General features: G+C 70.2%; 41 protein-coding genes and 1 pseudogene (1 of these 42 only partly in view). 13 read left to right on the plus strand and 29 right to left on the minus strand.

Annotation, left to right across the window (positions count from 1 at the left end; genetic code table 11):
- Nucleotides 1–282: 282 nt before the first annotated feature.
- The 18 genes and pseudogenes from SLW55_RS03590 to xerD all read right to left on the minus strand — a co-directional run bounded on the left by SLW55_RS03590 (nt 283) and on the right by xerD (nt 32,903).
- Nucleotides 283–1,116, minus strand: a complete 834-nt coding sequence (locus SLW55_RS03590) for a glycosyltransferase (protein ID WP_267087287.1) — start codon at nt 1,114–1,116, stop codon at nt 283–285.
- Nucleotides 1,117–1,120: 4 nt separating this feature from the next.
- Nucleotides 1,121–3,409 (minus strand): type II secretion system secretin GspD, encoded by a 2,289-nt coding sequence (gene gspD / locus SLW55_RS03595; RefSeq protein ID WP_295959397.1) that lies wholly within the window; start codon nt 3,407–3,409, stop codon nt 1,121–1,123.
- A gap of 11 nt (nt 3,410–3,420) precedes the next feature.
- Nucleotides 3,421–4,194 (minus strand): type II secretion system protein XpsN, encoded by a 774-nt coding sequence (gene xpsN, locus SLW55_RS03600; protein ID WP_295959394.1) that lies wholly within the window; start codon nt 4,192–4,194, stop codon nt 3,421–3,423.
- 172 nt (nt 4,195–4,366) lie between these two features.
- A pseudogene (gene gspM, locus SLW55_RS03605) lies at nt 4,367–5,011 on the minus strand (type II secretion system protein GspM); the annotation flags it as partial.
- Nucleotides 4,992–6,116: a PilN domain-containing protein gene (locus tag SLW55_RS03610; protein WP_152237094.1), complete on the minus strand. Its 1,125-nt coding sequence runs from the start codon at nt 6,114–6,116 to the stop codon at nt 4,992–4,994. The gene SLW55_RS03610 and the pseudogene gspM, both read right to left, overlap by 20 nt.
- Complete coding sequence (locus SLW55_RS03615) at nt 6,113–6,970, minus strand: type II secretion system protein GspK (protein ID WP_017908494.1); 858 nt, start codon at nt 6,968–6,970, stop codon at nt 6,113–6,115. Before SLW55_RS03615 ends, SLW55_RS03610 begins: the two co-directional genes overlap by 4 nt.
- Entirely contained in the window at nt 6,967–7,620 is a 654-nt protein-coding gene (locus SLW55_RS03620; protein ID WP_152181977.1) for a type II secretion system protein J, read from the minus strand. The genes SLW55_RS03615 and SLW55_RS03620 overlap by 4 nt, the downstream gene beginning before the upstream one ends.
- On the minus strand, nt 7,617–8,033 hold the full coding sequence (locus tag SLW55_RS03625; protein WP_017908496.1) for a prepilin-type N-terminal cleavage/methylation domain-containing protein: 417 nt from the start codon (nt 8,031–8,033) through the stop codon (nt 7,617–7,619). Before SLW55_RS03625 ends, SLW55_RS03620 begins: the two co-directional genes overlap by 4 nt.
- A complete protein-coding gene (locus SLW55_RS03630) occupies nt 8,030–8,479 on the minus strand; it encodes a GspH/FimT family pseudopilin (protein ID WP_043082891.1) in 450 nt (149 codons plus the stop codon). The genes SLW55_RS03625 and SLW55_RS03630 overlap by 4 nt, the downstream gene beginning before the upstream one ends.
- 78 nt (nt 8,480–8,557) lie before the next feature.
- A complete protein-coding gene (gene gspG, locus SLW55_RS03635) occupies nt 8,558–8,995 on the minus strand; it encodes a type II secretion system major pseudopilin GspG (protein ID WP_026143220.1) in 438 nt (145 codons plus the stop codon).
- Between the two features lie 675 nt (nt 8,996–9,670).
- On the minus strand, nt 9,671–10,885 hold the full coding sequence (locus SLW55_RS03640; RefSeq protein WP_152237093.1) for a type II secretion system F family protein: 1,215 nt from the start codon (nt 10,883–10,885) through the stop codon (nt 9,671–9,673).
- A gap of 139 nt (nt 10,886–11,024) precedes the next feature.
- A complete protein-coding gene (gspE, locus tag SLW55_RS03645) occupies nt 11,025–12,755 on the minus strand; it encodes a type II secretion system ATPase GspE (RefSeq protein WP_017908692.1) in 1,731 nt (576 codons plus the stop codon).
- Between the two features lie 281 nt (nt 12,756–13,036).
- Nucleotides 13,037–14,932 (minus strand): S8 family peptidase, encoded by a 1,896-nt coding sequence (locus tag SLW55_RS03650; RefSeq protein ID WP_267100350.1) that lies wholly within the window; start codon nt 14,930–14,932, stop codon nt 13,037–13,039.
- 157 nt (nt 14,933–15,089) lie between these two features.
- On the minus strand, nt 15,090–23,312 hold the full coding sequence (locus SLW55_RS03655; protein WP_320744591.1) for an ESPR-type extended signal peptide-containing protein: 8,223 nt from the start codon (nt 23,310–23,312) through the stop codon (nt 15,090–15,092).
- A gap of 1,094 nt (nt 23,313–24,406) precedes the next feature.
- Nucleotides 24,407–28,462, minus strand: coding sequence for a phosphoribosylformylglycinamidine synthase (gene purL, locus SLW55_RS03660; protein WP_320744592.1), 4,056 nt, complete (start codon nt 28,460–28,462; stop codon nt 24,407–24,409).
- Nucleotides 28,463–28,762: 300 nt separating this feature from the next.
- The gene (locus tag SLW55_RS03665) at nt 28,763–29,569 is read right to left on the minus strand and encodes a DsbC family protein (RefSeq protein ID WP_017915605.1); all 807 of its coding nucleotides are present in this window, start codon (nt 29,567–29,569) and stop codon (nt 28,763–28,765) included.
- 106 nt (nt 29,570–29,675) lie between these two features.
- Nucleotides 29,676–31,871, minus strand: a complete 2,196-nt coding sequence (locus tag SLW55_RS03670) for a hypothetical protein (protein ID WP_320744594.1) — start codon at nt 31,869–31,871, stop codon at nt 29,676–29,678.
- A 57-nt stretch (nt 31,872–31,928) separates the two neighbouring features.
- Nucleotides 31,929–32,903 (minus strand): site-specific tyrosine recombinase XerD, encoded by a 975-nt coding sequence (gene xerD, locus SLW55_RS03675; protein WP_267100354.1) that lies wholly within the window; start codon nt 32,901–32,903, stop codon nt 31,929–31,931.
- 210 nt (nt 32,904–33,113) lie between these two features.
- Here xerD and SLW55_RS03680 point away from each other — a divergent pair, with 210 nt between their 5' ends.
- Nucleotides 33,114–33,590, plus strand: coding sequence for an RDD family protein (locus SLW55_RS03680; protein WP_295965402.1), 477 nt, complete (start codon nt 33,114–33,116; stop codon nt 33,588–33,590).
- Nucleotides 33,591–33,779: 189 nt separating this feature from the next.
- On the opposite strand, the gene SLW55_RS03685 is transcribed toward SLW55_RS03680, so the two are convergent.
- The 3 genes from SLW55_RS03685 to lptF are packed head-to-tail and all read right to left on the minus strand — an operon-like array spanning nt 33,780 to nt 36,303.
- Nucleotides 33,780–34,112 (minus strand): hypothetical protein, encoded by a 333-nt coding sequence (locus SLW55_RS03685; RefSeq protein WP_017913039.1) that lies wholly within the window; start codon nt 34,110–34,112, stop codon nt 33,780–33,782.
- A gap of 2 nt (nt 34,113–34,114) precedes the next feature.
- The gene (gene lptG / locus SLW55_RS03690) at nt 34,115–35,221 is read right to left on the minus strand and encodes an LPS export ABC transporter permease LptG (RefSeq protein WP_017916644.1); all 1,107 of its coding nucleotides are present in this window, start codon (nt 35,219–35,221) and stop codon (nt 34,115–34,117) included.
- The gene (gene lptF, locus SLW55_RS03695; RefSeq protein ID WP_010343579.1) at nt 35,218–36,303 is read right to left on the minus strand and encodes an LPS export ABC transporter permease LptF; all 1,086 of its coding nucleotides are present in this window, start codon (nt 36,301–36,303) and stop codon (nt 35,218–35,220) included. Before lptF ends, lptG begins: the two co-directional genes overlap by 4 nt.
- Nucleotides 36,304–36,410: 107 nt before the next feature.
- Here lptF and SLW55_RS03700 point away from each other — a divergent pair, with 107 nt between their 5' ends.
- The 3 genes from SLW55_RS03700 to SLW55_RS03710 all read left to right on the plus strand — a co-directional run bounded on the left by SLW55_RS03700 (nt 36,411) and on the right by SLW55_RS03710 (nt 41,550).
- Nucleotides 36,411–37,892, plus strand: a complete 1,482-nt coding sequence (locus SLW55_RS03700) for a leucyl aminopeptidase (protein WP_017916643.1) — start codon at nt 36,411–36,413, stop codon at nt 37,890–37,892.
- 111 nt (nt 37,893–38,003) lie between these two features.
- Nucleotides 38,004–38,429, plus strand: a complete 426-nt coding sequence (locus SLW55_RS03705; protein ID WP_026144777.1) for a DNA polymerase III subunit chi — start codon at nt 38,004–38,006, stop codon at nt 38,427–38,429.
- A gap of 115 nt (nt 38,430–38,544) precedes the next feature.
- The gene (locus tag SLW55_RS03710) at nt 38,545–41,550 is read left to right on the plus strand and encodes a valine--tRNA ligase (protein WP_320744598.1); all 3,006 of its coding nucleotides are present in this window, start codon (nt 38,545–38,547) and stop codon (nt 41,548–41,550) included.
- 447 nt (nt 41,551–41,997) lie between these two features.
- Here SLW55_RS03710 and SLW55_RS03715 read toward each other — a convergent pair whose 3' ends face one another.
- The 4 genes from SLW55_RS03715 to pssA form a co-directional block, all read right to left on the minus strand.
- A complete protein-coding gene (locus SLW55_RS03715; RefSeq protein WP_017916640.1) occupies nt 41,998–43,152 on the minus strand; it encodes a pectate lyase in 1,155 nt (384 codons plus the stop codon).
- A 615-nt stretch (nt 43,153–43,767) separates the two neighbouring features.
- A complete protein-coding gene (gene rimI / locus SLW55_RS03720; protein ID WP_017907927.1) occupies nt 43,768–44,256 on the minus strand; it encodes a ribosomal protein S18-alanine N-acetyltransferase in 489 nt (162 codons plus the stop codon).
- Nucleotides 44,253–44,729 carry a hypothetical protein gene (locus SLW55_RS03725; protein WP_320744652.1) on the minus strand — a complete coding sequence of 159 codons (477 nt, stop codon included), beginning with the start codon at nt 44,727–44,729 and terminating at the stop codon, nt 44,253–44,255. The genes rimI and SLW55_RS03725 overlap by 4 nt, the downstream gene beginning before the upstream one ends.
- A gap of 14 nt (nt 44,730–44,743) precedes the next feature.
- Nucleotides 44,744–45,520 (minus strand): CDP-diacylglycerol--serine O-phosphatidyltransferase, encoded by a 777-nt coding sequence (gene pssA / locus SLW55_RS03730; RefSeq protein WP_017913906.1) that lies wholly within the window; start codon nt 45,518–45,520, stop codon nt 44,744–44,746.
- A gap of 77 nt (nt 45,521–45,597) precedes the next feature.
- Between pssA and SLW55_RS03735 the strand changes: the two genes are divergently transcribed.
- From SLW55_RS03735 to SLW55_RS03745, 3 genes are all read left to right on the plus strand, one after another.
- Nucleotides 45,598–45,990 carry a DUF4124 domain-containing protein gene (locus tag SLW55_RS03735; protein ID WP_267094838.1) on the plus strand — a complete coding sequence of 131 codons (393 nt, stop codon included), beginning with the start codon at nt 45,598–45,600 and terminating at the stop codon, nt 45,988–45,990.
- A 100-nt stretch (nt 45,991–46,090) separates the two neighbouring features.
- On the plus strand, nt 46,091–47,785 hold the full coding sequence (locus tag SLW55_RS03740) for a proline--tRNA ligase (RefSeq protein WP_320744600.1): 1,695 nt from the start codon (nt 46,091–46,093) through the stop codon (nt 47,783–47,785).
- Between the two features lie 250 nt (nt 47,786–48,035).
- Nucleotides 48,036–48,497, plus strand: a complete 462-nt coding sequence (locus SLW55_RS03745) for an H-NS histone family protein (RefSeq protein ID WP_017907458.1) — start codon at nt 48,036–48,038, stop codon at nt 48,495–48,497.
- A 59-nt stretch (nt 48,498–48,556) separates the two neighbouring features.
- Here SLW55_RS03745 and SLW55_RS03750 read toward each other — a convergent pair whose 3' ends face one another.
- Complete coding sequence (locus tag SLW55_RS03750) at nt 48,557–49,816, minus strand: threonine/serine exporter family protein (protein WP_043093281.1); 1,260 nt, start codon at nt 49,814–49,816, stop codon at nt 48,557–48,559.
- 100 nt (nt 49,817–49,916) lie between these two features.
- Here SLW55_RS03750 and SLW55_RS03755 point away from each other — a divergent pair, with 100 nt between their 5' ends.
- The 5 genes from SLW55_RS03755 (at nt 49,917) to SLW55_RS03775 (ending at nt 54,281) form a co-directional block, all read left to right on the plus strand.
- Nucleotides 49,917–51,029, plus strand: a complete 1,113-nt coding sequence (locus SLW55_RS03755) for an ABC transporter permease (protein ID WP_320744602.1) — start codon at nt 49,917–49,919, stop codon at nt 51,027–51,029.
- 77 nt (nt 51,030–51,106) lie between these two features.
- Complete coding sequence (locus tag SLW55_RS03760; protein ID WP_320744604.1) at nt 51,107–51,928, plus strand: ABC transporter ATP-binding protein; 822 nt, start codon at nt 51,107–51,109, stop codon at nt 51,926–51,928.
- Between the two features lie 4 nt (nt 51,929–51,932).
- A complete protein-coding gene (locus tag SLW55_RS03765) occupies nt 51,933–52,859 on the plus strand; it encodes an MlaD family protein (protein ID WP_043093283.1) in 927 nt (308 codons plus the stop codon).
- On the plus strand, nt 52,856–53,524 hold the full coding sequence (locus SLW55_RS03770; RefSeq protein ID WP_267093459.1) for an ABC-type transport auxiliary lipoprotein family protein: 669 nt from the start codon (nt 52,856–52,858) through the stop codon (nt 53,522–53,524). Before SLW55_RS03765 ends, SLW55_RS03770 begins: the two co-directional genes overlap by 4 nt.
- A 193-nt stretch (nt 53,525–53,717) precedes the next feature.
- A complete protein-coding gene (locus SLW55_RS03775; RefSeq protein ID WP_152236046.1) occupies nt 53,718–54,281 on the plus strand; it encodes a hypothetical protein in 564 nt (187 codons plus the stop codon).
- A gap of 94 nt (nt 54,282–54,375) precedes the next feature.
- Here the strand turns inward: SLW55_RS03775 and SLW55_RS03780 are convergent, their stop codons facing one another.
- Nucleotides 54,376–54,957 carry an alpha-ketoglutarate-dependent dioxygenase AlkB gene (locus tag SLW55_RS03780; protein ID WP_152236047.1) on the minus strand — a complete coding sequence of 194 codons (582 nt, stop codon included), beginning with the start codon at nt 54,955–54,957 and terminating at the stop codon, nt 54,376–54,378.
- A 113-nt stretch (nt 54,958–55,070) separates the two neighbouring features.
- Between SLW55_RS03780 and SLW55_RS03785 the strand changes: the two genes are divergently transcribed.
- Nucleotides 55,071–56,714 carry an electron transfer flavoprotein-ubiquinone oxidoreductase gene (locus SLW55_RS03785; protein ID WP_152236048.1) on the plus strand — a complete coding sequence of 548 codons (1,644 nt, stop codon included), beginning with the start codon at nt 55,071–55,073 and terminating at the stop codon, nt 56,712–56,714.
- A gap of 97 nt (nt 56,715–56,811) precedes the next feature.
- Here SLW55_RS03785 and SLW55_RS03790 read toward each other — a convergent pair whose 3' ends face one another.
- Together SLW55_RS03790 and SLW55_RS03795 are read right to left on the minus strand one after the other, a co-directional pair.
- Complete coding sequence (locus SLW55_RS03790) at nt 56,812–57,444, minus strand: CoA transferase subunit B (RefSeq protein ID WP_152236049.1); 633 nt, start codon at nt 57,442–57,444, stop codon at nt 56,812–56,814.
- A gap of 1 nt (nt 57,445) precedes the next feature.
- Nucleotides 57,446–57,671, minus strand: the final stretch of a protein-coding gene (locus SLW55_RS03795; protein ID WP_017907508.1) for a CoA transferase subunit A. It continues 512 nt past the right edge of the window; 226 of the gene's 738 nt are visible here — the last part of the coding sequence; its start codon lies beyond the right edge, outside the window; its stop codon occupies nt 57,446–57,448.

Consider the following 57,671-nt stretch of genomic DNA (forward strand, 5'->3'; position numbering starts at 1 on the left):
CCCTTCCGAAGCGGCGGCCATCGCGGGGAAAAACCCCGAAGGGGCGGCGCACAGGGATGTGCGCCGTCCGCGGCAGGGGCAGGATGCCCCTTCCGCGGATCCCCGGGATGGACGCGGACCCGGAGCGCGTCAGCGCGGAGGGCGCGAGGCAGGGTGTGCTTTCTTTTGGTTACTTTTCTTTGCACAAGCAAAGAAAAGTGACTCGCCGCAAGGCGAAAGCTTTGCCCTTGCACTTGTTGTCACCATGGCTGAATTATGGGAGCGACCTCGACACCAGACGCACTAGGCATCGAACAACGCCCGTTGCGGATCCGGCGGCGGCAGCGTGTCGTACAGGCGCTGCAACTCTTCGCGGCAGGCGCGCAGCGGATCGTGCATCAGGAAGCCGGCCAGGCGCGCGTGCCAGGCCGGCCAGCGCGTGGCCAGCGCATCCATGTCGCCGTCGGCGGCGCGGCCTTCGCCGCTGCACGCGACATGCGCGGTCTCGCACAGCACGTTGCGCCAGCCGAGCCCGGCCATGCGCAGCGACAGATCGGTCAGCGCCGCATACCAGGAGCCGTAGCTGCTGGCGTCCAAGCCGCCGGCGCGCTGCCGCGCCACCCCGCGCAGCACCACCGCGTGGCAGACCGCCGACGGCAGTTCCGGATGCAGCGGCGGCAGGGCCGCGCAGGCCCGTGCCAGGCGCTCGGGATCCTCGGGCGGCGGATTGATCTCGCCCAGCCGCGGCCACGCGCAGGCTTCGCCGGCATTGCTCCACGGCGTGGCGCTGGCGATGGCCGCGTCGCGCGCCAGGCAGGCGCTCAACTGCAGCAGCCAGCCCGGCCCAGGCTGCGCGTCGGCCGCCAGCACCGCCACGTCGGCGTCGCCGCAGGCACGCAGCATCTCGTCCACATGCGCGACCTCGCCGAGCATGCGCGGCCGCCGCGTGTAGTCGGCCTGCAGGCGCGTGCGCGCCAGCCAGGCCTCGACCACCCGGATGCCGCGCGGGCCGGCCTGCGCATCGTCGGCCAGCCACACGCGGGTGCCGGCCGGGGTGTTCGCTTCCAACGCGCCCAGGCAGGCGTCCAGCGCGACGTCGTCGACGCCGACCGCCAGCAGCACGATGGGCAGGCTCACCCGCTTACTTCTTGCCGCGTGCCGGCAGCGGCTTCATGGCCTCGAACTTCGCTCCGTACTCATCGGTGAGATTGCGCGCTTCCTGCGGGTTGCGCACGATCGAGGGGGTCAGCAACACGATCACTTCCTGCCGATTACTGTCCTGGGTCTTCTGCCCGAACAGCGCACCAACCACCGGCAGCTTGCTCAGGTACGGCACGCCGTTGCTGCCGTCGGTGGTGCTGTCGCTGATCAGGCCGGCCAGCATGATGGTGTCACCGCTCTGTACCGCCGCCTCGGTCTTGACGCGACGCGTGTTGATCGGGACGTTGCAGGCGACGCTGGTGCCAGCGCTGGTGCCGCAATTGGTCGGCGCCGCGCCGGGCGAGCTGACTTCCTGCACGATGTCCAGGAACACCATTCCGTCCTTGGTCACACGCGGACGCACCTTGAGGATCACGCCGGTATCCAGGTAGTTCACCGAGGAATATGTAGCGCCGGTGCCCAGGCCCGTGTCGACGCTGACTGAATTGATCGGGATGCGCGTGCCCACGTTGAGTGTTGCTTCGGCATTGTTGCGAACGAACACCGAAGGCGTCTGCAGCAGTTTGACATTGGTGACCTGATCCAGTGCAGAAATCACCGCGGCTGCGTTCCTGCCCAGGAAGGTCCAGCCCAAACCGCTGCTGCCGGTGATGCTGCCGGCGATGTCGCCCCAGATCTTGCGGCCGGCCGCGCTGGGCAGATTCGCGCCACCGCCAATGCCGATGTTGTCGGCATTGGCCGGCGCATTCACCGCCTGCTCGAAGTACCAGTTGACGCCATACTTCAGTTTACCGGTCAGATTGACCTCCGCCACCTGCGCCTCGATGTGCACCTGCATCGGCATCACGTCGAGCTTCTCGACCACGTCGCGGATCGAGCGCCAGGCCTGCGGGGTCGAGCGCACCAGCAGGGTGTTGGTTTCCTCCACCGCCGACACGCCGACCTTGTCGCCCTGCACTTCCAGGGTCACGCTGCCGTTGCCGGACGTGCGCGGCGACAGCTGCAGGCTGCCATTGCCCAGGCCGCCACCGCTGCTGCCGGAGGAACTGCTGCTGCCCAGGCTGTCGCTGCTGCTGCCCAGGCTGCCGCCCAAACTGCCGCCGCCCAGGCTGCTGCCGTCGCTGCCGTTGAAGCCGCCCAGGCCGCCGCCGTTCAACTGGCTCATCTGCGAGCCCGGCATCAGTGAGGCGTTGGAGTCGCCACGGTTGCCGCCGCCGGCGCCGAACACTTCGGCCAGGCGGTCGGCCAGATCCTTGGCCTTGATGTACTTGAGTTCATAGGAGAACAGCCGCGCGCCGCCGCCGGCGCTGTCGATGCGGTCCAGCCACTCCTGAATCTGGTCCAGGTAGCGCGCCTGCGGGGTGATCACCAGCACCGCGTTGGCGTTCTCCAGCGGCATGAAGCGGAACATGCCGGCGCTGGGGGTCTTGCTGTTCTCGCCGAACACCTTCTCCAGGTCGGCCGCGACCTGTTCGGCCTTGCCCGACTGGATCGGGAATACGCCCACCGACATGCCCGACAGCCAGTCGACGTCGAAGATCTGCACGGTACGCAGGTAGTTCTCCAGCTCGGCGCGGGTGCCGCCCAGGGTGATGACGTTGCGCGAGCCGTCGATGCCGACGATGGCGTTCGGCCGCGCGTACGGCTCCAGCACCTTCTTCATCTCGCTGGCGGAGATGTACTTCAGCGGCACCACGCGCACCTCGAAGCCGCGCGCGTTGGCCGGCGAGGCGGTGCTCGGCGCCACCGTGCCGGCCAGGGCCTGGTCGGCGGGGACGATGTTGTAGCGGCCGCCGCTGTAGACCATGCGCGCGTTGTTCCAGCCCAGCACCATCTCCAGCAGGTTCAGCGCCTGCGCCGGCGACACCGGCTTGGGCGTGGCCAGGGTCACCGTGCCCTGCACGCCCGGCGCGATCACGTAGTTCTGCCCGAGCATGTCGCCGAGGATGGCCTTGACCACCGCCTGCAGCGATTCGCCCTCGAAGTTGAAGGTGGCGCTGCCGCTGCTGGCGTTGCCCAGCGACGGCGCCGGCGCCGCGGCGGCCGCGGAATTGATCATGGTGCCGCTGCCGCGGCGGATCACCGGGGTGGCGCGCTCGGGCAAGGCGTTGGGATCGGCCGGGCCGCCCTGGCCGTCGCTCTGGGTGCTGCCGGCCGCGCCGACCTGGGGGTTGATCGCGGCGCCGCGACGGATGTCCGGCGAGGGCGTGGTGGCGCAGCCGGCCACCAGGCCGATGGCGAGGAACAGGGAAAACAGACGCGGCGTCATGCGATCACTCTTCAAGGGTTCTGACCTGAGGGGTTGTTCTGGCGCTGTTGCTGCAATTGCCGACGGCGCGCTTCGATCCGCTCGCGGATGGCCTGCAACTGCTCCGACGACGGAGACGGCGACGACGGCTGAGGGGCGCTCGGGGTCGGTGCCTGGTTCGGCACCGGGTTGGGGGTGGACTGGTTCGGCGGGCGCGGCGCGTTGGCGTTGGACTGGCCATTGGGCGCGGACGCCGGCGGCGGCATCTGCCCCTGCGCGGCACGCCCGGCCTGGCCGAGCACGGTCGGCGGCTGCCCACCCTTGCCGTCGAACACCTTCAATTCCAGGGTCTGGGTGCCGCCGCTGCCGCTGACCGTGGCCTGACGCGGCGCCAGCGACAGCAGCCGCCAGCCCTGCACGGCGTCGCCGCCTTCCTTCAGGCGCAGCGATTCGCCCTGCTCGGTGGTCAGCGTCGCCATCTTGAAGCGGTCGGTGAGCAGCACGCCGGTCAGGCGCACGTTGGGCGCGGCGGCCTGGCCGTTGTCGGCGCTGAGGAAGAACGGATGCGGACGGCGATCCTCGGCGAACACCGGGCGCGCGGCGATCTCGCCGTACTGCGAGAAATCGCCCAGGCGCTGTGTGGTGGCCGCGGGCAAGCCCGGCAGCCGCTGCAGCATCGACGGATCGTCGGGTAGCGGCGCCACGCGTTCGCCGAGCCCGCCCAGGCCCAACGCCCAGATCAGCAGCCCCCACAGCGCCAGCGTGCCCAGCCACACGGTACGCAGGCCCATCGCTTCAATTCGCATGGCGGCCCTCCACCTGTTGCGGCAGGTCCGCCGGCGCGGCATTCGCGGCGCCGGGCGCACCCGGAGGGTTGGTCGCGCTGGGGGTGGCCGGCGGCGGCGACGGCACGGCGGCCGGCTCGGTCGGACCAGCGCCGGCGGAACCGCCGGCGTTCATCACCGGCGTGGCCGCGGCGGGGGCCGCTGCTGCCGACGGGTCCGGTGTGGCGGACGCCGCTGGCGGCGCCGGCATCGCGTTCGGGCGCAGGTAGCCGGCCAGTTCGAAGGCCACGTCCAGGCCGTTGCCGCTCTCGCCCGGCGAGAGCTGGTAGCGCTGCGCCATCACGTTGAGGTTGTCGATGAACAGCGCCGGCGTGCCGCTTTCCAGCGCATGCAGTACCGCCGCCAGCTCCGGCGTGCCGCAGCGCAGACGCACCTGCACCGCGACGCGGGTGAAGCGATCGCTGCGGTTGTCGGCGGCCAGCGGCGAGCGGTTGCTGATCGCGCAACTGCGGTTGCCGGGACTGGCCGTGGCCACCGCGCTTTCCAGGCGCTGCACCAGGCCGGCCGAGGCCAGTTCGGCCGACGTCTCGCGCAGGAAGCCCGGGCGCGTGGTCAGTTCGCGCTGCGCCTGCTGCAGCCGTTGCGCCACCTGCGGCGCCTGCTGCAACTGCATGCGCACGCGCAGTTCGCGCTGCTGCAGTTCCTGGATCTGCGCATCGACCTCGCGCATCGGCACGGTCCACCACGGATGCACCAGCACCAGGTAGCCCAGCGCCAGCGCCGCCAGCAGCAGGCCCAGCGCCAGCCAGCGGTCGCGCTTATCGACCTGCACCGGCATCGGCGGCCTCCTTGCGCTTGGTCCCGGCCAGCTCGGCGGTGAGGGTGAAGCGGTCGCGGTGGCTGCCCGGGTCGGCCTGCAACACGCCGGTCAGCGAGGGCGTGCGCCACAGCGGCGAACCTTCCAGCCGCCCGACCAGCGACGAGGCTTCGCTGCTGAGGCCGATCAACTGCAACTGGTTGCCCTCGATCGAGAACTTCTCCAGATAGGTGCCCTCCGGCAGGCGCTTGCTCAATTCGTTCCAGACCTCCACCGAGGCCGGGCGCTCGGCACGCAACTGGTCGAAGAACGCGGCGCCTTCGACCAGATCGACCAGCTGCTGGCGCTGCGCGGCGACTGCGCGCGCGCGCTGCGCACCGCTGTCCACCTGGGTGCGCAGGTGCTCCAGCGCATCGCGGCGGTTGTCCAACAGTTGCCAGCCGGCCGCGCACAGCGCCAGCAGCGCGGTGGCGGCAAGGATCGCGTTCCAGCGCCGCATCGGGTCGGCGCGGCGGTGGCGCTGTTCCTGCGGCAGCAGATTCACTCCCAGCGGCGCGCCATCGCTGCCGGCGACGTCGATGCCGGCCAGGGTCGGGCGGAGCGCGCCGGCGCTGGCCTGCAGGTCGTCCAGCACGCGGCGCGGGGCCACCACCAGTTCGGCGTCGAGCTGGGCGTCGTCGCGGCGACCGTCGGCGCGCACGTCGTAGATCACCTGGTCGGCCTGGAACGGGGTCTGCCGGTCGATCTCGAACTTCACCACCTCGCGCAGGTGCTCGGCGGCCGCCGCCGGCAGGCGCAGATGGCGTTGCAACGCCGCCTCGGCCGGCAACAGCCACACCCGCGGCAGCGCCGCCAGGCGCGGCCCCAGCAGCGCCTCCAGTTCGTCGGGCAGCAGCGGCCACGGCAGCGCCAGCGGCGCGCCCAGTTCGGACTCGACCTGCCGCGCCAGCATCAGTTGCTCGCCCTCGCGCCACAGCAGCAGCCGCGCCTGCGACCAGCCCAGCTGCAGTTGCCAGCGCGGCGGCAGCCACGCCATCAGCGAGCGCTGCCACCAGGCCAGCAGCCCGCCCGCACCGGGGGCGATGCGTACGCCAAGTTTGTCCATCGTGTCGCGCCACGCCGTCATCGCACCGTCGTTCCTTCTTCCCAACGCAACACAGTGTAGGCGGAGCCCGGCAGCGCCGACGAGCCTGGGCGCACCACCGCGCGCAACACGCCCTCGCGGCCATTGCCCAGCCGCGCCCGGCTTTCGATGCTGTAGGTGCCGCCACCGCCCATGCCGACCATGCCGAGCTGGGTCTGGTCGGTGCGTTCGCGCTGCGCCAGCACCTGCTGCGCGTCCAGGCCGAGCGCGGTCAGCACCGGCCCCGGCGCGAAGTCCGGCGTCGGCCGCGACACCCCACCGTACAGAGTCAGGTTGGGCAGCAGCTTGGCGTACAGCTCCGGGTCCATGCCCAGCACCAGCTGCAGCTCGGCCAGGCTTTCGAACGGCGCATCCTTGGCGCCGTAGGGCAAACCGGCGGCGGCATAGTCCGGATCCTCGGCGCCGTTGGGCTGGGTCAGGTTGTCGGGATCGCGCCAGTCCACGATCGCCGCGGCGATGCGCTCGGCGCGCTGCGGATCCTCGCCGACCGCGCGCACCAGCGCCGCCAGCAGTTGCGCATCGGCCATGTTCAGATCGACCTTGCCGCTCTCGTCGGTGACCCGCAGGTCGACGGTGGCGCCCTCGTACTGCCAGCGGTAGCGCCGGCCGTCGGCACGCCAGCCCGGCTGCGTAGGGGTGCCGGCGAGCCGGGTCAGCGCGTATTCCAGGCCGGCGCGGGCGCGCTCCTGCGCCTCGGCGCCGTCGCCGAGCACCTTGCCCTGCAGGTTCTCGGTGCGCGCGGTCAGCGCGAACGCGCCGATCAGCGCGGTCAGCAGCGCGATCAGCCACAGCACCAGCACCAGCGCGGCGCCGCGGTGGCGATGCGTCGCGCTCATTGCCGCATCTCCGCGCCACCGGCCTGGCGCAGCGCCACCACCAGCGGCGGCCACGCCGTGCCGTCGCCGCTGCGCAACTCGATCGAGACCAGCAGCGGCAGCGTGTCGGTGCGCTCCCAGCGCTCCTGCCAGGGGCCGATGGTGCCGCGCTCCGGGTCCAGGCCGCGGTAGCGGAAGCGCACCTCGCGCAGGTCGCGCGCCAGCGGCTCGGGCGGGCGTGGCGGGGTCTCAGGCAGTTGCTTGCCGGCCTGCACCTGCACCAGCGCGATCGCCAGTTGCCGATGGTCGCCCTCGCCGCTGACCCGCAGGTCGTGCAGGTAGGGGCCGCCGCGGCCGAGGTACTCGGGCAGATCGGCCACGAACTGCATGCGCTGCGGTTCGCCGACGAAACGCACCGGCTGCAGCGTGTGCGTGTCGATATCCAGCGGCAGCGACTGCGCGCCGCTCAGGCGCCGGCGCAGGAAGCCTTCGACCGCGCGCATGCGTTCACTGCGTCCGGCGATCGCCTCGCCGCGGCCGCTGATCGCCATCGCCGAGCGCAGCGTGGCGAAGGCCAGGGTCAGGCCACCGACCAGCAGCACCGTAGCCAGCAGCACTTCGATCAGGGTGAAGCCGCGCGCGGTGGCGCGCGGCGGCGCGCGCGTGATCATTGCGGCACCCCGTTGCCTTGCGGGGCGACCAGGCGCAGGGTCTTCCACTGCAGCGCCTGCGCCGGCGCATCGCCCCAGCGCACCTGCAGGGTCAATTGCAGCAAGGTCGGCGCGCCCGGCGTCACCGCGGCATCGGGCGGCCGCCGCGGGTCGGCGTAGGGCGCCACGTCCAGGGTCCAGCGGTAGCGACCCTGATCCAGCGTGCCCTGGCTGCGTCCCGGCTGCAGCGGCTGCTCCACGCCCTGCGCCGCCAGCAGCGACTGCGCGTACAGGGTGGCGCGGCTCAACTGGTCGGCACGCTGCACCTGGCGTGCGGCGCCGGACAGCGAGCCCAGCAGCAGGGTCAGCGCCAGCGCCAGCAGCGCGAACGCCACGATCACCTCGATCAGGGTGTAGCCGCGCTGGCGGTTCATGGGCCCGCCTGGTCCGGTGCGCGCCCGACCGTGACTTCGCCGGTCAGCCAGGTCACGTCGACGCGCCAGCGCGCCTGGCGCGCCTGCAGGTCGATGCGCCCGCCGGTGGAGGCGCCGTCCTCGAAGAACTGGATCGCGCCCTCGCCGTCGCGGCGCTGCGCCTGACGCGCACCAGTGAAGCGGATCGTCAGCGACGGCGGGATCTCGCCGTGGCGGCCGTTGGGCGCCTGCCAGCGATGCGCCTGCGGATCGATCAGGAACCGCTGCGGCTGGCCGCTGGCGATCGCCTGGGCGCGGGTGTAGCGCAGCTGCGAGGCGATCTCCTTGGCCGCCGAGCGCAGGCGCATGCCGTCGATGCCGCCGGTCAGCACCGAGGCCGCCAGCAGCGCGGCGATCGCGATCAGGCCCACCACCAGCAGCATCTCCAGCAGCGACACGCCGCGCATGCGCGCACGCGCAGCCGGCGCGCACGCCGGCACGCCGAAGCGCAGCGCGCCGGCAGGGGCCCGGATCACGGCGCCGGATCACTCGTACTTGATGTCGGCGTCGTAACTGCTGCCGCCGGGCTGGCCGTCCTTGCCCAGGCTGATCAGATCGAACGGCCGGCCTTCGCCGGGCACCTTGTATTCGATCGGGTGGCCCCAGGGGTCGTTCAGTTCGGCCGGCTTGGCGTACGGACCGAGCCAGCCGCTGACGCCGCCCGGCGCGGTGACCAGGTCGTCGAGCTTGGACGGCAGCTTGCCGGTGTCGAGCTGGTAGTTGTCGACCTTGCCGGCCAGGGTCTGGATCTGCGACTTGGCCAGGTTGGCCTTGCCGCGGTCGGCGCCGCCGAGCACGCGGCTGCCGACCAGGGTCAGCACCGCGCCGATCAGCACGATGACGATGATGATTTCCAGCAGGCTCATGCCCGCCTGGCGTGCGGCGGACGGGGAACGGGTCAGGGAGCGGCGAAGAGTGCGCATTGCATCGGATCCTTGCGGTGGAAGACCTATGTAGCCGAACACAGTGACGATGGCAGCCGGCGGCGGCCGGCGGTACAGCGGCGCGTCACGCACGCCGTCACGCCGGGCGGTGGAGGATCCGCGCCGCGCGCACGCACGGCCGCGGCCGGCGCGCGCGGCGCCGCTGGCAATGGGACAGGGGCGGCGGCGGAAGGTTCCCGGCCGGGACCGCGCGGCGTCACATTCCGCGGCAGTCGCCCGAGGCCCGGACGGGGCCGGGCGTTCGGCGCCACATGCGCCATGGCGCCCCGCGCGGACGCAGCAGGCAAGGCCGCTGCCGTCCATGGCGTCGCATTACCGGCTCCGGAGAGACCGGCCCGGCCATCCATGGCCGGGCGTTCGGCCATGCGCGAACCGGTGGTTCGCAAGCGCATGGCCTCCTTCGATTCATTGATCCGCTGCGCCAGACGCACGCGCTGCCATCCGTGGCGCAGCACTACGAGCGCCGGAACCACCGGCCCGACCATCCCTGGCCGGGCGTTCGGCGCCACATGCGCCATGGCGCACCGCGCGGACACGCCAGGCAAGGCCGCTGCCGTCCATGGCGTCGCATTGCCGGCTCCGGAGAGACCGGCCCGGCCATCCATGGCCGGGCGTTCGGCCATGCGCGAACCTGCGGTTCGCAAGCGCATGGCCTCACCCAATCGCATTGGTGAGGTCGTAGAGGGGGACGAGGACGGAGATGATCACCAGGCCGACCACCGAAGCCAGGACCAGGGTGATCGCCGGCACCATCGCCGCCAGCAGGCGGTCGATGGCCTGGGCGGTCTCCTGCTCGAAGGTATCGGCGGTCTTCAGCAGCATGATGTCGAGCGCGCCCGATTCCTCGCCGACCTGGATCATCTGCAGCGCCAGGCGCGGGAAGCGCTTGCCCTTGGACAGCGACGCCGACAGCCCATGGCCGTTCTTGACGTCGTCGGCGGCAGCGCCGACGTCGGCGGTCAGCGCCAGGTTCGACAGCACGTTGCGGGAGATGCCCAGCGCCGCCAGCAGCGGCACGCCGTTGCGCAGCAACGTACCGAGGGTGCGGGTCAGGCGTGCGGTCTCCAGCCGCGAAATCAGCACGCCGACGAAACGCTGGCGCAGCAGCCAGGCGTCGAAGCTGGCACGGAACGCGGGGTCGCGGCGCTTGCGATCCACCGCCAGCACGGTTACCCCGGGCACCACCAGCAGCACGATCCACCAGTCGCGCACGAACAGGCCCACGCTCAGCACCGCCTGGGTGAACCACGGCAGGGCCACGTCCAGGCTCTCGTACATCTGCGCGAACTGCGGCACCACGTAGCCGAGCAGGAACAGCAGCGCGCAGCCGACCACGCTGACCAGGATCGCCGGATAGATCAGCGCGTTGATCACCCGCCCGCGCAGTTCGCGGCTGCGCTCCAGGTACTCGGCCAGGCGCTGCAGGGTGTCGTGCAGGCTGCCGCCGGCCTCGCCGGCGCGCACCATGTTGATGTACAGGCGCGAGAACAGCCCGTGCTGGCGCTCCAGCGCGGTGGACAGCGGCGCGCCGCCGCGCACCGCGTCGCGGATGTCGCCGACGGTGCGCTTGGAACGTTCGTCCTCGGGCAGCTCGAGCAGGATCGACAGCGCGCGATCCAGCGGCTGGCCGGCGCCGAGCAGGGTCGCCAGCTGCTGGGTGAACTGCACCAGCGCCGCGCCGTCGAACGGCTTGGGCCGGAACAACCCGCGCAGCGAGGTGCCGCCGCCTTCGGCGGCGAGCCGGGCCTGCATCGGCATATGCCCCTGCTCCTGCAGGCGCAGCGCCACCTCCGCCTCGCTGGCGGCTTCCATCTGCCCTTCCAGGACCTCGCCATGCGAGTCCAGGGCCTTGTAGCGATAGAGCGGCATCAGGACTGAAGCTGGGACTGGAGAATGGGGAATCGGGAATGGGAACGCGCGTCGTGCGCGGTCCATGCGTTCCCGAGCGCGGACCGCCGGCGCATGGCGCGGCGACACGTCGTCACCACCGGAGCGCACGCCGCGCGCATCAGGTTTCCTCCGTCACGCGCAGCACTTCCTCGATCGTGGTCTGGCCGCTGAGCGCCTTGGCCAGGCCGTCCTCGTACATGGTGCGCATGCCGGCCTCGCGCGCCAGTTGCTCGATCTCGCCCATGCCGGCGTGGCGCATCACCGCACGCCGCAGCACGTCGTTCATCACCAGGAATTCCATGATGGTGGTACGACCGACATAGCCGGTCGGCGCGATCGCCGAGGGCCGCGGGCGGTACAGGAAGATCTCGCCTTCCGGCTGCAGCCGGCGCAGTTCGAACTTCTCGATCTCCTCCGGCGAGGCCGCATAGCGCTCGGCATGGGTCGGCTCCAGCCGCCGCACCAGGCGCTGGGCGAGGATGCCGTTGATGGTGGAGGTCAGCAGGTAGTCCTCCACACCCATGTCGAGCAGGCGGGTGATGCCGCCGGCGGCGTTGTTGGTGTGCAGGGTCGACAGCACCAGGTGGCCGGTCAGCGCGGACTGGATGGCGATGCGCGCCGTCTCCAGGTCGCGCATTTCGCCGATCATGATGATGTCCGGGTCCTGGCGCACGATGCTGCGCAGCGCATGCGAGAAATCCAGGCCGATCTGCGGCTTGGCCTGGATCTGGTTGATGCCCTCGATCTGGTACTCGACCGGATCCTCGACGGTGATGATCTTGACGTCGGCGGTGTTGAGCTGGCTCAGCGCGGTGTACAGCGTGGTGGTCTTGCCCGAGCCGGTGGGGCCGGTGACCAGCAGGATGCCGTGCGGCTGCTCCAGCACCTTGCGGAACTGCGGCAGGAACGCGTCGGTGAAGCCGAGCCGGTGGAAGTCGAACACCACGGTCTCGCGGTCGAGCAGGCGCATCACCACGCTCTCGCCGTGCGCGGTGGGCACGGTGCTCACGCGCAGGTCCAGTTCCTTGCCCTGCACCCGCAGCATGATGCGGCCGTCCTGCGGCAGGCGGCGCTCGGCGATGTTGAGCTTGGCCATGATCTTGACGCGGCTGATCACTGCCGCGGTCAGGTTGGCCGGGGGGCTCTCGCCATCGATCAGCACGCCGTCGACGCGGTAGCGCACCTTCAGCCGGCTCTCGAACGGTTCGATGTGGATGTCCGAGGCGCGCAGTTCCACCGCGCGCTGGATCACCAGGTTGACCAGACGGATCACCGGCGCCTCGGAGGCCAGGTCGCGCAGGTGCTCGATGTCGTCGGCGGCGACGCTGTCGCCGTCGGCGGTTTCCACGATCGCGCCCATCGCGCTGCGGCCCTGGCCGAACCAGCGCTCGATCAGGTCGTCGATCTCCGAGCGCAAGCCGACCCGCGGCAGCACCTGCAGGCCGGTGGCCAGGCGCACCGCGTCGGCGGCATAGGCGTCGTGCGGATCGGCCATCCACAGTTCCAGCACGCCATCGCGCTCGCCGAGCGGACACACATGGAACTGCTTGAGGAAGCGCAGCGACAGTGGCTGCGCCTCGGGCAGGCTCTCCGGCGCGGTGGCCGGCAGCTGCTTGGCGTCGAGCAGGGGCAGGCCCAGGACTTCGGCGCTGAGCTCGGCATGGTCGCGCTCGGAGACCAGGCCCAGGCGCGCCAGCAGCGCCAGCAGGCTGCCGCCGGACTCGCGCTGCAATTGCCGCGCGCGCGCCAGGTCGCCGTCCTTGAGCCGGCCCTTGGCCAGCAACGCCGCGATGATGCGGGTTTCGGGCGTCTCCACGGCGACGGCAGTGTCCTTCACGAGCGCATTCACGCGATCCCTCCCAGATGACCGTGCGACTTTAGCAGTTCGGCATGACCCGACGCCGAATCCGGCGCACTCCCCCGCCGCTGTCTACCGGGCGGCCAACGGACCGGCACCGACAGGCCCGCCACGGTCATCGGCCTGACATCCTGGCAGGACATGCTGGGCAGTTGCGTTGCGCGCTGCCGCGGTCGCGGAGTGGGCCGACACTGCGCTGCCCGCAGATGCAGGAAACCCGGCCGGAGCCGGGTTTCCTGGAACCGCATGGCGCTTCCCTGCGCCGCGTACGCTTACTGGCGCGCGACCAGGCTGACGCCGTTGTAGGTGCTCTCGCCGACCAGCTTGATGTAGTAGGTGCCGGCCTGCGGCGCGGTGAAGCGCACCGTCTCGTTGTTGCCCGGACGGGTCGACTTGGCGTCGGCGTTGCCGGTGCCCGGCTCCTTGCCGAAGCTCACATACAGCGACACATTGCCGCTGCCGCCGTAGGTGAGGAAGCTCAGCACCGCACCGGCCTTGGCCTCGAAGCTGTACAGCGCCTCGTTGCCCGCGGCACCGGCCAGGCCCGCCACCGCCACCTTGTTGGTCAGCGCGGTCGCCGGCGGCGCGCACTGCTCGGTGGCCGGATCGCACGGCTCTTCCAGCGCCTTGGCCAGGGCGGCCTTGGCGTCGACGATGCCGGTGCCGATCGGGGTGCTGGACGGGATCGACACCGGGAACGGACGCGCGGTCTGCTTGAGCAGCGTCTCCAGCGCCGCCGGGGTCAGCGGCGCCTTGCCCGCGGCGATCAGCGCGCTCTGCACCAGCGCGGCCACCGCGGCCACGTGCGGCGAGGCCATCGAGGTGCCGCCCAGGCCCATGTAGGTGTAGTTGCCGGAGGTCGGCGTGGTCGCGCCGCTGTAGCCGTTCTGCCAGATGTAGCCGCCCGGGTTGCCGTCGACGCTGCCGCCGCCGCCCGGACCGGACAGGTCCACCTTGGCGCCGAAGTTGGAGTAGTAGGTGATGCCGCCGGTGATGCGGGTGGCGCCGACCGCGATCACGTTGTCGCAGCTGGCCGGGCTGAAGTTGGCGGCATTGGCGGTGTTGTTGCCGGCGGCCACCACCACCGTGGTGCCGCGCGACACCGCGCCGTTGATCGCGTCCTGGGTGGCGCTGTCGCAGGCACCGCCGCCGCCCAGGCTCATGTTGATGACCTCGGCCGGGTTCTGGTTGGCCGGCACGCCGGACACGGTGCCGCCCGAGGCCCAGACGATGGCGTCGGCGATGTCGGAGGTGTAGCCGCCGCACTTGCCGAGCACGCGCACCGGCAGCACGGTGGCGTTGGGCGCCACGCCGGCCATGCCGATGCCGTTGTTGGTCGCTTCGGCGACGGTGCCGGCGACATGGCTGCCGTGCCAGGAGCTGTCCTCGGCCACCGAACCGGCGTAGCACTCGTTGTCGTTCTCGACCCAGTCGCCGTAGTCCAGCGCGCCCGGCACGCGGGCGTCGGTCGGACGCCGCGAGACCTCCTTGTCGGAGATGAAGTCGTAGCCCTGCAGCAGGTTCACCGCCACGTCCGGGTGATTCGGCAGGATGCCGGTATCGAGCACCGCGACGACGACACCGTCGCCCTTGGACACGTCCCACGCGGCCGGCAGGTTGATGCCGCCGGTGGCGTTGCTGTAGTGCCACTGATACTGCGCGTACAGCGGATCGTTGGGCACCAACTGCGGCTGCACCTGCGTCTTGGCCCGCAGCACGTCGACCGGCCGCAGCTTGGCGTCGACCTGCGCGTACTTCACCGTCGGGTCGGCGGCGATCTCCGCCACCACCTTGTCCAGGTCGGTCTTGCTCAGCTTGCCGGTCAGGCGGATCAGGTCCGCGCCGATGCCCAGGGTCCGCACATACTCGGCGCGCACGCTGGCCGCGGCCGCGCGCGAAATGCCGTTGCTGCCGCCGAGGCTGGCACGGCCCACCGCCGACTGCACCGTCGACAGCTTGGCGCTGCGGTCGCTGGCCGCGGCGGTGCCGGCGTTGTAGCGCACCAGGATGCGGTTGGAGGTCACCGCATCGGCCGGCGCGGACCTGCCCGGTTCCTTGACCGGCAGCGGCGCCGAGGCGCTGGCCGCGATCGCGCTCGAGGCTCCCAGCGACATCGCCAGCATGGCGGCGGCGATGGCATTGATACGAAGGTTTTGCTTGTCGATCACGTTGACGTCCTCTTCAAAGTTTCGTGGATCAGGCGACAGTTGCGGCCGTAAAACTCCCTTTTTCCGAATCCGTTGGCCGGCCCAGCCAAGGTCCTGTGGTCTGCCCCCTCAGGCCATTGCGTAGCGGACGGCGGCACGCGCCGCCGTCCGCGATGGATCACCAGCCGAAACCGGCACCGATGCCGATGGAGCTGTCGTCGCTGCTGAAGGCACCGCCGATGGTCACCGTGGCGCGGTCGCTGAATGCGCGCTGGTAGCCCACCGACAGCGCCGACTCGCCGTTCTGGAAGCCGATGCCGGCACCGACCCGGTTCTGGGTGCGGATGCCGGCGGCGCTGGTGGCCATGTTGAGCATGGCCGCGCTCATCGCGCCCTGGCGGTCGATGCGGCGGTCCTGGTCGCGCAACCGCGCATCGACGTCGCCGCGCAGTACCTCGAAGCTGTCGGCCATGGTGCCGAAGCGCGCATCGGTGTACGACTTGGCCGTAGCCACGCCGTTGTCGAGCTGGCTCTTGTTGACCGCATCGGTGGCCTGGGTGCCTGCGGCGACGTTGGCGAGCTGGCGCTCGTTGCCGGCGCTGCCGATCGAGACCGTCTGCGCACGATCGGCCACCGACCCCTGCCCCAGGGCGACCGCCCCCTGCGCGGTGGCGCTGGCGCCCTGGCCGAGGGCGGTACCCGAGGCCGCGCTGACGCTGGCGCCCTCGCCCATCGCCACCGCGTTGGTCGCCACCGCCGCGATGTGGCTGTTGGCGCCCACCGCGGTGCTGCCGTCGGCATTGACCTTGGCGTTGCTGCCGATCGCGGTGTCGTTGGGGCCATGCGCGTAGGCGCTGCCACCGATGGCGGTGCCGGTGACGTCGTTGGCGCGCGCGGCGGTCCCCACCGCCGTGGCGCTGGAGGCGACCGCCGTGCTTTCGCCGACCTGCGCGGTGCCGATGCTGCCGGACACCGGCGTCGCCGCCGCCGTAGTTGCAGCGGTCGCGGCCGACGCCGCAGGCGCCGCTTCGGTGGCCTGCGCGGCCACCGCACTGGTGCCGACCATGCGCGCGCTGCGTGCCGCAGTGCCGCTGCCGCCGGTGCGCGCATCCAGTTCGCTGACCTTGCCGTCCAGCGCCGCCAGTGCCGCGCCGACGTTGTTGTAGCTGGCGCCCTGGATCACGTACGTGGGCGCCACGAACAGGCCCTGCGCGCCGAGTCCGGCGCCGCCGCCCAGGAACGTGGCCATGTTGCTCAGCGACTGGTACAGCTGGCCGCCGTTGATCGCGTCGGTGCTGCCGGCGGCGACGCTGCCGGCGGTCAGGTTGACGATGCGTCGGGTCGCCGGGCCGCCACGGCCGTTGCCGCTGCCCAGCGACACGGTGTCGGCCTCGTACACCCGCGAACCGGCACCGAGCGCCACCGCGTTGTCCGCCGAGACGCCGGCATTGGCGCCGAGTGCGACGCCGTTGCTGCCGCTGTTGCGGACGAAGCTGTTGTAGCCCATCGCCACGCCGTTCTCGCCGATCGCGTTGGTCTGCAGGCCGATCGCGGTGCTGCGCGCACCGGTCGCCGAGCTGCCGGCACCGTTGGCCGTAGCACCGGCACCGGCCGCGACGCTGCCCACGCCCAGCGCGGAACTGCGCAGGCCGCTGGCGGTGGCGCCGGCACCGGCTGCGGTGCTGTCCACGCCGCTGGCGCTGGCCACCGCGGTGCCGGAACTCTGGAAGCGCGCGCTGGTATCGCCGGCCGCGGTGGCCACCGCGTCCAGCTGCGCCTTGTTCACCGCATCGGTGGCGTTGACCGCCGCGCCGACGTTGGTGATGCGGCGCGTGGCCGGCGCGGTGACGCCGTTGCCGCCGCCCACCGACACCACGTTGGCTTCGCTGGTGCGCGCGCCCGAGCCCAGGGCGACGCTGCCGGCGCCGCTGGCCGAGGCGTTGATGCCCAGCGCGGTGGCGTTGGTGCCGCCGTAGGCGAAGGCGTTCTGGCCGATCGCGGTGCCGCCTTGCGCCGTAGCCCAGGCGAACTGGCCGACCGAGGTGGTCTGCGCCGCCGTGGCCCAGGCCGAGGCGCCGAGCGCGGTCGCATCCTCGCCGGTGGCGCGGGCGCTGTAGCCCAGCGCCGCGGCATAGGCGCCGGAGGCGGTGCTGCCCCAGCCCAGCGCCGAGGCGTAGTTGCCCGCCGCCGCCGCGCCGTAACCGAACGCGCTGGTGCGAGTGCCACTGGCGGCGCTGAAGGCACCGACCGCGGTGCTGTAGTCGCTACTGGCGTTGGCCTTGTAGCCGTCGGCCGTGGCCTGCAGGCCGCTGGCGATGGCACCGGCGCCACTGGCGCTGCTGAACGTGCCGCTGGCCTGCGCACCCGCGCCCAGCGCGGTGGCGCCGGCGGCGCTGGCGGTGGTGGTGCCGTCGAGCAGCACGTTGCCGGACGCGTCGGTGTAGTACAGCGAGCCGCCGATCGCGGTGCTGGATTCGCCGGTGGCGGTGGCGTTGTAGCCGGACGCGGTGGCGTAGCGGGCACCCGCGAGCGCGCCGCTGCCGAAGGCCGAGGCACCGGTGCCGTAGGCGTTGCTGGCTTCGCCGGCGGCGGTGGCGTAATTGCCCTCCACGTAGCTGCCGACATCGTCGGCCGGGTCGCTGCCGCCGTTGGCCTTGAACTGCTTGCCGGTGGCGTCGGCGGACTGCTTCACCTCGTTCAGTTGCGCGACATTGACTGCGTCGGTGGCTTCGGTACCGGCGGCGACGCTGGTGATCTGCCGCTCCTTGCCGGCGCTGCCCACCGAGACGGTGTTGTCGCGCGCCGCTTCGGAGTTCGCGCCCAGGGCCACGCTGTTGACGCCGGACGCGTAGGCGCCGTAGCCGAACGCACTGGCGCTGTCGGCGCTGGCGTAGCTGAGACTGCCGAGCGCGCTGCTGAAGTCGGCGGTGGCGCCGGCACCAGCGCCGAACGCGGCGCTGTTGGCACCCGAGGCCTCGGCCGGGATCAGGCCGAAGAACGAAGTACCGCCGACTGCAACGCTCTCCTCGCCGGAAGCCACGCTGTACTCGCCCACCGCCACGCTGCCGCTGCCGGACGCGGTGGAGGAGACGCCGACCGCGGTGCCGTAGCTGCCGGAGGCCAGCGCGCCATAGCCCAGTGCCGAGGACAGGTAGCCGGTGGCCTCGCTGTAGCCGCCCAGTGCGGTGGCGCCGATGCCCGAGGCAGCGCTGCGGAAGCCGGTGGCCGTGGCCTGGTTGTCCGAGGCCACCGCTTCGTTGCCGGTGGCGGTGGCATAGGTGCCGCTGGCCTGCGCGCCGGCACCGCTGGCGGTGGCGCCGATCTCGCTGGCCTGGGCGTTGCTGCCGATGGCGATGCTGTTCTCGCCCGACGCCTGGCTGGCGTTGCCCAGCGCGACCGCATCGACCCCGCTGGAGACGGCGTTGAAGCCGATCGCGGTCGCCCCGGCGGCCACGGCATTGGCGCCGCCACCGAGCGCAGTGGCGCCGTCGGCGGTGGCGTTGGCGGCCTCGCCGGCCGCCAGCGCGTTGTCGCCGTCGACCAGGGCGCCGGCATCGCTGTCGGCACTGCCGCTGGCCTGGAAGTACTTGCTGGTCGCTGCCGCGGCCTGCTTCACCGCATCCAGCTGCGCGACATTGACCGCATCGGTGGCCTCGGTGCCGGCAGCGACGTTGGTGATCTGCCGCTCCTGCCCGGCGCTGCCCACCGACACGCTGTAGGCACGGTCGGCGACCGCCCCGGCACCCAGCGCCACCGCATTGGCGGCGGTGGCCTCGCTGCCGGCACCGATGCTGATCGCGCTTTCCGCGTCGGCCACGGTGTTGGTGCCGATGGCGATGGTGTTGACCTGGTTGCCCAGCGCCTGGAAGCCCAGCGCCACGCTGTAATTGCCGTAGCCGAACGCGCCGCGACCGACCGCGGTGGCGCTCAGCCCCGGCGCCCAGCTGTTGAAGCCGATCGAAGTGGCGCCGCTGCCGCTGGCCCACGCCCCGGTACCGAACGCCGAGGCATTGGTGCCGGTGGCCCAGGCCGAGGTCCCGAACGCCGACGCGCCATCGGCCGTCGCCCAGGCGTAGGCGCCGACCGCACTGGCGTCCTCGCCGCTGGCCCAGGCGTTGTCGCCCTGCGCCAGGCTGTAGTTGCCGGTCGCACGCGCCTTGTAGCCGCCGGCGGTGCTGTGGTCGCCGGTGGCCTGCGCACCGTAGCCGGTGGCGGTGGCGACGCTGCCCGTCGCCTGCGCGCCCGCGCCGAGCGCGGTGGCGTTCTCGCCGGCATTGGCGCCGACCAGCACCGGCTTGCCGTCGGCATCGACGATCGGCTGGTTGTACTGGTCGTAGGCCTGGCCGCGGCCGCCGATGGCGGTGCCGCCGGTGCCGCCGGCCGTGCTGCCGTTGCCCAGCGCCACCGCGTCATCGCCCATCGCCGCCGCGCCGCTGCCGAACGCCGCCGCACCGCTGCCATAGGCATTGGCCGCATCGCCGGCGGCCAGCGCGCCGGCGCCGTCGGCATAGGCGCCGACCGTGCCGCCGCCGCTGTGGGCGAAGAACTTGGAGGTGCTTTCGGCGGTGGCGCGCACCGCATCCAACTGCGCGAGGTTGACCGCATCGGTGGACTGCGTGCCCGCGGCGACGTTGACCACCTGCCGCTCGCTGCCGGCATCGCCGACCGAGACCGTGTTGGCCCGGCGCGCCACCGCGTTGGCGCCCAGTGCCACGCTGTCGGCCGCAAACGCGGTGCTGTAGTAGCCGAGCGCGGTGCTGTTGGCGCCGCTGGCCCAGGACTGCGCGCCCAGCGCGCTGGCATGGTCGCCCGGTGCATAGGCGAAGTAGCCCAGCGAGGTGCTCTGCAGGCCCGAGGCCTCGGTCATGCTGCCGCTGGCGGTGGATTCGTCGCCCGAGGCGATCGCGCCGGCGCCGAATGCGGCGGCATTGGCGCCGCTGGCCTGGGTCTGTACGAACAGGCCCAGCCCCGGAATCAGGTCGGCCGGACCGCCGACCGCGACGCTGCTGGTGCCGGTGGCCGCGCTCTGCGTGCCGACCGCCGTGGCGTAGTCGCCGGTGGCGTTGGCCACCGCGCCGAAGGCCGACGCCTGCGCACCGCCGGCGTAGGCACCCACGCCCACCGCCGAGGCGGCGAAACCGCTGGCATCGGCGCTGGCGCCCAGCGCGGTACCGCCGACCCCGGCGCTGGTGGCGCCGGTATCCACCGCCACGCCGCTCTTGGTGATCAGCGGCTCGCCGTTGGCGTCCACCGCCACCCCGCCGACCGCCACCGCCGCCGGCCCGGTGGCCTGCGCGTTGGTGCCGAAGGCGGCGCTGTTCTGCCCGGCCGCGACCGCGCCGCTGCCGACTGCGGTCGCCCCGCTGTTGAGCGCATCGGCGCCGGCGCCGAGCGCGGTGCTGCCGTTGCCGATGGCATTGGCGGCCTCGCCGGCGGCGAGCGCGTCGTCGCCTTCGACGTAGGCGCCGGCATCGCTGTTGCCGGCACTGGCCTGCAGGTACTTGCCAGCCTCCTGCAGCTGCGCCACGTTGACCGCGTCGGTGGCTTCGGTGCCGGCGGCGACGCTGGTGATCTGCCGGGTCAGGCCGTTGCCGACATCGCCGACCGACACGCTGTTGTCGCGCGCGGCGTAGGAATGCGCGCCGAGCGCGACCGCATTGGTCGGCGCCTGGTTGCGCGCATCGTCCAGCCAGGTGCTGACCCGCGCGCCGTAGCCGATCGCGGTGGCATCGCTGCCGTTGGCCTGGCTATCGGTGCCGAGCGCGGTGCCGTTGTTGTTGTAGATCGACGTCACCGCACGTGCGCCCAGCGCGACGCTGTCGGGGTTCCAGGCGGTGGCCTTGTAGCCCAGCGCGATGCCGCTGTCGCCGGCGGCCAGCGCATAGCTGCCCAACGACACCGTGCGCGGCGCGAACGAACCGGCGCTGTGGCCGATGGCGACCGAATCGACGTTGCCCGGCAGGTTCGGGAACACGTTCGCGTTGTAGCCCAGCGCGATCGCGTAGTCGGACTGGCTCTGCGCGCCGGCGCCCAGGGCGATGCCGCCGACGCCGGTGGCGGCGGCGATGCCCACGCTGTTTCCGGCGCTGGCCGCGGCGGTGCTGACGCCGCCCACGGCGACGCTGTCGGTGCCGCTGGCCAGCGCGTTCATGCCCATCGCCACCGCACTGGTGGCGGTGGCGCGCGCGCCGATGCCCATCGCGGTGGCGTAGTCGCCTGCGGCGCGAGCGCTGTAGCCCACCGCCGTGCCCAGGTCGCCGGCCACTTCGGACAGCCCGCCGACCGCGGTGGCGCCATCCTTGAAGGTCTGCGCGTGATAGCCCAGCGCGGTGCTCTGCACACCACCGGCCGAAGTGCCGGTGCCGACCGCGGTGGTCAGCGGATCCAGCGCCTGCGCGCCGCCGCCGACCGCGGTGGCGGCCACGCCCAGGGCCTGGGTGGTCTGCTCGCGGCTGCCGACGATGAAGCCGTTCTCGTCGTACTCGTACACCGTCGCGGTGCTGCCGATGGCCGTGGCCGAGGTGCCGACCGCCGTGGCATCGGTACCGACCGCACTGGCGTGGGCGCCGCTGGCGACCGCGCCGCTGCCCAGCGCCGAGGCGCCGAGGCCGGCGGCGGTGCTGGTGGACCCCACGGCGGTGGTGTAGTCGCCATCGGCCAGCGCATCGGCGCCGGCGGCGGTGGCCTGCTGGCCCTGCGCCAGCGCGGTGCCGTCGCCGCTGCCGGCGAACAGCCGCGCGGTGCCGTCGGCCACCTGCTTGACCGCGTCGAGCTGGTCCAGGTTCACCGCATCGGTGCCTTCGGTGCCGGCGGCGACGTTGGCGATCTGCCGCTCCTTGCCGGCGCTGCCCACCGAGACGGTGTCGGCGCGATCGGCGACCGATCCCTGGCCGAGCGCGACGCTGCCGCTGGCCGCGGCCTTGGCGCCATAGCCCAGCGCGGTGGAATCGTCGGCCTGCGCCCACGACGCGGCGCCGAACGCGGCGCTGGAGGCGCCGTCGGCCGAACTCAGCCAGCCGACCGAGGTGGAGAAGTCCCCATTGGCCCAGGCGCCGGCGCCGAACGCGCTGCCGCCTTCGCCCTGCGCCTCGGTGGTGAACAGGCCGAGCACGCTGCCGCCAACCGCGGTGCTGGACGCCCCGCTGGCCAGGCTCGAATAACCCAGCGCCACAGCATTGCCGCCGCTGGCGTTGGCGCCGTAGCCGACCGCGGAAGCGAAGTCGCCGCCGGCCTGGCTGAAGCCGCCGTTGGCGGTCGCGGCCAGCCCGGTGGCGGCAGCGGAGAAACCGGTGGCGGTGCTCTGCAGGCCGTCGGCGCGTGCCGCCGTGCCCAGTGCGGTGGAGAACGCGCCATTGGCCTGCGCGCCGGCGCCGAACGCGCTGGCGCCCTGCTCGGCCGCCGTGGTGGTGCCTTCCAGCAGCACCTCGCCGTTCTCGTCGACGATCGACAACGCGCCACCGACTGCCGTTGCCGAGGCGCCGACGGCGGTGGCGTTGCTGCCGACCGCAGTGGCGTTGCCGCCGAGCGTGGTGGCGCCGCTGCCCAGTGCGCTGGCGCCGTTGCCGATGGCGTTGGCGCCTTCGCCGGCGGCGATCGCATTGGCGCCCTCGACGTAGGCGCCGGCATCGCTGGCGTCGCTGCCGCTGGACTGGAAATACTTGGCGGTGGTGTCGGCGGTCTGCCTGACCGCGTCGAGCTGGGCCACGTTGACCGCATCGGTGGCCTCGGTGCCGGCGGCCACGTGGGTGATCTGGCGCTCGCCGCCGGCCTTGCCGACCGAGACGCTGTCGTCGCGGTCGGCCACCGCGTCGGCGCCCAGCGCCACGCTGTTGCGGCCCTGCGCGACCGCGCTGTTGCCCAGCGCGGTGCTGTTGAAGCCGCTGGCGCTGGAGAAGCCGCCGACCGCGGTGGCGTATTCGCCGGTCGCGTCGGCCGCCACGCCGACCGCGGCGCTGGCCGCGCCGGAGGCGATGCTCTCGGCGCCGAGCGCGGTCGCGCCATCGCCGCTGGCGGTGCTGTAGTAGCCGAGCGCGCTGGCTTCCACGCCGCTGGCGTCGCTGAGAGTGCCGCTGGCCACGCTGCCGTCGCCGCTGGCGTTGCTGGCCGCGCCGGTCGCGGTGCTCTGCGCGCCGCTGGCGTTGCTCTCGGCACCGACCGCGGTGGCGTAGTCGCCGCTGGCGTTGGCGTTGTCGCCGATCTGCACGGCCTGCGCCTGGGCGCTGCCGGGAAGGGCGCCGGCGCCCAGCGCCAGGGCGATCGCGCCGGCCAGGGCCAGGCCGTGTGCGCGTGCGGCACGGCGATCGCGGACGACCGCACCGCGGGCATCGCCGCTGGCCAGTTCCGACGCCACCACCCACATCCCCAACGCGTTGTTCCAGACCTTGCGATAAATCCGATTCATCGACGACTGCTCCTCAATTCGGCTGGTTTTTGGTCAAAAAGCCACCCTCGCCCGGCGTTCCGGCCGGCCGACCCCCTGTCGGTTTTTTGGTGCCGCACGTCCCTTGCCGGGACGCGAGAGGCTCACGCCTGTCGCTGCTCGGAGCTGTAGATGAACCGAGGTGGAATGCGGAACTGACCCGAGTGTTAACTCGGCCTCTCGAGTACGTCAAGTTTTTGACTTAATGCGACACGCGCCGTGACACAGACCGCGAATTCAGCCTGATTTCGTTAAATTTTCGATAAATATCAATGAAAACAACCAACTCGCGCCAATTTTTCGGCACGGACCTTGCCAGCGTTGACACACCACGCTTCGGGCGATTTCGTTTCCTGTCAAGGACTTGACGCGGCCGGGTGGTAGAAGCGCAAAAGCGCGCCCAGGCATGCCGAGTGACGGCTCCAGACGGCTGCGCATGGCGCCGACTGCGCGAAATGGGGCGAGCGGTCGCGCGGCGGAGCGACCTTGTGCCGCACGACGGGCGGGTGCTGCCGGGCCGTCGCTACACGGCGAAGAGCACCACGCGCGGGAGGACGCACCATTCGCTTGCAAGCGGTGGCGGATGGCGCAGGCACACGCACGCTGCAGCGATGACGGCACCGCGCAAGGCGCACCGCACCGCGATATCCCGCAGGAACGGCTTCAGCCGCGACCGCGCACGGTCAGCTCATGCAGGCGGGATGCGCCGAGGAAACGCACTCGACACACAGGAAATCGACGGCATCGGCCGTAAAACCGCCAGTTCGGCCGGCCTGGATGCGGTCCTGCGTCGGGACTGAAGTCCCTCCCACATGGGACACTGCGACGCGCGATTCGGCGCATGCGCCACGCCACGAATCCCGGCACTGCATTCTGCATCCCACAGCGATGGCAGCGCGGCACAGACCCGAGCAACGCAGCCGGCAGCGCCGCCCCAAACATCGCGGCTACAGGCATTGCCGACGGCGCGCCGGCAAGGGCCAGCGCCAGGACGCGATCAGGTCGCCGAACACGTCGCCGTCGGCAGCGCACCAGGCAGGCGCGTCGCCATCGCGGCGAGCGCGCCAGGGCGGGCTTCAGCCCACCCACACCCGCGCGTTGCGGAACATGCGCAGCCACGGCGCCTCGTCCGGCCACTCGGCCGGATGCCAGCTGAGGTTGAGCGAGCGCAGGGTGCGTTCCGGGTGCGGCATCAGGATGGTCACCCGGCCGTCGTCGCTGGTCAGGCCGGTGATGCCGTCGGGCGAGCCGTTCGGGTTCAGCGGGTACTGCGTGGCGACGGCGCCATGGCCGTCGACGAAGCGCAGCGCCACACGCGCGGCGGCCTGGTCCACGGCAGTGTCAAACTCGGCGCGGCCTTCGCCGTGCGCCACCGCCACCGGGATCCGCGAGCCGGCCATGCCGCGCAGGAAGATCGACGGCGATTCCACCACTTCCAGCAGGCTGGTGCGCGCCTCGAACTGCTCGCTGCGGTTGCGCAGAAAGCGCGGCCAGTGCTCGGCACCGGGAATGATGTCCTTGAGCTGGCTGAGCATCTGGCAGCCGTTGCACACGCCGAGGGCGAAGGTATCCGGACGCGCGAAGAACGCGGCGAAGGCATCGCGCAGCGCCGGCCGCTCCAGGATCGAGGTGGCCCAGCCGCGGCCGGCGCCGAGCACGTCGCCGTAGCTGAAGCCGCCGCAGGCGGCCAGGCCGACGAAGTCGGCCAGGTCGACGCGGCCGGCGATCAGGTCGCTCATGTGCACGTCGAAGGCGCGGAAGCCGGCGCGCTCGAACGCATTGGCCATCTCGATCTGGCCGTTGACGCCCTGCTCGCGCAGGATCGCCACCTTCGGCCGCTGGCCGCTGGCGACGAACGGCGCGGCGACGTCCTCGGCCGGGTCGAAGGCCAGTTTCGGCTTCAGCCCGGGCGCGGCGAAATCGCGCGCCAGCGCGCGTTCCTCGGCGGCGCTGTCGGGGTTGTCGCGCAGCGTCTGCATGGCGTGGGTCACCGACCACCAGGCATCGAACAACTCGTCCCAACGCCATTCGGCCAGGGTCTTGCCGCCCAGGCCCACGCGTACCGCCGCAGCGGTGCTGGGGCGGGCGATACGCTGCGCACACTCGGTCAGCGCATGGCGCTCGACCAGGTCGGCGAACGCCGCACGGTCTTCGCGCGCGACCTGCACCACCGCGCCCAGTTCCTCGTTGAACAGGCTGCGGAACGGATCGTCGCCCCAGGCATCGAGGGTGATGTCCAGGCCCTGCCGCGAGGCGAACGCCATTTCGCACAGCGCGGCGAACGCGCCGCCGTCGCTGCGGTCGTGATACGCCAACAGCAGGCCGGCCTCGCGCGCATCGCGGATCAGCTCGAAGAACGCGCGCAGCCGCTGCGGATCGTCCAGGTCCGGCACCGCCCCACCGAACGCCGGCAGCGCACCGTCGCCATGCACCTGCGCCAGCACCGAACCGCCCAGGCGCTGCTTGCCGCCGCCCAGCCCGATCAACCACAACTCGCTCTCGGCCTCGCGCGCCAGCAACGGCGTCAACTGCGCCCGCGCATCGGCGACCGGCGCGAAGGCGGAGACGATGAGGGAGACGGGCGAGACGCTTTTGTGCGTCTCGACGGGACTGGAGAATGGGGAATCGGGAATCGGAGAAGCAGCGGCATCGGTGGCGGACGCATCGCGCTTTTCGCCATTCCCGATTCCCGATTCCCGATTCACGGCGGTCACCGCCCACTGCGCCTGCATCGACAGCGAGTCCTTGCCCACTGGGATGCTCAGGTCCAGTTGCGGACACAGTTCCATGCCCACCGCCTTGACCGCGGCGTACAGGCGCGCGTCCTCGCCGTCGTGGTTGGCCGCGGCCATCCAGTTGGCCGACAGCTTGACCTGGTCCAGCGCCTGCACCGGCGCCGCGCACAGGTTGGTGATCGCCTCGCCCACCGCCATGCGTGCGGCCGCGGCGGCGTCGAGCAGGGCCAGCGGGGTGCGCTCGCCGATCGCCATCGCCTCGCCGGCGTGGGTGTCGAAGCCGGCCAGGGTGATCGCGCAATCGGCCAGCGGCAGCTGCCAGGGACCGATCATCTGCTCGCGCGCGGTCAGGCCACCGACGCTGCGGTCGCCGATGGTGACCAGGAAGCTCTTCGCCGCCACGGTCGGATGGGCCAGCACACGCAGCCCGGCCTCGCGCAGGTCCAGCGCCTCGGTGTCCAGCTCCGGCCAGCGCGGCGCCGGCGGCTGCCGGGTGTCGCGATGCATCTTCGGCGGCTTGCCGAAGAGGACGTCCATGGGCAGATCGATTGGATGCTGGGAATGGGGAGTGGGGAATGGGGAATGGGCAACAGCGGAGCCGGCCGGCTTTTCACCATTCCCGATTCCCGATTCTCCATTCCCACCGCCGAGCACCCCGTACCCCACGACGAGCCGTTCCTCGGCGGTCGCCACGCCCACGGCGGCAAACGGGCAGCGCTCGCGTTCGCAGATCGCGGCGAATTCGGCCAGTCGCGCCTGCGGCACGCCGAGCACGTAGCGCTCCTGCGATTCGTTGCACCACAGCTGCATCGGCGACAGCGACGGGTCGTCGCTGGGCACGCGGTCCAGGTCGATGAGGCCGCCTACGTTGGAATCGTGCAGCAGTTCGGGAATGGCGTTGGACAGGCCGCCGGCGCCGACGTCGTGGAACCAGCGGATCGGGTTGTCCGCACCCAGCGCCACGCAGCGGTCGATGACCTCCTGCACGCGCCGCTCCATCTCCGGGTTGTCGCGTTGCACGCTGGCGAAATCCAGGTCCTCGGCGCTGTCGCCGGAAGCCACCGAACTGGCCGCGCCGCCGCCCAGGCCGATCAGCATCGCCGGGCCGCCGAGCACGATCACCGCATCGCCGGGCTGCAGCGGGATCTTCTCCACCTGCACGCGATCGATCGCGCCCAGACCGCCGGCCAGCATGATCGGCTTGTCGTAGGCGCGGGTCAGGTCCTGCGTCTCCGGCAGCTCGAAGCTGCGGAAATAGCCGAGCAGGTTGGGCCGGCCGAATTCGTTGTTGAACGCGGCGCCGCCGAGCGGGCCGTCCAGCATGATCTCCAGCGCCGGCGCCATGCGCGGGTTGAGCGGCCGCGCGCCTTCCCACGGCTGCGGCAGGCTGGGAATGCGCAGGTGCGAGACGCTGAAGCCGGTCAGGCCGGCCTTGGGCTTGCCGCCGCGGCCAGTGGCGCCCTCGTCGCGGATCTCGCCGCCGGCACCGGTGGAGGCGCCCGGGAACGGCGCGATCGCGGTCGGGTGGTTGTGGGTCTCGACCTTGATGCAGAACGCCGACGGCGTCATCGCCTCGCTGCGGTACTCGCCGCTGGCCGGATCCGGGCGATAGCGCGCGGCCGGATGGCCTTCCACCACCGCCGCGTTGTCGCTGTACGCGCTGAGCGTGTGCTGCGGGGTCTGCTGGTGGGTGTGCTTGATCATCCGGAACAGCGAGCGGTCCTGCTCCTTGCCGTCGATGGTCCAGCTGGCGTTGAAGATCTTGTGCCGGCAGTGCTCGGAATTGGCCTGCGCGAACATCATCAGTTCCACGTCGGCCGGATCGCGGCCGAGCTCGCCGAAGCGCTGGCGCAGGTAGTCGATCTCGTCCTGGGCCAGGGCCAGACCCAGGCGCGCATTGGCCGCTTCCAACGCATCCAGCGGGATACGCTCGACCTCACCGCGCGCCGGCGCCTGGAACAGCGCCTGCGCCTGTGCGGCGCCGTCCAGCAGCGACTGCGTCATCGGATCGTGCAGCAGCTTGGCCAGCGCGGCCTGGTCGGCCGGCGCCTCGGGCCAGCCGGCCAGGTCCAGCCGGGTACCGCGCTCGACCCGGCGGATCGCCAGCCCGGCACCGCGGACCAGTTCGGTGGCCTTGCTCGACCACGGCGAGCGCGTGCCCAGCCGCGGCACCACGTAGCGCGAGCAGGTGTCCGCGTCGGCCGGCGCCGGCGCGTCCTGCGCCTGCAGGATGCGGCGGGCCGCCACCAGGTCCAGTTGCCCGGCGTCGTCGCCGTCGAGGAAGTACACGTGCCAGGCGCCGACGATGCGCACGCCGGGAACGAGGGACTGCAGGCGGGTTTCGAGCCGAGCGCGACGGAACGGCGAAAGGGCGGAAGCGCCCTCGAGGACGATCATGTCCGGGGAACCGTGTGAGGAAACGGGCTGGCTATTGTAGCGGAGAGCTGGGAATGGCGATTCGGGAATGGGGAATCGGCACAGCCGGCCGCCGAGCGGGGTCGGCGCCAGCGGACGTGCTAGAGGTGGTTGGGCGACAGCGGACGCGGTGCTCCAGCGGCAAAACGCGCGGTGGCACCAACGGTGGCGCAAAGGCCGCACCGCCGACCAAGGGGGAGAGACGGGCGTTCAGCGGCCGTGGCCGCGGGAACGAGCGACGTCGCACCCATTCCCGATTCCCGTTTCCCCATTCCCGGCCGCTCAGCGGCTTCCGCCCGCCTTGGTCGCTTCCGCCGCGCGCTTGTCCAGCGCCTCGCGCATCTTGGCCGGGGGCAGGTAGCCGCCGATCTGGGTGCCGTCCGGGGCGAAGATCGCCGGGGTGCCGTTGACGCCCAGGCGCTGGCCCAGGTTGTACTGCATGGTCACCGGGTTCTTGCAGTTGGTCGCGCTCGGCACCTTGCCGTTGGCCTTGGCGTCGGTCAGCGCCTGCTTCTTGTCGGCCGCGCACCACACCGCGACCATGTCCTTGTAGTCCTGGCTGCCCAGGCCCATGCGCGGGTACGCCAGGTACTCCACGGCGATGCCCTGCTTGTTGAGCTCGCCGATCTCGCTGTGCAGCTTGCGGCAGTAGCCGCATTCGATGTCGGTAAACACGCTGATGGTGTACTTGGGATTGGCCGGGGCGAACACGATGCGGTCGGCACGCGGCGCCGATTCCAGCAGCTTGCGGCGGTAGCTCAGCAGGCCTTCGCTGGAGGCGAACTGCTTTTCCTGGATGTCGAACGGCTGCGCCTGGAACAGGTAGCGGCCGTCGTCGGAGACGTACAGCACCTGCCCGCCGACCACCACTTCGCGGAAGCCGGGGAACGGCGCGGCGCCGATGTAGTCGGGCTTGAAGTTGGGATCGAGCTGCAGCAGCGCCGAGCGTACGCGCTGCTCGCCCGGTGCGCCGGCAGGAGCGGCGGCGGCCGGCTTGGCAGCGGCAGCGCCGCCGGTGGGCGAAGCCGGCTGCGCGCAGGCGGAAAGAGAAGTGGCGCACAGCAGCGCAAAAAGAGCAAAACGGAGCATTGGCTATCCATGAGGGCTGCGAACCGGCTGGATTGTCGCATACCCCCTTGTCCGCTCGATGTAGACAGGCTGAGCGGGGGGCACGCCGTCGCAGCAAGGGCGCGGATCAATATTTCGCGTGCTCCGGATAGCCGCCCGCACCCGCCGGATCGCGCAGCGCCAGTGGCAACGACCAGCGCAGCAGGCCGCCATCGGTCAAGGCCCAGAGCGTGGCGCCGTCCCACGAAAACGCCAGTGCGTTCAGCGAACCGCGCGCCGGCGAGGCCAAGCGCAGCGGTGTCTGCGCGGCGGCGATCTGCCACAGCGCCAGCTGCGGTCCGGCTGCGGCGGGGGCATCGCTGCCCAGCGCCAGCAGCCGGCCGTGCGCCGAACGGGCCGCCGCCTTCAGCGCGTCGGCGCACCCCAGCAAGGCCGACAGGCGTACGCGGCCGTCGTCCATATCCAGCACGTGCATACCGACGAAGCGCGCTTCGGGCTGCGCCTTCGACGCGCCGGACGGCGCGAACTGCGGCGTCCCGGTGCCGTGGTCGGCCAGCATCAGCACGAAGCCGCTGGCGATCCAGCGACCCTGCAGCGACCCCAACGGGGTGGGCACCCACTGTGCCACGCCGGAGGCGTCGGCCGGATCGGGGCGACCGAAACGCTGCGGCAACGCGAACGCGCGCAGGACACGCCCGCTGGTCGGATCGAGGGCGGCGATGCCCTGGGCATCCTCCACCCACAGCGCATGCGGGTCGCGCAGGCGCACCGGCCACAGCTGCGCATTGCCCTTCTTCGCCGCATCCATCAACGCCTGTCTCGGCGCGCCGAACACCGGCGCGAACGCCCAGGGTCCATCCGCCGCCGGTACCGCGGCGGTCGGCGCATTCAGGATGAACCGACTGCTGCCGAACGCGCCGCCACCGCCAGCGTAGCTGTGATCGAAATACACGGGGCGCTGCGCGGCGTCCAGTTCCCAGCGCGCGTCGCCATCGCTGCCCTCGCCATCGACCCGGTAGCGATGCAGGCGCCGCGAGGCGACGTCATAGACATACAGGACGGCGGACTCGCCAGCGGCGCCGGCCAGGAACCACACGCGGCTGCCCTGCGCATCGGACATCAGCCGTTGCGCACCGCCCTCGCCCTGCCAGACCGTTTCCGTCTGCCAGCGTGTGCCGTCGTGATGCAGCCGCCACAGCCGGGTGCTGGCGCCCGTCCCGCCCAGCACCTGCATGCTGAGCAACAGATCGCCGTCGGGCAGCGCCAGCAGATCGCGCGGGTAGCGGGCGCCGCTGTCCGCCGTGGCCAGTTCGCCGCCGAGCGCGTCCCAGGGCAGCGCGTCGAACGGCAACAGCGGCACGTCGTTGCGCGGCGGGACAAACGCGATGGCCGGCACCGCACCGGCGCGCTGCGGCGGCTGCGTCCATGCCAACGGCGACGCGGCCACACGCACCGGCTGCTGCGGCACGCTCGCGGCGAGCGCCTGGCGCACGGCCTGGAACAGCACCGCCGGCACCACGCGCTGGCTCAACCGCGACGGCTGCGACGCACCGCCCAGCGGATTGAACTGGGTGATCTGCCTGATCACGCTGTAATCCGGATTGGCGTAGTTGTCGGTGCGCTCGATGCTCAGCGCGGTGGTCGCATGCCCCATGGCCGCGGTCATGTCGAAGACGCATACCCTCAGTTCCAGACGCCCGCTCAGTCCCTGGCGTTCGCTGCGCGTGGCGCAGTATTCCGCATAGCGCGTCTCGCGGAACACAGCCAGTTCGGCGCGATCCTGTGGCGCCCAATCGCTGCGCTCGCGCGCCTGTTGCAGGCGCGTGCGCGCCTCCTCCTCAGTCAGCGCGCCCTGCTCCACCGCCGCCTGCAGCATCGGCTGCGCGAAGCGCTCGGCCAGCGCCGCGCGCAGGTCCTGGCGGCGTGACAGCAGGACCCGGCCCCAATCGTCGGGCAGATACGACAGCGGCAAGGTCTCGTTGCCTTCCTGGAAGCCCCCCTGCGCCTGCACGACGCCACGTACCGCGGCCTGCACCTGGGCATAGGGCGCTGCGATCAGCAGATGCGCAGCCGTGGCCGGTTCGCGCTGCCCGCCCGGCAGCGTCCAGAACAGCAGATCCTCGTGGCGACGCACCGCCGGTGCCTGCGCCTCCAGCGCCGTGCCGGCAGCCGCGATCTGCCACGCGCTGTCGCCAGGCTCGGCCGCCGGCATGGCGGACGGCTGCACCGGCCCGGCCGCGAACGCGCTGCCGAGCGCGAGCAGCAGCAGGCCGGCACAAGCTCGTGCTGGCGCATGGGAAACGCGATGTCGCAACTCGCTCATGGACGCACTCGATGGAAGGAAAAGGATGCCATCGCCAGCGGCAGCTGCAGTTGCCGCTCAGCCACGCGGATGATGCTTGCGGTGCAGGCTCTGCAGGTGCTCGCGCGCCACCAGCGTGTAGATCTGGGTGGTGGACAGGGAACTGTGGCCGAGCAGCATCTGCAGCGCGCGCAGGTCGGCGCCGCGGTTGAGCAGATGCGTGGCGAAGCTGTGGCGCAGGCCGTGCGGGCTGATCCGTGCAGGATCGATTCCGGCCACCGCCGCATAGCGCTTGACCAGCGCCCAGAACTGCTGGCGGGTCAGCGCGCGCCGTGCGGCATCGATGAACAGCGGCACCACGCCATCGCTGGCCGGCACCGCCTGCCCGGCCGCCAGCGCCGGACGGGCGCTGTCCAGGTAGCGCTGCAGCCAGTGCTGCGATTCCTCGCCCAGCGGCACCAGCCGCTCCTTGCTGCCCTTGCCGGTGACCCGCAGCACGCCCTGGCGCAGATTCACTGCGTTGGCCGGCAGGTTGACCAGCTCGCTGACGCGCAAGCCGGCGGCGTACATCAGCTCGAGCATGGCGCGGTCGCGCAGACCTGCCGGCGCGGTCGCGTCCGGCGCCGCCAGCAGCGCATCGATCTGGCTCTCGGCCAGCGCCTTGGGCAGCGAGCGCGGCAGCCGCGGCGGTTCCAGCAGCGCGGTCGGATCGTCGCTGCGCTCGCCGCGGCGCACGCGCAGCGCGAAGAACGCGCGCAGCGACGACAGCCAGCGGGCGTTGCTGCGCGGCGAATAGCCCAGCTCGGTACGCCATGCCAGGTAATCGAACAGCGCCTGTCGATCGGCACCGGCCAACCCGCCGCCGGCACCGTCGCGCCAACGCGCGAAGCCCTCCAGGTCGCGGCGGTAGCTGTCCAGGCTCTGCCGCGCCAACCCCTGCTCGGCCCAGGCCGCATCCAGGAACTGCTGGATCGCCGCCGCATCGGCCTCACGCAGCGGCGCGAGCCGTTGTGTCTGCTGGCGGCGTTCGGCGGGGGAATGCAGGGAGGGCATTTTGGGGATTGGAGATTCGGGAAGCGGGAAGCGGGAATCGGGAATCGGGAATCGGGAATCGGGAATCGGGAATCGGGAATCGGGAAAGCCTAGCGGCTTTGCCGGGGGGCGCAAGGTCGATGTGGGCGGGACGAGCGCAGGGCTGCGCATGCCCGAGCCGCGCGCAACGCAGTCCACCGCAAAGCGTGCGACTGGCTCTAAGCTGTGTCGATGAGCGCACCGCCTCCCGCTTCCGCCCCCCGTCCACGCGCGCTGCTGCTGTGGCGGCTGCTGGCACTGTTCTACGACGCCTGGCCGGTGCTGGCGCTGTGGTTCGTGGTCTCGACGCTGTTCACCCTCGGCTACACGCTGGAAGGCCATGCGCCGCGCGAGAACATCGCTCCTTTCAGCGCCCTGCAGTGGCTGCTGTGGCTGTGTTGCTGGGTGGTCGCCGGCCTGTACGCGACGCTGAGTTGGCGTCGCGGCGGCCAGACCCTGGGCATGCGTCCATGGCGGCTGCGCCTGCACGGTGCCGACGGCAACGCGCCAGGCTGGGGCGCGCTGTGGCGGCGCTATCTGGTCGGCACGGTGTCGTTGCTGCTGGGCGGGCTGGGGTTCTGGTGGGCGCTTTTTGATCGGGAGCGGTTGACGTGGCACGACAGGGCCAGCGGCACCTATCTGACACGATTGCCCAAAGCCAAGCCCTGACCGCAGCACACAGGCGCGCGGCGGCGCGCCGACCACTCCTGCCACATCGGGACCACTGCGGCGCGGCACGACAGGGCCAGCGGCACCTATCTCATGTCGTTGGACGCATCGTCGAACGGAAGCGCGCATGGCGAATCCAGCACGACATCGACGCCGATCGGCGAGCACTGGCGAGAACGCCGAACAGCATCACCCCCCATCAGCATGCCTGCGCGCCGATGCGGCCCTGCGCGAGGCGACCACACCACCGATCCACCGCTCCAAGGACCGACCCAGCCAGTAGCTCGCCCAGAACATGGGCAGCAGCACCAGCGCGTATGCGACGACCCTCGGCAACCGCTCCAACCATGGCAACAGGTCGAGCATCGCCAGCGGAAGGGTGATTGGAACGAACGGCAATTGCCGCAACCCTGCCTGGAGATGGCCATCGACCTGCAGATTGCTCGCCATCCAGCGGCAGCCAACGATCACCGCCGCATACAACAGGCAGAACACCAGGCCAGTGGTGCTCGGACGCCGCATCGCTAACTGCTGCGTTTGCGGAACAGCAACCAGGACACGGTGAGCATCACCAGCGGCGGCAAGGCGTAGGCGATGCGGTAGTCGAACTTCAGGGCGCCGGCCATGCGGCCGAAGAACAGCTGCAGCAGCCAGAACACCAGGGCGAACAGGATGCCCAGGAACAGGCGCTTGCCCATGCCGCCGCTGCGCAGCGCGCCGAACGCGAACGGGATCGCGGCGAAGCACAGCGCCAGCACATTCAGCGGATAGAACCAGCGGCTCCAGTACTGGTCCTCGTAGTCGCGCGCGTCCAGGCCATTGCGGCGGCGGTACTCGATGCTGGTGTGCAAGTCGCGCGCCGACAGGTTGCGCGGCTTGGCCAGGCCCGAAGCCAGCGCCGCCGCGTCCAACTGCGATTGCCACGGCAGGCTGTCGAACTTCTCGCGCTGCACCGAGCGTTCGGCGAAGGTGTCGCGGTAGGCCTGCTTGAGCGTCCAGCCGTTGTGCCGGTGCTCGGCGATGGCGGCATGGGTCAGCGACGCCAGCCGGCCGCTCTCGTCCAGCGTGTACAGGCGCACGTCGCGCAGCTCCAGCCAGGTGCCGCCGCCGTCCTCCAGGTGCTCTTCGCCGGCCTGGGCATTGAGGAAGGTGTTGCCCTCGCGCGCCCACAGCCCGGAATAGCGCGCCATGCTCATGTCGCCGTTGTACTTGGCGTTGGCCTTGATCGCGTCGGCCTGGTTCTGCGCCCATGGCGCCAGGGTCTCGCCGTTGACCACCATGACCACGGTCAGCACCGCCATGGTCGAGGCCGCCGCCAGGCTCAGCCGGCGCCGCGACAGACCCAGCGCGCGCAGCGCGGTCAGTTCGGAGGTGGCCGCAAGCTGGCCCAGGCCCATCAGCACGCCGATCACCGCGCCGGTGGGGAACAGGGTGTAGGCGCGGCGCGGCACCGTGTAGGCCACGAACGCGGCGGCATGGCCCAGGCTGTAGCTGCCGGTGCCGATGACCTTGAACTCGTTGGACAGGGCCATGATCACGTCCAGGCCCAGCAGCACCGCCCAGGTCAGCAGCACCGTGCCGAGCACGGCGCGGCCCACGTACACATCGTGCAGGTTCGGACGCAGCCTCATGCCGGCTGCCTCCGCGGCCGCGACAGCCGGCCATCGCGCAGGTACATCCACACCGACAAGGCCAGCAACGGCAGGGTCAGCCACCACAGGCCGAGCGCGCGCGGCAGCTTCTCGGTGCTCAGCCACTGCGTGCCGAGGAACATCAGGTTGGTGCCGACCAGGTAGGCCAGGAACGCCAGCATGATCCGGCCATAGCGCTGCTGCCGCGGCGAACTGCGCGACAGCGGCAGGGTCAACAGCGCGAAGGCCAGCGCCAGCAGCGGCGGCGCCAGGCGCGCGTGCAACTGCGCATTGGCCTGCGGGCGCGGATCGCCGATCAGCTTGGCGGTGGGCAGCAGTTCGGGGTCATCGTCCTTGCGCGCGGCGTTGCGGTCGGGCAGCGCCACGTCGTTGCTGACGAAGCGCATCATCCGGTAGTCCAGCCCGTCGCCGGCCAGTGGGCCCTCGACCCGGTAGCCGTCCTCCAGGCGCAGGTAGCGGTCGGCCTTGCCCTCGAAGAACATGGCGCCGCGCTGCGCGGTGACCACGTCCAGGCGGCCGTCCTTCTGCCGCTGCATGAACACCTTGCTGAGCTTGGTGCCGTCCCCGGACAGGGTGCTGATGTAGACGATGCCGCCGTCGGACAGCGGGGTGAAGCGCCCGGCCTCCAGCCCGGCCATCAGCAGGCTATGGTTGGCCTCGTCGATCAGCCGGTCGGAGGTACGGTCGGCCCAGGGGCCCAGCCACAGCGAGCACATGCCGACCAGGGTCACCACCGGGATCACCAGCATCAGGATCGGCCGCAGCAGGCGCCGCGGACCCACGCCGATGGCGGTGATCACCGCCATTTCCGAGTCGCGGTACAGCCGCGCCAGCGCCAGCAGCAGGCCCAGCATCAGCGCCAGCGGCAGAATCAGCGGCAGGTACACCACGAACTGCAGGCCCAGCTGTGAAAACAACAACTTGGCCGGGATGCGGCCATCGGCGATGTTGCCCAGGATGTCCACCAGCACACCACCGACGCTGACCACCAGCAGCACGATCAGGGTGGCCGAGAAGCTCTGGACGAAATCGCGCAGCAGGTATCGATCGAGCTTCGGCATGGGGGTGGGTTGATTTAAACTCTCGGATTCGTTCGCGGCTGCCCCAGCCTATCCGACTGGGGGTAAAGAGTCCGCGATTGTACGGATTTGCCAACGGAATCTGATCAATGGCCCTGGAATTCACCCTGAACCACGACGCCCCGGCCACCGCGGCGTTCGACTGCATCGTCGTCGGCGTGTTCGCCGACAAGCGCCTGTCCCCGGCCGCCCAGGCCCTGGACGCGGCCAGCGGCGGACGCCTGACCGCGCTGGCCGAGCGCGGCGACGTCAGCGGCAAGACCGGCGCCACCGCCCTGCTCCACGACCTGCCCGGCGTGCAGGCGCCGCGCGTGCTGACGGTGGGCCTGGGCGACGCCGCCAAGTTCGGCGTGCCGCAGTACCTGAAGGCGGTCGGCGACGCCGCGCGCGCCCTCAAGAGCGGGCCGGCGGCCAGCGCGCTGCTGACCCTGAGCGAGCTGGAGGTCAAGGGCCGCGACCAGGCCTGGGCGATCCGCCAGGCGGTGATCGCCAGCGACCACGCCTGCTACCGCTACACCGCCACCCTCGGCAAGAAGAAGCCCGACGACAGCGGCCTCGCACGCCTGGCCGTGCACGGCGACGACACCGACGCGCTGGCCCAGGGCGAGGCGATCGCCGCCGGCGTGAAATTCGCCCGCGAACTGGGCAACCTGCCGCCGAACCTGTGCACCCCGGCCTACCTGGCCGAGACCGCCGCCGCCTTCGCCCGGGGCGTGGACGGCGCCGAGGCCGAGATCCTCGACGAGACGCAGATGCAGGAACTGGGCATGGGCTCGCTGCTGGCGGTGGCGCGCGGCTCGGCCAACCGCCCGCGCCTGCTGGTGCTGAAGTGGCATGGCGGCGGCGACGCCCAGCCCTACGTGCTGGTCGGCAAGGGCATCACCTTCGACACCGGCGGCGTCAACCTGAAGACCCAGGGCGGCATCGAGGAGATGAAGTACGACATGTGCGGCGGCGCCAACGTCATCGGCACCTTCGTCGCCGCCGCGACCGCGCGCCTGCCGCTGAACCTGGTGGTGGTGGTGCCGGCGGTGGAGAACGCGATCGACGGCAACGCCTATCGCCCGTCGGACGTGATCACCAGCATGTCCGGCAAGACCATCGAGGTCGGCAACACCGACGCCGAGGGCCGCCTGATCCTGTGCGACGCGCTGACCTACGCCGAACGCTTCAAGCCGGCGGCGCTGATCGACGTGGCCACCCTCACCGGCGCCTGCATGGTCGCCCTCGGCCACCAGACCGCCGGCCTGATGAGCAAGCACGACGACCTGGCCGCCGAACTGCTGGCCGCCGGCGAGCACGTGTTCGACCGCGCCTGGCGCCTGCCGCTGTGGGACGAGTACCAGGGCCTGCTGGATTCCAGCTTTGCCGACGTCTACAACATCGGCGGCCGCTGGGCCGGCGCGATCACCGCCGGCTGCTTCCTGTCGCGCTTCACCGAAGGCCAGCGCTGGGCGCACCTGGACATCGCCGGCGTGGCCAGCGACGAAGGCAAGCGCGGCATGGCCACTGGCCGCCCGGTGGGCTTGTTGTCGCAGTGGTTGCTCGACCGCGTTGCGGCCGGGAATTGAGAACCGGGAATCGGGAATCGTGAAAAGCGCCCTGTCTGACCCAACCGGAGGCGGCGCACGCGCCGCCACCCGCTGTTCCCATTCCCTATTCCCCATTCCCCACTCCCAGTCCTGATGCGCGCCGACTTCTACCTGATCGCCAAGCCGCGGTTCCTCAACGAACCGCTGCGGCTGGTGTGCGAACTGGCGCGCAAGGCCAACGACGCCAACCTGTGGACGCTGGTGCTGGCGCGCGACATGGCCCAGGCCGAGGAGCTGGACGAGTTGCTGTGGGCGTTCGATGCCGACGCCTACATCCCGCACCAGATCGCCGACGCCGATGCCGACGAGGAAGAGGCGCAGGTGCTGATCGTCCCGCCCGGCGTCGACGCGCCGCAGCGGCCGCTGGTGATCAACCTGCGCGATGCGCCCTACCTGGGCGCCTGCGACCGCGTCCTCGAAGTGGTGCCGGCCGACCCATCCGCGCGCGACCCGCTGCGCGAGCGCTGGAAGCAGTACAAGGCCCAGGGCTACGCGGTCAGCAAGCACGATATGTGATGAAGCGGAGAATCGGGAATGGAGAATCGGGAATCGTTTCTCCAAGCGCCGCATTGAGGCGGCCCCTGCTCTGCGCTCCATCGATTCCCCATTCCCGATTCCCGATTCCCAGCCCATGACCACCCTCGCCTCCAGCTACGATCCCACCTCCTTCGAATCGCGCCTGTACGCGCAATGGGAAGCGTCCGGTTACTTCGTGCCGTCCGGGAAAGGCACGCCGTACACCGTGCTGCTGCCGCCACCGAACGTGACCGGCACGCTGCACATGGGCCACGCCTTCCAGCAGACGCTGATGGATGCGCTGGTGCGCTACCACCGCATGCGCGGCTTCGACACGCTGTGGCAGGTCGGCAGCGACCACGCCGGCATCGCCACCGAGATGGTGGTGTCGCGCAACCTGACCCTGGAAGGCAAGGGCGAGACCCGCGATTCGCTGGGCCGCGACGGCTTCATCGCCAAGGTCTGGGAGTGGAAGCAGCATTCCGGCGACACCATCGAGCGGCAGATGCGCCGCCTCGGCACCTCGGCCGACTGGTCGCGCAGCACCTTCACCATGGATCCGCAGCCGTCGGCGGCGGTGATCGAGGCCTTCGTGCGCTGGCACGAACAGGGCCTGATCTACCGCGGCCAGCGTCTGGTCAACTGGGATCCGGTGCTGAAGACCGCGATCTCCGACCTGGAGGTGGAGAACGTCGAGGAAGACGGCTTCCTGTGGTCGATCGCCTACAAACTGGACGACGGCGCCAGCTACGAACACGTCGAGCACGATGCCGACGGCAACGAGACCCTGCGCGAGACCCGCGACTACCTGGTGGTCGCCACCACCCGCCCGGAAACCCTGCTCGGCGATACCGCGGTGATGGTGCACCCGGAGGATGCGCGCTATGCGCACCTGATCGGCAAGACGGTGACGCTGCCGCTGACCGGCCGCCGCGTGCCGGTGATCGGCGACGATTACGTCGACCGCGCGTTCGGCACCGGCGTGGTCAAGGTCACCCCGGCGCACGACTTCAACGACTACCAGGTCGGCGTGCGGCATGGGTTGCCGATGATCAATCTGTTCACCAAGGAGGCCAAGCTCAAATCCAGTGAGTTGGACGACTTTACTTTTACCGGGAAACGCGCATCGAATTTTCCTGGCGTGGATGTCTCCGACCAAGGCCCCCTCAGCAGTGAACCGACGACATGGGTGATCCCTGAGAAATACCGCGGCCTGGACCGCTTCGACGCGCGCAAGGCAGTGCTGGCCGATCTCGAGGAACAGGGCATCCTGGTCGAGACCAAGCCGCACAAGCTGCAGGTGCCGCGCGGCGACCGCACCGGTCAGGTGATCGAGCCGTACCTCACCGACCAGTGGTTCGTGAAGATGGATGCGCTGGCCAAGCGCGGCCTGGAACTGGTCGAGTCCGGGCAGATCCAGTTCGTGCCGCCGAACTGGATCAACACCTATCGCCACTGGATGGAGAACATCCAGGACTGGTGCATCAGCCGCCAGCTGTGGTGGGGCCATCGCATTCCAGCCTGGTTCGACGACACGGGCAAGTACTACGTCGGCCGCGACGAGGCCGACGCGCGTGCCAAGGCCGGCCTCGGCGCCGACGTCGCCCTGCATCAGGACAGCGACGTGCTGGAAACCTGGTTCTCCTCGCAGCTGTGGCCGTTCTCGACCATGGGCTGGCCGGATCCGCAGGCGATGGCCGAGCGCGGCTTCGACCGCTACCTGCCGTCGAGCGTGCTGGTCACCGGCTTCGACATCATCTTCTTCTGGGTGGCGCGCATGATCATGGCCACCGACAGCTTCACCGGCAAGGTGCCGTTCCGCGACGTCTACATCACCGGCCTGATCCGCGACAAGGACGGGCAGAAGATGTCCAAGTCCAAGGGCAACGTGCTCGATCCGCTGGACATCATCGACGGCATCAGCATCGAGGACCTGGTCGCCAAGCGCACCACCGGGCTGATGCAGCCGCGCATGGCCGAGAAGATCGAGAAGGCCACGCGCAAGGAATTCCCCGAGGGCATCATCGCCCACGGCGCAGACGCACTGCGCTTCACCATCGCCGCACTGGCCGGCCACGGCCGCGATATCAAGTTCGACCTGGGTCGCGCCGAGGGCTACAAGAACTTCTGCAACAAGCTGTGGAATGCCAGCCGCTTCGTGCTCATGAACACGCGCCAGGACGATGTGGACGCAGCGACCATCACGAACGCGTCGCCACGCGCCCAGGTGGCGAACCACGCGGACACCGCTTCGAATGCCGGTTCAGCCTCGCTTGCACCGGCCACCGATGCCGAGAAGTGGATCCTGCTGCGCCTGCAGGTGGTCACGGCCGAGGCGCAGGCACAGTTCGCCGCGTACCGTTTCGACCTGCTGGCGCAGTGCCTGTACGAATTCGCCTGGAACGAGTTCTGCGACTGGTTCCTGGAACTGGCCAAGCCGGCGCTGAGCGGCGACGACGCGGCCGCCGCCGACAGCACCCGCCACACCCTGCTGCACGTGCTGGAAACCCTGCTGCGCCTGCTGCACCCGCTGACCCCGTTCCTCACCGAGGAGCTGTGGCAGCAGGTGGCGCCGCGCCTGGGCATCGCCACACCGACCATCTCGCTGCAGCCCTATCCGGAGGCGGCGGCGATGGACGTGGCCGCCTACGCCGGCGCCGCGGCCGACGTGGAATGGCTGAAGGCGATGGTGTCGGCGCTGCGCCGCGTGCGCAGCGAACTGCAGGTGGCGCCGTCGCGGCAGGTGCCGCTGCTGCTGCAGGGTGGCCAGGCAGAAGACCGCGCGCGAATCGAACGTTTCGCCGCGCAGCTGCGCTTCCTGCTCAAGCTGGAGTCCATCCAGTGGCTGGACGACGGCGCGCCGTCGCCGGCCGCGGCCACCGCGATCGTCGGCGAACTGACGCTGCTGGTGCCGCTGGAAGGCCTGGTCGACCTGGATGCCGAACGCCTGCGTCTGGACAAGGAGATCGCCCGCGTCGCCGCGGAGAAGGACAAGAGCGAGGCCAAGCTGGGCAAGTTCACCGACAAGGTGCCGCCCGCGGTAGTCGAGCAGGAACGCCAGCGCCTGGCCGACTGGAGCGCGCAACTCGACGGTCTGCGCGCGCAGCGCGCCAAGCTGTAGCGCGAGCGATTGGGCCGCCTCCGCCCATCACGGCGGTGGCGGAGGCATCATCATGCAGTATCGCGCGTCTGACGGATGCGCGATGTGGGAGGGACTTCAGTCCCGACGCGCTGCACCATCAGACGGCAAGCAATGCTGTCTGTCGTGGCCGAAGCCGCTCCTGCAGCGGGTCCCCGTCGTCATTGGATCCGCTCTGGAGTCGCTCCCACAGAAATTCTCGGCGAGTTGTTTGGTGCACTGGTGGAAGGACTTAGCCCAGACTGCTATCGAAGCCGATGGCGATCTGCACTTCGCTCGTCGCGACTGAAGTCGCTCCCACAGTTGGCTCCCACAACGCACCTGCGACGAGCGCGGCCAACGTTGAAAGCGGCTCTGCGCCCGAGCACTGGCATTCCACGCAACACGCACACCGCCGCCCGGCCTTCCAGGCGGCGGCGTAGCGATCCCTCAGAGCTTCCCGGCGCCGGCCTTGGCCTTGACGTCTGCCGCCACCTTGTTCGCCGGCAACAGCGAATAGGTGTACGGCGGGGTCCAGCCGATGTTGTTGTTCCACGAGCAGGTCAGCGCCTGGCCGTTGAGCAGCGAGCCGAAATCGCGGTAGACGCTGCCGCCGTAGTCGGCCGCGATCTTGTCGCAGCTGCTCACGCCGCTGATGTCGAAGACGTTGTTCTCGGAGAAGATCTTCGATTCCTTGCCGACACCGTGCGCGTAGGAGAACGGATACACCGAATTGCTGGTGCTGCCCACGTGGTAGTTGTTGTACAGGTGCACCTGGCCGAAGCGCACCCGCGGCGCGCGCGCGGAGATGTTCTCGAACAGGGTGTTGTGGATGGTCACCTTGAGCTTGCCGCTGTCGGTGCTCGAGGCGCTGTCGCTGGAGCCGATCAGGTTGTTCTTCTCGTGCGACTTGAACACCGAGTACGACACGGTGACGTAGTTGGCGCCTTTCTTGATGTCCAGCGCGCCGTCGTGGTGCTGCTTGGGGCGGCCGTTGGCGGTGCCGTTCTGGTCGTCGGTGCGGCGGCCGTCGGTGAAGGTCACGTGGTCCACCCACACGTTGCTGGCGCCCTCGATGGTCATGCCGTCGTATTCGGAGTTCCAGTTGCCGGCGCTGCCGTCGTTCGGATCCCATACTGGTTGCGGATCCCATGGATTCTCGATGGTCAGGTTGCGCACGATCACGTCGTTGGCCTTGACGTAGAAGTAGCCCTCGCGGATCTCGGCGTTGCTGCCGACGCCGATCAGCGTGGTCTTGGTGGGCACGTCCAGGCGCGCGCGGCTCTTCATGTCCGCGGTGGTGCTGTACGGCGTGCCTTCGCTGATGTCGATGATGCCGTTGACCTTGATGATGCGGCCGTTGCTGCCGGCACTGGCCTTCAGCGCTGCCTTCAGCTGCGCCGCGGTGCTGACGCTGTAGACGTCGGCCGCAGCGGCCTTGGAACCGCCCTTGGTGCCGCCGTTCTGCGTGGCCCAGCCGGTGCTGGCGACCTCCAGGCTGGCGTCGGCATGGGCGGCGCCGGCCAGGCCGGCCAGGCACAGGGCCAGGCCGAACGTGCGCAGCGGCGAGCGTGGCGATGAAGCGATGAGGGACTGCGTGGTCATCCTGGAAACCTCGTGAGCGTGCGTGGTTTGGACGCAGGCGCGCGCGCTCCGCAGCAGCGGAATGCACGGCGACGCCTGCGCGATCGCTGTCCCCTCGGACAACTGCGGGTCATGCCTTCGTGGGAGGCAGGCGCCGAAGAGGCGCGCACTGTAGGCAGCGCGTGGCACGTGTAAAGAGGCGTTGGAGAAATGCGCGATCCAACCGCACAATGTGTGAACCACGTCGCACGAATCGCCTGCGCGCGCCAGGGCGCCGCGGCACCATCGCTGCGGGACAACAACGCTGTCCCACCGACAGAAGGCGACATTGCGGAAGCCGCCTGCGACAGCGCAAAAACACCGAAAGCCGCAAACGGCAGGTGGCAGCCGCCGGGCCTCGCCCATCGACACGCAGCACGCAGGTGCGATTGCCACAACGAACACTGCCGGCGCCACCGCCGACCGCCTGCAGCGGCATCGCCAGGATCAGGTTGGGGGACGCATGCGGCGCAGTGCCGCCGCGCGGGCGGGAGTAGGCCGGTATCACCTACCCCGGCGCTTGCGCCACCGCCTTCCGCATCCAGGCGGCAGCACTCGAACGAAACCGCACGCCGCCCGCGGCGGACGCGCAGGAGCTCAGGACATGCCGTCGAAGAACAGCTCGATCGCCATCACCAGCGCGTCCTCGCGGCCGTTCGCGGCCGGGTAGTAGCGCGGGCGGCGGCCGATCTCGTTGAAGCCTTCGCTGTGGTACAGGGCGATCGCATTGGGATTGGACGGCCGCACTTCCAGGAACACCCGGCGCGCGCCGAGATCGACACCGTACTTGATCAGCGCGCGCAGCAGCAGCCGGCCGTAGCCGCGCGACTGCCGCTCCGGCGCCACGCAGACGTTGAGGATGTGCGCCTCGTCGGCGGCGACGCTGATCACGCCGTAGCCGACGATCGTGCCCTCCTCCACCAGCACCCAGCCCGGGTAACCGGCCTGCAGGCAGTCGCGGAAGATGCCGCGGGTCCAGGGGAATGGATAGGCGCGGCGCTCGATCTCCATCACCGCGTCCAGATCGGCCTCGCGCAAGGCGCGCAGCGTGGCCGTGGGCGCCGATGCAGACCCCAGCGCGCTCATCGCGGCGCCCGCTTGCGCAGCGCGCGCAACTGCGGCCACAGCGCGCGTTTGGCCGCCGCATTGCCGCGCAGTTCGTCCAGCGGCCAGGTCGCCATCAGCGCCTGCGTGGCCGGATCGTTGGGGTTGAGTCCGGAGGCGCGCAGCAGGGCGATCTGCAGACGGTCGGGCAGGCGCAGCCCGACCCGGCGCGTACCTGCCGCGGGCGCCGCACGCGGCGCGTCCGGCTGCACCGCCGGTGCCGGGGGCGCAGGTGCGCGACGCCGCTCCGGTGCGTCGCCGGCCGGCATGTCGGCGGCATGGCCGCCACGCGGCGGCGCCGATGCCGATGGCGCGCGCTGCACCGGCGTCGCCGGCTCGGTCGCCGGCGACGGGACGGGCTCGGGCTCGACCACGGCCGCGGCATCCACATACACGGTGTAGCCCAACGCCTGCAGCCAGCCGACCTGTTCGGCCGACCACAACGGCACATGCATGGACGCGGGCTCGCTCATGCCGCGTCCGGCACCTTGCGCCAGCGCCGCCACAGCCACAGGCAAGGGCCGGACAGCGCGTACAGCACGCCGATCGCCAGCAGCGCCCGCGCCAGATCGATCACCAGCACCGCCAGCACGATCGGCGCCAGCACCAGCATCAGGAACGGCACCCGGTCGGTCCGCGGACCCTTCTCGCCACTGCCCTTGAAGCTCCAGAAGCGGATGCGGCTGACCATCAGCAGCGCCGCGGTCACGGTCAGGCCCAGCGCCACATAGCGCAGTTGTTCGCCGTCCCAGCCCAGCGAGCCGTCGGCGAAGGACCACACGAAGGCCATCATCAGCCCGGCCGCGGCCGGACTGGCCAGGCCCACGAACCAGCGCTTGTCGACCGTGCCGACCTGGGTGTTGAAGCGGGCCAGGCGCAGCGCGGCGCAGGCCGCGTACAGGAACGCCGCCGACCAGCCGACCCGGCCCAGCATGCTGCCGTCGAACTTCAGCGCCGACAGCGACCAGTGGTACATCACCAGCGCCGGCGCCATGCCGAAGCTGACCAGGTCGGCCAGCGAGTCGTACTGCACGCCGAATTCGCTGCTGGTGCCGGTCAGCCGCGCAACGCGCCCGTCCAGCCCGTCCATCACCGCGGCCACGAACACCGCCACGCTGGCGTGCACGAACTGGCCGTTGGCGGCGGCGATGATGGCGTAGAAACCGGAGAACAGGCCGGCGGTGGTGAACAGGTTCGGCAGCAGGTAGATGGTGCGCGAACGGGGGGGCGGTCGGGATGGGTCCATCCCGCCAGTCTAATCGACTTGCCAGGCCCGTCGGCGGGTGCTGCAATCGGCGCTCCCGCCGCGCCCTGGAGACCGAGATGCGCGCCCTGCCCCGGTTTTGCTGCCTGCCCCTGCTCGCCGTCAGCGGCATGCTCGGCGCCACCACCCTGTACCAATGGAAGGACGCGCAGGGCGTCACCCACTATGCCGAGACCCCGCCCCCCGGCGGCAAGTACCAGGTGCGCAAGGTCGACACCCGTGGCGATGCCCCGACCGAGACGCCCGAGGCAGCCCCGGCCGAGAACGCCAAGTGCCTGACCGCGCGCAAGAACCTGGACATCCTCGACAAGCCCGGCAAGATCACCACCGACAGCGATGGCGACGGCAAGCCGGACGGGGAATTGGACGAATCCCAGCGCGGCGCGCAGAAAGCCCTGGCCGAGGCCGCGATCAAGGCCTACTGCTCCCCGGCCGCCGTACCCGCAAAGTAAGCCGAACGCGCCCCGAACGCGCGCGGCCGGCCGCGGGCGATGCCCGCAGCGCCGGCAATGACTGGCAAAATGGGCGACCCGCCGTCTGCGAAGCCCCTCGATGCGCCTTTCCCAGTTCCACCTGCACACCACCAAGGAAACCCCGGCCGACGCCGAACTGGTCAGCCACCAGCTGATGCTGCGCGCGGGCATGATCCGCAAGCTCGCCTCCGGCCTGTACACCTGGTCGCCGCTGGGCCTGCGCGTGCTGCGCAAGGTGGAAGCGGTGGTGCGCGAGGAAATGAACCGCGCCGGCGCGGTGGAAGTGCTGTTCCCGACCATCCAGCCGCGCGAGCTGTGGGACGCCACCGGGCGCTGGAGCAAGTTCGGCGGACTGATGCTGCGCATGCAGGACCGCAAGGAACAGGACTATTGCTACAGCCCGACCGCCGAAGAGGCCGCCGCCGATTTCGCGCGGCAGGAGCTGAGCAGCTACAAGCAGTTGCCGGTCAACTTTTACCAGATCCAGACCAAGTTCCGCGACGAGATCCGCCCGCGCTTCGGGGTGATGCGCGCGCGCGAGTTCCTGATGAAGGACGCCTACTCGTTCCACATCAGCGACGAGGACCTGGCGCGCGAATACGAGAACATGAAGGCGGCCTACACCCGCATCTTCACCCGCCTGGGGCTGCAGTTCCGCGCGGTGCAGGCCGATTCCGGCGACATCGGCGGCGACGCCTCGCAGGAATTCCATGTGCTGGCCGCCTCCGGCGAGGATTCGCTGGCGTTCTCCACCGGTTCGGACTACGCGGCCAACGTCGAAGCCGCCGTCGCCGCGCCGCCGGCCCCGCGCCCGGCGGTGAGCGAGGAACTGCGCAAGGTCGCCACGCCCACCCAGAAGACCTGCGAGGCGGTGGCCGAGCTGCTCGGCATCCCGCTGCAGCGCACGGTCAAGTCGGTGGCGGTGATGGCCGGCGAGACCTTCGTGCTGGCGCTGGTGCGCGGCGACCACACGGTCAACGAGATCAAGCTGGGCAAGGTCGCCGGCCTGGCCGGCTATCGCATGGCCAACGAGGCCGAGATCCTTGCGCATCTGGGCAGTGAACCGGGCTTCCTCGGCCCGCTGGGCCCGCGCCAGCCGATCCGCGTGGTCGCCGACCGCGACGTGGCGGCGCTGGCCGACTTCGTGGTCGGCGCCAACGAACGCGGCTTCCACCTGGCAGGGGTCAACTGGGGCCGCGACCTGCCGGAACCGGACGCCGTGGCCGATCTGCGCAACGTGGTCGAGGGCGAACGCGCCCACGACGGCGGCGAGATCCGCCTGGCCCGCGGCATCGAGGTCGGCCATGTGTTCCAGCTCGGCCGCCAGTACGCGCAGGCGCTGGACGCCACCGTGGTGGACGAGAACGGCAAGACCGTGACGCTGGCGATGGGCTGCTACGGCATCGGCATTTCCCGCATCGTCGCTGCGGCGATCGAGCAGAACCACGACGACGCCGGCATCCGCTGGCCGCAGCCGATGGCGCCGTGGACGGTGGCGGTGTGCGTGATCAATCCCAAGCGCGACCCGGCGGTCGACGCCGCCGGCGAGGCATTGCTGTCGGAGCTGCAGCAAACCGGGCTGGATGCCGTGCTGGACGACCGCGGCCTGCGCCCCGGCGCGATGTTCGCCGATATCGAATTGATCGGCGTTCCGCACCGGGTGGTGGTCTCGGAGCGGGGCCTGGCCGCCGGCACCTTCGAATATCGCGCGCGCAGCGGCGGCGATGCCGAACACCTGGATCGAAGCGCCTTGCTGGCACGCCTGCAGGCGTGACGAAAGGGGCCGGGGGGATATCCCGGCCCTTTTTCTTTACGCGGCCGTCACGCCTTATGAGGGAAACCAGAGCGGTCTGTTTTCAATTGATTACGGCCGCCTGGGATCCATAAGGACATATTCCCACGGCATTGCGACCGGAAATACCCGCCGCGAATAAGCAGGGTATTTGTCAATCCGATAAAGCATCATTATGATCCTGCGCTAGCCAGGGAATGGCGGAAGCCACCACCCATTTTCCGGAGTAAAGATGACCATCGATCTCAGTGGCCTGTCGGCCAAGCAGTTGGGCGCCCTCATCAAGACCGCCAAGAAGCAGCAGTCCATCGTCGCCAAGCGCACCCCCATCGCCAAGGTCCGCACCCAGCTGGCGCGCCTGGCCAAGAGCCACGGCTACAGCATCGAGGAAGTCTTCGGCGGCGCCCCCGCCGCGCGCGGTCGCAAGGCCGGCAAGCCGGGTCCGAAGCCGGGCCGCAAACTGGGCAAGGTTCCGCCGAAATACCGCAATCCCGCCAATGCCGCCGAAACCTGGACCGGCCGCGGTAAGCAGCCGCGCTGGCTGGCCGATCTGGTCGCCAAGGGCAAGAAGGTCGACGACTTCCTGATCGCCGGCGGCGCCGCCAAATCCGCCGCGCCGGCCAAGAAGACCGCCAAGAAGGCGGTCAAGCGCGTCGCCAAGAAGGCCAGCAAGAGCGCTGCGCCGAAGGCCTGATCCGCCACGGCAACCGCAGTCGAAACGCCGGCGCATGCCGGCGTTTTTTTATACCGCATTCAAAGATTCTTGCGCGCCGGCACCAACAGATTGCCGAACAGCAGGCCGGCGACCAGCGCCATCACGATATTGGTCACCGTCAGCAGCGCCGATTGCCCGCCGAGCACGTCCTGTTGCTGGACCAGGGTCAACAGCCCGCGCAAGCTGGCACTCCCGGGCACCAGCATGATGATGCCGGGCAACCGGACCAGCGCGCCCGGCCGGTGCACGATGCGTCCGAACAGATTGCCGGCCGCGGTCAATACCATCGCCGACAGGAAGATGCCGACCGGGCTGCCCCAGGCGTCGCCGGCGAAGCGCGCGATCGCGTAGCCGGCCACCGATGCCGCCATCACGAACGGATAATCGCGCAGGCTGGCCTTGAACAGCAGTGCGAACGCGTAGGCGGCCACCAGCAGCGAGGCCCATTCCACCCAGCCGTGCTGCGGCCGCGACGCCCGCACCATCGGCTCCAGGCCGAGCAGTTGCGCCAGGGTCACCGCGATCACCGCGCCGACGGTCAGCTTGACGATGGTGGTGACCGCGCCGGCGAAGCGCGCCGTGCCCGAGACCCAGTGCTGGCTGGTGAGTTCGTTGACCGCATTGGTCAGCGCCATACCCGGCAGCAGCACCACCAGCGAGGCGATGATCACCGTATTGAGATTCAGCGGCGCCACGAAACTGGCCACCAGGGTCGCGACGAAACCGGCCAGCAAGGCCGCCAGCGCGTCGTTGGCTTCTTTGGTGGCCGGGCGTTTGTCGGTGAGCTGGGTGAGCACGCCGATCAGCAGGCCGATGGCGGTGGCGGTGGCGATGTCCAGCCACGGCAGGCGCCACAACCCGGCCACGCCGGCCGCGGCCAGGCCGAAGCCGAGCACCTGCATCGCCATCCAGCGCCGCCCCGGCGGCTGGTCCAGCTGGCGCAGCGCGGTGTGGCCCTGGGCCACGCTCATGCGCCCGCTGGCCACGTCGTCGGCGATGCGGTCGGCGACGCTGAGCTTGTGCAGGTCGTTGTCGCCGGGCGCCAGCCGCACCACGCGGGTGATGTCGCTGGAGCCGATCGCCTTGGTCGGGTCGCTGAAGCTGAGGATCAGCCCGGTCGGGTTGGACCACGGTTCGCAGTCCAGGTCCAACTGCTGCGCCAGCGCCACCACTGCCGCCTCCAGCCGCTGCGCGGTGGTGCCATAGGTGTGCAGTCGCCCGGCGATGTCGGAGACGAAGGCGATGCGCTGCGCGTAGGTCGCGTTGGCGGAGGGACTGACGGTGGGAGCGGCGGGCATGTCGGCTAGTATGGCGCGAACGCCGCGCCCGGCCACCCCGTCGCGATCACCACATCTGCAACACGGGCGAAACAGGTATGCTCGCGCACCGGACGCCCCCATGATCGAACCGCAACCGCCCAAACTCAGCCAGGACGACCGAGACCCCTCGCGGGTGCGGCTGACCGGCAGTTGGACCCTGGCCACGGCCCTGGCGTCCTCGGAAGTGCTGCGCGGGATGCCGGCCGGCACCACCGGCATCGACGCCAGCGGCATCGGCCAGCTGGATTCGGCCGGGGTGCTGCAACTGATGCGCTACGCCACCCGCAACGGCATCGCCCACGAGGCGCTGGATTTCCGCCAGGATCACCGCGCGCTGGTCTCGACCATCGAGGACGTGGCCGACGACCGCCCCAAGCGCAAGCGCGACTACGGCTTCGCCGCGGCGCTGGAACGCCTGGGCTACGCGGTGCACCGCAACGGCAAGGAAATCGTCGCCCTGGTCGGCTTCCTCGGCGAGACCCTGGTCAAGCTGCTGCGGCTGCTGCACGCGCCGCGCCGGTTCCGCCTGACCGCCACCGTGCACTACATGGAACAGGTCGGCCTGGACGCGGTGCCGCTAGTGGCGCTGCTGTCGTATCTGGTCGGCGCGGTGATCGCCTTCCTCGGCTCCACGATCCTGCGCGACTTCGGCGCCGAGATCTACGTAGTGGAACTGGTCAGCATCGCCTTCCTGCGCGAGTTCGCGGTGCTGCTGACCGCGATCGTGCTGGCCGGGCGCACCGCCAGCGCGTTCACCGCGCAGATCGGCGCGATGAAGGCGCGCGAAGAGGTCGACGCGATCCAGACCCTGGGCCTGGACCCGATGGATCTGCTGGTGATCCCGCGGCTGGTGGCGCTGCTGCTGATGCTGCCGCTGCTGACCTTCGTGGCGATGATCGCCGGCCTGGCCGGCGGCGTCACTGTGGGCGCCTTCGACCTGGGCATCCCGCCGCAGATGTACCTGGCGCGCATGCACGACACCATCCAGATCCGGCACATGCTGGTGGGCCTGTCCAAGGCGCCGATCTTCGCCATCGTGATCGGCCTGATCGGCTGCCTGGAGGGACTGCGCGTGGAAGGCACCGCGCAGTCCGTCGGCGAGCGCACCACCTCCAGCGTGGTGCAGACGATCTCGCTGGTGATCATCATCGACGCGATCGCCGCGCTGTGGTTCATGAACATGGGGTGGTGAGTGAAGCCGGGATTCGGGATTCGGGATTGGGGATTCGTTGAAGCCGGGCGCTACGCGCCCGTGCGGGAGCTGTTGCTTTGACCAATCCCGAATCCCCAATGCCGAATCCCGAGCAAGAACTGGCCATCTCCGTGCGCGGCCTGGTCAATCGCTTCGGCAGCCAGACCGTGCACGAAGAGCTGGACCTGGACGTGCGCCGCGGCGAGATCCTCGGCGTCGTCGGCGGCTCGGGCACCGGCAAGTCGGTGCTGATGCGCACCATCCTCGGCCTGCGCGCCCCCGATGCCGGCAAGATCCAGGTACTCGGCGTGGATACCGATTCCGGCCGCCGCGCCGATCGCCTGCACGTGGAGCGCAACACCGGCGTGCTGTTCCAGGACGGCGCGCTGTTCTCCTCGCTGACCGTCGGCGAGAACGTGCAGGTGCCGCTGAAGGAGCATTTCGGCGAACTGCCCGACAGCTGGCACTACGAGCTGGCGCTGCTGAAGGTGAAGCTGGCCGGCCTGCCCGCCGATGCATTGAACAAGCTGCCCTCGCAGCTGTCCGGCGGCATGCGCAAGCGCGCCGGGCTGGCGCGTGCGCTGGCGCTGGACCCGCCCCTGTTGTTTCTGGACGAACCCACCGCCGGCCTGGACCCGATCGGCGCGGCCGCCTTCGACCGGCTGATCCGCACCCTGCAGGAAGCGCTGGGCCTGACCGTGTTCCTCATCACCCACGATCTGGACACCTTGTACGCTATCTGCGACCGCGTGGCGGTGCTGGCCGACCGCAAGGTCATCGCCAACGCGCCGCTGGCCGAGATCGAGCAAGTGGATCATCCGTGGATCCAAGAATATTTCCACGGCCCGCGCGCCCGCGCCGCGCGCGATGCCAAGACCGCCTGGACCGAGACCCCCTGAGCCCATGGAAACCAAAGCCAATTACGTGCTGATCGGCGCCTTCACCATCGTGGTGGGGATCGCGCTGCTGCTGTTCGGACTCTGGGCCGCCAAGTACTCCTCCGACCGCACCTGGCAGGAGTACCGCGTGGTGTTCCGCGAGGCGGTGACCGGCCTGTCGGTCGGCAGCCCGGTGCAGTACAACGGCATCGCGGTGGGCTCGATCACCGAGCTGACCCTGGCGCCGAACGATCCGCGCCAGGTGGTGGCGCGGATCCGGGTCAACTCGACCACGCCGATCAAGAGCGACACCCGCGCCAAGCTGGGCATCACCAGCCTGACCGGCCCGTCGATCATCCAGCTCTCCGGCGGCACCCCGGAAGCGCCGTCGCTGACCTCGATCGACAACAGCGACGCGCCGATCATCCAGACCACGCCCTCGGCGCTGCAGAACATCACCGACACCGCCAACCGCATCGTCGAGCGCCTGGACGAGGTGCTCAGCGACCGCAACGTCGCCAGCATCACCGCCACCCTGCACAACCTGGAGACCATCAGCGGCGGCCTGGCCGACCGCGACCAGGGCATGCAGTCGCTGATCGTCAGCGCGCGCGATGCGGCGCGCAACCTGGACACCACGCTCAAGACCACCAACGGCACCATCCAGCGCCTGGACCAGAACCTGGTGCAGCAGTTGCCGCCGATCCTGGACAAGCTGGAGGACACGCTGAGCAAGCTGGATTCGGCCGCCGGCAATGCCGACAAGATCCTTGGCGAGAACCGCTCGGCGATCAACAGCTTCGCCAACGACGGCCTCGGCCAGCTCGGCCCGACCCTGACCGAACTGCGCGGCCTGATCCGCGACCTGCGCCGGGTCAGCGACCGCCTGGACAACAACCCCGCGCGCTACCTGCTCGGCCGCGACGCCCCGAAGGAGTTCAAACCCAAATGAAGCCGATGCGCGCTCTCTTCCTGCTCGCCGTGCCGGCCCTGCTGCTGGCCGGCTGTTCGCTGCCCGGCGGCAACAAGGAGCCGGTGACGATCTACGCGCCGGACGTGCGGGTCACCGCCGACCCGGCCTGGCCGCAGGTGAGCTGGCAACTGGCGCTGACCAAGCCCAGCGCCGCGCGCGTGGTCGACAGTTCGCGCATCGCGGTGCGGCCGACGCCCGACGAACTGCAGGTATATGGCGGCGTAAGTTGGGCGCAACCGGCCACCGACATGCTCGAGGACATGCTGCTGCGCGCGTTCGAGGATTCCGGGCGCATCCCCGGCGTGGCCCGGCTCGGCACCGGCATCCGCGCCGACTACAAGCTGCTGCTGGACCTGCGCCGCTTCGAAGCGGACTACGCCGGGCGCGCGGTGCCGTCGGCCACCATCGAACTCAACGCCAAGCTGCTGTACAGCGCCGACCAGCGCGTGGTCGCCTCGCGCACCTTCCTGGTGACCCAGCCGGCCGCCGGCACCGCCGAATCGCAGGTGGTCGACGCCTTCGGCCAGGCCCTGTCGCACCTGGGCCACGACGTGGTCGGCTGGACCCTGCAGCAGGGCCAGGCCGACGCCGCCACCGCGCTCGCTCCTGCTACCCCGGCTGTGCGTTCCCCACCACGAAAATAGCGAGCGCACCGGATGAACGCAAGCTGTCTTACCAGTTACGTCTCGAGGTAAGCGCCGGCGACGAGTGTGCCGTAGCAGAAAGTTAGACGCAGCCATTGAATGGAACGCAAACTAGTCGACTTATCGAAGTGACGAAGGGGTGATAAAATCCCGCCGCGGACATGAGTTCGCAAGGAGTATAAAAGGATCTTTAATGAAAATTAAGATGTTGATGAGCTGCCTCTTCTTGAGTGCTGCAGGCTCATTCGCTTCGCCTGCCATAGCGCAGAGTTTGGTGCAGATGCCCGATATCCCGGCAACAGCAAAGCTCGGAACGAACGCGAGTACGATGGCCATCCCCGATGGAGTCCAACTTGTTGAACTCTATCGTTATTACAACTCGAAAGATCGAAATCACTGGTCGGGCAGGAGCATGCCCGAAAATTGGGAAAAACTGGGCTGGCGATATGAAGGCAGCCTAGGCTTTATTTCCTATACGCCATTCTCTGGCGGCCATGCACTTTACAACTGCTTTATTGCCGGCGGCCATGATTTCTTCACATCCCCCGACCCGAATTGCGAGGGAAAGAATCTGTCCACATTCATGCCCATCCTGGGATATGTTGCCGACACCCAAATTCCAGGCACCGTCCCCCTCTATCGCTGCATGCGGGGTTATACCCCCACGCGCGCAGATCATTTCGACACCCTGAGCTCGGTTTGTGAGAACGTACCAAACAAAGCGATGGATGGCGTGATCGGATACGTCTTCCTCTGACCTGTTTAAATCTTGACCGTCCTTGCGGACGGTCAAGATTGCTGTTCTTTACGTCGCGCGTTTAAGAAGTAGCTTCCGATCTAGACACTAGTCCTCAGTAACTAGCGATCCGGCGGAACGTCAGGTTGATCCGCTCGCCGACCGGCTTGGCGGTGCGCGGCAGGGCATGCCGATACAGGCGCTGGGTGTCGCCCGCCATCAACAGCAGTCCTCCGACGGTCAGCTCCAGCGCCTGGCGCAGCGCCGGCTGCTGGCGGTGGCGCAGCACGAAGCGGCGCGTCGCGCCCAGGCTGAGCGAGGCGATCACCGGGGCCGGACCGAGCTCGCGCTCGTCGTCGCTGTGCCAGCCCATGGCGTCACGGCCGTCGCGGTAGCGGTTGGCGAGCACGCTGTTGAACGCCACCCCGGTCTCGGCCGCCAGCCGCGCCCGCAGCGGCAGCAGCGCCGCGGGCCACGGGTGCGGCGCGAAGCGGGTGCCGGAATAGCGGTAGCTGGCGTCGGCATCGCCGATCCAGCAGCTCAGCCGCGGCGAATCGACCAGCTTGCCGAACAGGCGGATCCGGTGCACCTCCCACGGCACCTCGCGCAGCAACTGCGCGTACAACGCCGCCGCCGCGGCCGGGTCCAGCCACTCGGGATACCAGCGCAGATCGGCGCCGGGCAGGTCCAGTTCCATCGCGCCACGCTAGCATGCCGGCCGCCACCATACGCTGGCGTGCGGAATTTGCCCCTTCACGCACAAACCCTGAAAATGCGGGCAGCCAGAACGAGCCAACGGGAGCGCAGCAGATGACGGGAACCGAGGGCGGCGCCAACGCGCCGCAGCCAGTGGAGCGCGACGTCATGGAATACGACGTCGTCACCGTCGGCGCGGGCCCGGCCGGGTTGGCGTTCGCGATCCGGCTCAAGCAGCTCAATCCCGACCTCTCGGTCTGCGTGATCGAGAAGGCCAGCACCATCGGCGCGCACATCCTGTCCGGCGCGGTCATCGAACCGGCGCCGCTGGACGCGCTGTTGCCGGGCTGGCGCGACAACCCGCCGCCGATCTGCGTGCCGGCGGCCGAGGACGAGTTCTGGTACCTGAGCAAGGACGGCGGGCACAAGTTTCCGATGGTCCCGCCGGGCATGCGCAACCACGGCAACTTCATCGTCAGCCTCGGCGCCCTGTGCGCCTGGCTGGCGCCGCAGGCCGAAGCGCTGGGCGTGGAGATCTACCCCGGCTTCGCCGCCGCCGAGACCCTGCACGCCGAGGACGGCACGGTGCTGGGCGTGCGCATCGGCGACATGGGCGTGGCCAAGGATGGAGCGCACAAGCCGGGCTACACCGCCGGCATCGACATCCGCGCCAAGGTCACGGTGCTGGCCGAAGGCGCGCGCGGACACCTGACCAAGCGCCTGATCGCGCGCTTCGCGCTCGACGCCGGCCACGATCCGCAAGCGTTCTCGATCGGCATCAAGGAGCTGTGGCAGTTGCCCGCGGGCCGCCTCAGCCCCGGCAAGATCGTGCACACCCTGGGCTGGCCGGCCGACAGCAAGACCTATGGCGGCAGCTTCCTGTACCACCTGGAGAACAACCAGGTGGCGCTGGGCTACGTCAGCGGCCTGGACTACCGCGACCCCGAGTACCGGCCGTGGGAAGCCTTCCAGCAGTGGAAGAACCACCCGATGATGAAGTCGCTGCTGGACGGCGGCACCATCCTCTCGGCCGGCGCGCGCGCCATCGCCAGCGGCGGCTGGCAGTCGCTGCCGAAGGTGGAGATGCCCGGCGCGCTGCTCATCGGCGACACCGCCGGCCTGCTCAACGTGCCCAAGATCAAGGGCACCCACCAGGCGATCCGCAGCGGCATGCTCGCCGCCGAACACCTCGCCACCGGTGCCGCGCTGGACCCGGCCGGCTTCGACGCGCGCCTGCGCAACTCCGAAGTGATGGCCGAGCTCCGTCAGGTACGCAACATCAAGCCCGGCTTCAAGAAGGGCCTGTGGTTCGGCCTGCTCAACGGCGCCTGGGAAACCCTGGTCAAGGGCGCCTCGCCGTGGACGCTGAAGGTCGGTGCCGACTGGAAGAGCCTGGACCGGCTGGGCGAGCACGAGCAACCCAAGCGCGACTACGTGCAGCGCGAGCTGGCCCCGCGCGACCGCCTGCAGGGCGTGTACTTCGCCGCCACCGAGCACGACGAGGACCAGCCGGTGCACCTGCACGTGCTCGACCCGCAGATCTGCGTGACCCGCTGCACCGAGGAATACGGCAACCCCTGCACGCGCTTCTGCCCGGCGGCGGTGTACGAGATCGTCGACGACGCGGCCGGCAAGCGCCTGCAGATCAACGCCGCCAACTGCGTGCACTGCAAGACCTGCGATATCAAGGATCCCTACGCGATCATCGACTGGGTGACGCCGGAAGGCGGCTCCGGGCCGAACTACCAGAACCTGTGAGCGCATGTCGTCTGCGACGCGATGTCGCAGAGCGGCATTTACTCACGTGCTGCGCTTATGCGCTCATTGAGAAAGGGGCAGTAATTTCGCCTCCCATTTAGGCAAGGCGAAACGGCACGCCGGTCTTGGCGAGCAGTTCGGCCTCGTCCACGCCCTCGGCGGTCTCGACCAGCACCAGGCCGCTGTCGGTGACGTCGAACACGGCCAGGTCGGTGATGATGCGGTCGACCACGCCGACACCGGTCAGCGGCAGGTCGCAGGCCGGCAGGATCTTGTGACTGCCGTCCTTGGCCACGTGTTCCATCAGCACGACCACGCGCTTGACCCCGGCCACCAGGTCCATCGCGCCGCCCATGCCCTTGACCATCTTGCCTGGCACCATCCAGTTGGCCAGGTCGCCCTTCTCGCTGACCTGCATCGCGCCGAGGATGGCCAGGTCGATATGGCCGCCGCGGATCATCGCGAAGGAATCGTGGCTGCCGAAGTAGCTGGCGCCGGCGCGGGCGGTGACGGTCTGCTTGCCGGCGTTGATCAGGTCGGCGTCGACCTCGTCCTCGGTCGGGAACGGGCCGATGCCGAGCAGGCCATTCTCCGATTGCAGCCACACGTCCACGCCCTCGGGAATGTGGTTGGCGACCAGGGTCGGCAGGCCGATGCCCAGGTTCACGTAGGCGCCGTCGGTGAGTTCGCGGGCGGCGCGCTGCGCCATGTCGTCGCGGGTCCAGGCCATGTCAGGCGTCCTTCTGGCGCAGGGTGCGCTGTTCGATGCGTTTTTCGGGATGCGGGTTGTGCACGATGCGGTCGACGTAGATGCCGGGCAGGTGCACCTGGTCCGGATCCAGGCTGCCGGTCTCCACGACGTCCTCGACCTCGGCGATGCAGAGCTTGCCGGCCATCGCGCAGGCCGGGTTGAAGTTGCGCGCGGTCTTGCGGAACACCAGGTTGCCGGCGGCATCG

The sequence above is a fragment of the Xanthomonas sp. LF06-19 genome (assembly GCF_034105425.1).
In the GTDB taxonomy this organism is placed as follows: Bacteria; Pseudomonadota; Gammaproteobacteria; order Xanthomonadales; family Xanthomonadaceae; genus Xanthomonas_A; species Xanthomonas_A sontii.

Bases quoted from the DNA above. Each gene is read 5' to 3' on its own strand.
- gspD (WP_295959397.1), bottom strand. From the start codon at position 3,409: ATGACGCCGCGTCTGTTTTCCCTGTTCCTCGCCATCGGCCTGGTGGCC.
- xpsN (WP_295959394.1), bottom strand. From the start codon at position 4,194: ATGCGAATTGAAGCGATGGGCCTGCGTACCGTGTGGCTGGGCACGCTG.
- SLW55_RS03610 (WP_152237094.1), bottom strand. From the start codon at position 6,116: ATGACGGCGTGGCGCGACACGATGGACAAACTTGGCGTACGCATCGCC.
- SLW55_RS03615 (WP_017908494.1), bottom strand. From the start codon at position 6,970: ATGAGCGCGACGCATCGCCACCGCGGCGCCGCGCTGGTGCTGGTGCTG.
- SLW55_RS03620 (WP_152181977.1), bottom strand. From the start codon at position 7,620: ATGATCACGCGCGCGCCGCCGCGCGCCACCGCGCGCGGCTTCACCCTG.
- SLW55_RS03625 (WP_017908496.1), bottom strand. From the start codon at position 8,033: ATGAACCGCCAGCGCGGCTACACCCTGATCGAGGTGATCGTGGCGTTC.
- SLW55_RS03630 (WP_043082891.1), bottom strand. From the start codon at position 8,479: ATGCGCGGCGTGTCGCTGCTGGAGATGCTGCTGGTGGTGGGCCTGATC.
- gspG (WP_026143220.1), bottom strand. From the start codon at position 8,995: ATGCGCACTCTTCGCCGCTCCCTGACCCGTTCCCCGTCCGCCGCACGC.
- SLW55_RS03640 (WP_152237093.1), bottom strand. From the start codon at position 10,885: ATGCCGCTCTATCGCTACAAGGCCCTGGACTCGCATGGCGAGGTCCTG.
- SLW55_RS03655 (WP_320744591.1), bottom strand. From the start codon at position 23,312: ATGAATCGGATTTATCGCAAGGTCTGGAACAACGCGTTGGGGATGTGG.
- purL (WP_320744592.1), bottom strand. From the start codon at position 28,462: ATGATCGTCCTCGAGGGCGCTTCCGCCCTTTCGCCGTTCCGTCGCGCT.
- SLW55_RS03665 (WP_017915605.1), bottom strand. From the start codon at position 29,569: ATGCTCCGTTTTGCTCTTTTTGCGCTGCTGTGCGCCACTTCTCTTTCC.
- SLW55_RS03670 (WP_320744594.1), bottom strand. From the start codon at position 31,871: ATGAGCGAGTTGCGACATCGCGTTTCCCATGCGCCAGCACGAGCTTGT.
- xerD (WP_267100354.1), bottom strand. From the start codon at position 32,903: ATGCCCTCCCTGCATTCCCCCGCCGAACGCCGCCAGCAGACACAACGG.
- SLW55_RS03680 (WP_295965402.1), top strand. From the start codon at position 33,114: ATGAGCGCACCGCCTCCCGCTTCCGCCCCCCGTCCACGCGCGCTGCTG.
- SLW55_RS03685 (WP_017913039.1), bottom strand. From the start codon at position 34,112: ATGCGGCGTCCGAGCACCACTGGCCTGGTGTTCTGCCTGTTGTATGCG.
- lptG (WP_017916644.1), bottom strand. From the start codon at position 35,221: ATGAGGCTGCGTCCGAACCTGCACGATGTGTACGTGGGCCGCGCCGTG.
- lptF (WP_010343579.1), bottom strand. From the start codon at position 36,303: ATGCCGAAGCTCGATCGATACCTGCTGCGCGATTTCGTCCAGAGCTTC.
- SLW55_RS03700 (WP_017916643.1), top strand. From the start codon at position 36,411: ATGGCCCTGGAATTCACCCTGAACCACGACGCCCCGGCCACCGCGGCG.
- SLW55_RS03710 (WP_320744598.1), top strand. From the start codon at position 38,545: ATGACCACCCTCGCCTCCAGCTACGATCCCACCTCCTTCGAATCGCGC.
- SLW55_RS03715 (WP_017916640.1), bottom strand. From the start codon at position 43,152: ATGACCACGCAGTCCCTCATCGCTTCATCGCCACGCTCGCCGCTGCGC.
- rimI (WP_017907927.1), bottom strand. From the start codon at position 44,256: ATGAGCGCGCTGGGGTCTGCATCGGCGCCCACGGCCACGCTGCGCGCC.
- SLW55_RS03725 (WP_320744652.1), bottom strand. From the start codon at position 44,729: ATGCATGTGCCGTTGTGGTCGGCCGAACAGGTCGGCTGGCTGCAGGCG.
- pssA (WP_017913906.1), bottom strand. From the start codon at position 45,520: ATGGACCCATCCCGACCGCCCCCCCGTTCGCGCACCATCTACCTGCTG.
- SLW55_RS03735 (WP_267094838.1), top strand. From the start codon at position 45,598: ATGCGCGCCCTGCCCCGGTTTTGCTGCCTGCCCCTGCTCGCCGTCAGC.
- SLW55_RS03740 (WP_320744600.1), top strand. From the start codon at position 46,091: ATGCGCCTTTCCCAGTTCCACCTGCACACCACCAAGGAAACCCCGGCC.
- SLW55_RS03745 (WP_017907458.1), top strand. From the start codon at position 48,036: ATGACCATCGATCTCAGTGGCCTGTCGGCCAAGCAGTTGGGCGCCCTC.
- SLW55_RS03750 (WP_043093281.1), bottom strand. From the start codon at position 49,816: ATGCCCGCCGCTCCCACCGTCAGTCCCTCCGCCAACGCGACCTACGCG.
- SLW55_RS03755 (WP_320744602.1), top strand. From the start codon at position 49,917: ATGATCGAACCGCAACCGCCCAAACTCAGCCAGGACGACCGAGACCCC.
- SLW55_RS03765 (WP_043093283.1), top strand. From the start codon at position 51,933: ATGGAAACCAAAGCCAATTACGTGCTGATCGGCGCCTTCACCATCGTG.
- SLW55_RS03770 (WP_267093459.1), top strand. From the start codon at position 52,856: ATGAAGCCGATGCGCGCTCTCTTCCTGCTCGCCGTGCCGGCCCTGCTG.
- SLW55_RS03775 (WP_152236046.1), top strand. From the start codon at position 53,718: ATGAAAATTAAGATGTTGATGAGCTGCCTCTTCTTGAGTGCTGCAGGC.
- SLW55_RS03780 (WP_152236047.1), bottom strand. From the start codon at position 54,957: ATGGAACTGGACCTGCCCGGCGCCGATCTGCGCTGGTATCCCGAGTGG.
- SLW55_RS03785 (WP_152236048.1), top strand. From the start codon at position 55,071: ATGACGGGAACCGAGGGCGGCGCCAACGCGCCGCAGCCAGTGGAGCGC.
- SLW55_RS03790 (WP_152236049.1), bottom strand. From the start codon at position 57,444: ATGGCCTGGACCCGCGACGACATGGCGCAGCGCGCCGCCCGCGAACTC.